This window comes from Streptomyces sp. NPDC050504 (genome assembly GCF_044458065.1).
Classification (GTDB): Bacteria; Actinomycetota; Actinomycetes; order Streptomycetales; family Streptomycetaceae; genus Streptomyces.
This window is the reverse complement of the sequence record NZ_JBITHO010000013.1, coordinates 1-56,813: the sequence shown is the minus strand read 5'-3', so window position 1 is coordinate 56,813 and position 56,813 is coordinate 1. Positions and strand designations below refer to the sequence as shown.

The following is a 56,813-nucleotide window of genomic DNA, read 5'->3' as shown; positions in this document are numbered from 1 at the left end:
TCCCGCGCCGGCGGGTCAGGTCAGCTCCAGGAGGCGACGAAGTACCCGACGCCGTACGGCGCGTCGTCGTGGAGCAGCCTGGCACCGAGTCCAGCGCCCTGTGCGGCCCCTGTGAGGGCCTGCCAGGGCGCGCGGCCCCGCACCATCAGCTCCTTGGCCGTCGCGGCCTCCAGGCCCGCCAGGAAGCCCTCGCTGTCGCCGTCCGCCAGGGCGGCCGCGATCCTGGCGTCGAGGCCCTCGGCCCGGTCGTCCAGGTAACCGGGCGCCTTGAGGGTGCGCCGCGCGCTGCCGTCGCCCATCACCAGCAGTCCCACCCGCTCCGCCAGGCCCGCCGCGCGGGCGCCCTGCGCGCGGTTGGCGTCCCCCTCGCCATCCTCGGGGACCTCCAGGCCGCGTACGGCGCCGGTCCAGCCGGCGCGCTCCAGCAGCCAGGCGCCGACGGCGAGCGACGGCGGCAGCTCGCCGCCCTGCCGGACTCCGCCGGTTCCCAGCCGTACGTCGAGGGCGACGCCGTACGGCCGGAAGGAGCCGGGCGTGCCCGCCTCGTGCTCGGCGGCCGCGGCTCCCGCGCCCACCACCACGATCAGTTCGGGCCGGGCCGCAAGTACGGCGTCCAGCGCCTCGTCGCACGCCGCGCGCAGCGCGTCGAGCTCGGGGGCGGCCCCGGCGGCGACCTCGGGGACGAGCAGGGGCGGACAGGGGCAGACTGCGGCGGCGACAAGCATGATCAGCACCCTAGCGCCGCCCGGCGGCGGGCGGCACGGCCGTCGCGCGATCGGGCCGCCCTGCCGCCGCCTCTTCCGTCCGCGCTACTCCTCGATCAGTACGTCCGTGAGGTCGATGACCGTGAGGACGAGCACCACGAGCTTGCCGTCGCTGATCACGTACTCGACGAAGAGGTTCCGCGAGAGGGCGATCTCGCGGGTCGCCTCGTCGCCGCCCACGGGCTGCGAGAGCTTGTGCCGCGGGTCCGTCAGCAGTATCGCCAGGCCCCGGTCCAGCAGGTCCCTGCGGTCGCTGGGCAGGCTGTCGCGCACCCGGGCGGCGCGCTCGGTGAACTCGACGGTGTACGGCAGCATCCGCTGCTCCTTCCCCTCCCGCGGTGTTGCAGTGTGTCAGGGGGCGTGGCTCAGTCGCAGCCGCATCCCGGTCCCGCGGCGGCCGGGAGGGGCGCGGGGACCCCGATCTTCGGCAGTCCGAGCAGCACGCCAGCGGGCTTGGCGGCCTCGGCCGCGTTCCGCTTCTCCCAGGCGTCCCCCGCGCGCGTGCGGCGCACGCCGAGCGGGGCGCCCTCGGCGAGGAGGTGGTGCGGGGCGGCGTAGGTGATCTCGACGGTCACCACGTCGCCGGGGCGCACGTCCTCGTCCGGCTTGGTGAAGTGGACGAGGCGGTTGTCGGGGGCGCGGCCCGACAGGCGCCGGGTCGCGCCGTCCTTGCGGCCCTCGCCCTCGGCGACCATGACGTCCAGGGTGCGGCCGACCTGCTTCTTGTTCTCGTCCCAGGAGATCTCCTCCTGGAGGGCGGCCAGGCGCATGTAGCGCTCCTGGACGACCTCCTTGGGGATCTGCCCGTCCATGGTGGCCGCGGGGGTGCCGGGGCGCTTGGAGTACTGGAAGGTGAAGGCGCTGGCGAAGCGGGCCTCGCGGACGGTGTGCATCGTCTGCTCGAAGTCCTCCTCCGTCTCGCCGGGGAAGCCCACGATGATGTCGGTCGAGATGGCGGCGTGCGGGATGGCCTCGCGCACCTTCTCGATGATCCCGAGGAAACGCTCCTGCCGGTACGAGCGGCGCATCGCCTTCAGGACGGTGTCCGAGCCCGACTGCAGCGGCATGTGGAGCTGCGGCATGACGTTGGGCGTCTCGGCCATGGCGGCGATGACGTCGTCGGTGAAGTCGCGCGGGTGCGGCGAGGTGAAGCGGACGCGCTCCAGGCCCTCGATCTTCCCGCAGGCGCGCAGCAGCTTGGAGAAGGCCTCGCGGTCGCCGATGTCGGAGCCGTACGCGTTGACGTTCTGGCCGAGCAGGGTGATCTCGGAGACGCCCTCGGAGACCAGTGCCTCGATCTCGGCGAGGATGTCGCCGGGGCGGCGGTCCTTCTCCTTGCCGCGCAGCGCGGGGACGATGCAGAAGGTGCAGGTGTTGTTGCAGCCGACGGAGATCGAGACCCAGGCCGCGTACGCGGACTCGCGGCGGGTCGGCAGCGTCGAGGGGAACGCCTCCAGCGACTCCGCGATCTCGACCTGCGCCTCCTCCTGGACGCGGGCGCGCTCCAGGAGGACGGGCAGCTTGCCGATGTTGTGCGTGCCGAAGACCACGTCGACCCAGGGGGCCCTGGTGACGATGGTGTCGCGGTCCTTCTGGGCGAGGCAGCCGCCGACGGCGATCTGCATGCCGGGCCGCTTGGTCTTCATCGGGGCGAGCCTGCCGAGATTCCCGTACAGCTTGTTGTCGGCGTTCTCCCGCACCGCGCAGGTGTTGAAGACGACGACGTCGGCGTCCCCGTCCGCACCCTCGCGGGCGCGCACGTAACCGGCGTCCTCCAGCAGGCCCGACAGGCGCTCGGAGTCATGGACGTTCATCTGGCACCCGTAGGTGCGCACCTCGTATGTTTTCGCACTCATCGCGCCATCCAGGGTACGGGGTCCGGCCGGGCGGCCGCCCCTGCCTTCCGACAGTCGGGGCCTGGCCATTACGGGGAGTGAGCTGGCAGGATCGCGCCATGCTCCAGGCCCTCTCGTCCATCGGTCGGCGCCGCGCCCTCCAGGGGGCCACCGCGGCGCTGGTGGTGTTCGGGCTGCTCATGTGGTGGCTGCTGCCCATCGGGGAGAGCTCTCCGCGCGGCTCCCTCACGTTCAGCACGGGCGTGCGGACAGGGGTGTACCAGCGTTACGGAGAGCTGTTGCAGGGCGCCCTGAAGAACGACCTGCCGAAGGTCTCGATAGAGCTCCAGACCAGTGAGGGCTCGCAGCAGAACCTCGACCGGGTGGCCAACGGCGAGGCGGACTTCACCGTCGCCACCGCCGACGCCGTCGCGAAGTACCTGCGCGACGGACGGCGGAACGCGGAGCGGCTGCGCGGCTGCGCACGGCTGTACGACGACTACGTGCAGCTGGTCGTCCCCAAGGAGTCGCTGTTCTCCAGGACCGCCGACCTGCGGGGCAGGAGGATCGGGGTCGGGCAGGACGGTTCGGGCGTGCGGCTGATAGCGGACCGGATCCTGACGGCCGCAGGGCTGGATCCGCAGAAGGACATCAGGCCCGTCCCCGCGGGCATCGACACGATGCCCGATCTGCTGCGGACCGGGAAGCTGGACGCGTTCTTCTGGTCCGGCGGGCTGCCCACCAACGCCGTGCAGCGGCTGTCCGAACGGTTCGCGATCCGGCTGGTGCCGCTCGACGACCTGATCGACAAGCTCCACGACATGGGCGACGAGGCCCGCTACTACCGCTCGGCCGTGATGCCCGCCGACGCGTACGAGCGGGCGCAGGACGGTACGGCGGTGGAGACGGTGGCGGTGGCGAACCTGTTGGTCACCACCGACCGTACGAATCCCGAACTGACCGAGGGTTTCACCCGGACCGTCATCAACAGCAGGGACCGCATCGGGCGCAAGGTGCACGCCGCCCAGCTGGTGGACCTGCGGACGGCGATCTACACGGATCCCTTGCCGCTGCACGAAGGGGCACGGCGTTACTACCGTTCGGTCAAACCGTAGGGACGGGCGCTTCGCAGGTGGCCGCGCCGAAGAGCCGGTCACTTCAGAGGTGGCCGTGCCGAAGAGCCGGTCACTTCGGCGGCGGGCCCGTGCTCTCCCTCGGCTCCAGGTGGGGCAGCTCCCCCTGGAGACTGCGGAAGGGGCCGCCGCCGAGCACGTCGAGCAGTTCCTGCGCGGCGAGGCGGCCGAAGGCCGTGGTGTCGCGGACCAGTGCGGTCAGCCGGGGGTGGGTGACGCGGCACAGCGGTGAGTCGTCCCACGCCACCACGGAGAGTTCGGCGGGGACGCGGACGCCACGCTCGGCGGCGACGGCGATCCCGGCGACGGCCATCACGTCGTTGTCGTAGACGATCGCGGTCGGCGGCTCGGGCTCGTCCAGGAGCCTGCGGGTCGCCTCGGCGCCCTCCGCGTCGGAGTAGTCGGTGGTGACCGAGCGGATCCCGGCCGCCTCCGCGTCCAGGCCCAGGCGCCGCGCCTCGGCGCGCAGCGAGCGGATGCGGCGCTCGGTGTGGGCGAGTCCTGGCAGGCCGGCGACGTGGACGATGCGGCGGTGGCCGAGGCCGTGCAGGTGGTCCAGTACGGAGGCCATCGCGCCGGAGTCGTCCGCCCACACGTTGGAGAGCGGCAGCGCGGGCGCCGGGTGGTGCTCGTCCGCCTCCATGCCGCCGATCACCACGGCGGGCAGGCCGAGCGAGGCCAGCAGTTCGGGGCGGGGGTCGTCGGTGCGCGGGTCGACGACCAGGACGCCGTCCACGCGGCGCTCGGCCCACCAGCGGCGGTACACGGCGCACTCGGCAGCCAGGTCCTCGACGACCTGGAAGAGCAGCGCGGTGCCCCGGACGGACAGCGCCTCCTGGATGCCGGAGACCAGTTGGAGGAAGAAGGACTCCACGCCCAGGGTGCGGGCGGGGCGCGCGAGGACCAGGCCCACGCAGCCCGAGCGCTCCCCCGAGAGGGCGCGCGCCGCGCTGTTCGCCTGCCAGCCGAGCTCTTCGGCGACGCGGCGGACGCGGGCGCGGGTGCCCTGGGAGACGCCGGGGCGGTCGTTGAGCGCGAACGACACTGCGCTCTCCGACACGCCCGCCCGGCGCGCGATGTCCTTGATGGTGGGGCGGCGCGCCGGCCTGGGCCTGGCGGCGTCACCGGTCGCTGTCATGGCGGGTCTCTCCCTGCGCTGGGGCGTGCTGCGGCGGGTGCGGGTGCCGGGGTGCGCGCGTGCCGGTGACCGGAGGGCGCCGCGCGCGTGCGGCGTTGGCGGGACCGTACGCGATCCGGCGCCGCGGCCCGGAATCCGGGGGCGTACGGCGTCGGCGTCCGGGAGCGGACGGCGTCGGTGTCCACGCGGGGCGACGCCATGACCTAAACCGCATTAGTTCACTCACCATACCCTGCCGTGACCAGCGGTCAATCCCTTCGTGGAGCGCCGGAGGATATCCATTCAGGTAAGAGGTCTTGACATTAACTAAAGCGCATTAGTAGAAACTCCCACGGCAAATGAGCCGGTCCGAGCGAAGGAGCCCGTCAGCCATGCGCATCTCCCGCAGATCCCATCCGGCGGCCGCCGCCGTCGCGGCCGCCGCTGCCGCCGCCCTCGTCCTGACAGCGTGCGGATCGTCCGGGGGTTCCGGCTCGGACGACGCGTCGGGCGAGGTCGGGGGGACCGTCAGCTTCCAGACCTGGAACCTCCGGGCGAAGTTCAAGGACTACTTCGAGGGCGTCATCGCGGACTTCGAGAAGGAGTACCCGGGCACCGAGGTCAAGTGGATCGACCAGCCCGCCGAGGGCTACCCGGACAAGCTCAGCGCCGACGCGGCCGCGGGCTCGCTCCCGGACGTCGTGAACGTCTCCCCCGACCTGGCGTACCCGCTGGCCAAGGCGGGCCTCGCGCTCGACCTGGAGAAGGCGGCGGGCACGTACGCGGGCGAATACCTCGACGGCGCCTGGAAGAGCCACCGGATGCCGGGCCTCCAGGGCGTGTACGCCTTCCCCTGGTACCTCAACACCGGCCCCATGTTCTACAACAAGGCGCTGTACCGGCAGGCGGGCCTGGACGCCGAGAAGCCGCCGAAGACGTACGACGAGCTGTTCGCCTCGTCCCTGACGATGGCGCGCAAGAGCGACCGGAAGATAGCGATGCTCGCCTCCACCCCGGCCATCGAGGACTTCGGCCGGTACGGCGTGCGGCTGATGAACGAGGAGGGCACGGAGTTCACCTTCGACGAGCCCAAGGGCGTCGAGCTCGTCCGGCACTACAAGGAGCTGTACGACGCGGGCGCGCTGGACTCGCAGGCGCTGACCGCCGTCGCCGAGTCCTCGGGACGCAAGTTCCAGCAGCAGTCCGTCGCCATGAACCCGGGCAGCGCGCACGACCTCGCGAACTTCAAGAAGGAGGCGCCCGGCCTCTACCGGAACATCGGCATCACGGACGCGGTGAACAACACCGGCAGGTCAAACATGTACGTGCAGGGCCTGATGGTGAACAGGAACAGCAAGGTCAAGCCCGCCGCGGTGGCCTTCGCGCACTTCGTGACCAACAAGAAGAACCAGATGGCCTTCGCCCGCGAGGTGACGGTCTTCCCGTCCACCAGGGGCGCGCTCGACGACCCGTTCTTCACCAAGGAGGACGGCACCGACGAGACCCGGGTGCGGGTGGCGTCCGCCAGGTCGCTGAAGACGGCGGTCAACTACACGCCCGTACTGCTCAGCGACCAGATGAAGACGGCCCTGCGCAACGCCGTCGCGAAGGCCGTCCAGGGCAAGGAGAGCCCCGAGGACGCGCTGAAGGGCGCCGCCGAGGAGTGCAACCGACTGCTCAAGACCGGCTGAGGAAACACCCCATGAGCACTTCCACCACCGTCGCGAAGGCGCCCGCTCCCCCGGCCGGGGCCGGGGGCGGGCGCGCGGCCCCGCGCAAGGCTTCCGTCCGCAGGCACCTGCCCACCAGCCCCTGGCTGTTCCTGGGCCCCGGCCTGCTGATCGTCGGCGGGTTCAGCCTCTACCCCTTCGTCTCCACCCTGCTGAACTCCTTCACCGACCGGCGCACCCTGGTCGAGGGCGAGTACGTGGGCGGCGCCAACTACCGGGAGCTGCTGCACGACGAGATGTTCTGGACGGCCCTGCGCAACAGCACCCTGTACGTACTGTGCGTCGTGCCGCTCCTGGTCGTCCTGCCGCTGCTGCTGGCGATGCTGGTGCAGGGCAGGCTCCCCGGCATCGCCTTCTTCAGGTCCGCCTTCTACACCCCGGTCGTGGCGTCCGTGGTCGTGGTCGGGCTCGTCTGGGTGTGGCTGCTGGACGACCGCGGGCTCGTCAACGCCGTGCTCGGCGCGGTCGGGGTCGGCCGGGTGCCGTTCCTCAGCGACGAGTGGCTGCTGCTGTTCAGCGCCATGGCGGTGACGGTCTGGAAGGGCCTCGGCTACTACATGATCATTTACCTCGCGGCGCTGGCCAACGTCCCGCGCGAGCTCCACGAGGCCGCGTCGGTCGACGGCGCGGGCGCGGTCCGCCGCTTCGTCTCCGTCACCGTCCCCGCGGTGCGGGGCACGATGGTGCTGGTGGGCGCGCTCTCCTCGGTCAACGCCTTCAAGGTCTTCTCCGAGGTGTACCTGATGGCCGGCCCGACCGGCGGGCCGGGAGGCGCCGACACCACGCTCGTGATGCTGGTGCGGCAGACCGGAACGGGACTCAGCGGCCGCGTCGGCTACGCGTCGGCCCTCTCCGTCGTCGTCTTCGTCATCACGCTCGTACTGATGCTGCTGGTGCTGCGCGCCGGGCGCAAGGAGGACGCATGACACCCCCGGCACACCGTCGGGCCGTGCTGCGCGTGGCCGTGCGGTACGCGTTGCGCTACGCGCTGCTGCTCGCCGTGCTCGCCCTGACTATCGGCCCGTTCCTCTGGCAGCTCTCGACCTCGCTCAAGGGTCCCGGCGAGGACATCTACAGCTATCCGCCGAAGCTGCTGCCGAGCGATCCGACGCTGCACAACTACGCCGAGGTCGCCGACACCATCCCCGTCTGGGACTTCGCGCTCAACTCGCTCAAGGTCGCCGCCGCCAACGTGCTGACCAACTGCGCGGGCGCCGCGCTCGCCGGCTACGCGCTGGCCCGGATGCGCTTCAGGGGCCGCAAGGTCGCGGTGGTCGCGTTCGTGATGGCGATGCTGGTGCCGCTGGAGTCGATCATGATCGCGCAGTTCCTGCTGATGCGGGACCTCCAGCTCAACAACACCCTGACCGGTGTCGTCCTGCCCGGCTGCATCGGCGCGATGAACGTGCTGCTGATGCGCAACGCCTTCGCCCACCTTCCGTACGAGGTCGAGGAGGCCGCGTTCGTCGACGGCGCGAACGCCTGGCAGCGGTTCCTGCGGATCGCGCTGCCCTCCGTGAAGGGCACCCTCGCGGTCGTCGCCGTCTTCGCCTTCATGGGCGCCTGGGACGACTTCCTCTGGCCGCTGATCGTCCTCTCCGACCAGTCGAACTTCACGCTCACCATCGGGCTGAACTTCCTGCACGGCACCTTCGCGGACAACCAGCGGCTGGTCGCCGCCGGTTCGGTGATCGCGGTACTGCCGCTGATCGTGATGTTCGCCTGCCTTCAGCGGTACTTCTTCCGCGGGGTCGGCGAAGGCGCCGTCAAGGGCTGACCCGCTCCCCCGCCCCGCTCCCCGTAAACATCCGCAAACCTCCGCACTGAACATCCGCACTGTCACGCGTACGCACTGGAGCACACCTTGCAGCAGCACGCGCCGCGCTTCGGCGTCAACTACACCCCGAGCGAGGGGTGGTTCCACCACTGGCTCGACTTCGACCTCGACTCCGTACGGGCCGACCTCGACTCCATCGCGGCGCTCGGCCTCGACCACGTGCGGGTCTTCCCGCTCTGGCCGCTCTTCCAGCCGAACCGCACCCTCATCAGGCCGCGCGCCGTCGAGCAGCTGGTGCGGCTCGTCGACGCGGCGGCCGAGCGCGGCCTCGACGTCAACGTGGACGGGCTCCAGGGGCACCTGTCCAGCTTCGACTTCCTGCCCGCCTGGACGCGGACCTGGCACCGCCGCAACATCTTCACCGACCCAGACGTGGTGTCCGGACAGGTCGAGTACCTGCGCACGCTCGCCGCCGCCCTCGCGGACCGGCCCAACTTCATCGGCATGACCATCGGCAACGAGATCAACCAGTTCTCCTCGTCGCCGCACCCCGACCCCGACCGGATCACCCCCGACCAGGCCGAGGAGTGGCTGCGGCGGGTGCTGGCCGCCTGCGAGGAGGGCGCACCCGGCCGGCTGCACCTGCACGCGGAGTACGACGCCGCCTGGTACCAGGACGGCCACCCCTTCACGCCCTGGCAGGCCGCCAGGCTGGGCGCCGTGACCGCCGTGCACTCCTGGGTGTTCAACGGCACCGCGCAGGCGCACGGACGGACCGGCACGGCGACCGAGCACCACGCCGCGTACATGATCGAGCTGTCCAAGGCGTGGGCGGACGACCCGCACCGGCCCGTCTGGCTCCAGGAGGTGGGCGCGCCCGCCCCGCTGATCCCGCCTGAGCACGCCGCCGAGTTCACCGCCCGTACCGTCGCCAACGCCCTGGACTGCACGGACGTGTGGGGCGTCACCTGGTGGTGCTCCCACGACGTGTCGCGCTCACTGGCCGACTTCCCCGAGCTGGAGTACGGCCTGGGGCTGCTCACCAACGACCGGAAGACGAAACCGGCGGGCGAGGCCATCGCCCGGACCGTCGCGGAGCAGCGCGAGCGGGCGCACCGGCCCGAGCGACGCACGACGGCGCTCGTCGTGGAGACCGGCGGTTTCAAGGACGCCCCGCGCCGCGCGGTGTGCGGGCCCGGAGAGTCGTTCTTCGAGGCGTGGGTATCGCTCACCGCACAGGGCGTGCGCCCGACCGCCGTACTGGCCGAGCGGGCCGCCGACCCGGAGCACCTGGCGGCCCGGGGCATCACCGAGGTCGTACGGCCCGAAGACGTGCGCTGAAACCCGCTGCCCCTCCCCGAAACCACCCTCACAGTTACGGAGCCCGTCCATGCATGACGACCGCGCACTCGTCGAGGCCCGCCTGCGGCGCGTACTCGACGAGCGGATCAGGCCCGCCGTCTACCCCCGTTCCGTGCCGCTGGAGATCGAGGCCTGGACCGCCCCGGGCGAGCCCGTGCCGATCGAGGAGGGCCTGTCCGCGGCCCACGCGCGCGTGGCGGTGGGCGACGCCTGGGGCGCGCCCTGGGCCACGACCTGGTTCAAGGTGCACGGCACGGTGCCCGCCGAGTGGGCGGGCCTGACCGTGGAGGCCGTGCTCGACCTGGGCTTCGACGAGCGGATGCCGGGCTTCCAGTGCGAGGCGCTGGTCTACACGCCGGACGGCAGCCCGGTGAAAGCGGTCAACCCGCGCAACCAGTGGGTGCGGGTCGGCGCCCCGGTCGAGGGCGGCGAGCGCGTCGAGTGGCACCTGGAGGCCGCGTCGAACCCGGTGATCCTCGACGTGCACCCGTTCCGTCCCACCGACCTCGGCGACCGCGAGACGGCCGGGACGGAGCCGCAGTACCGGCTGGAGCGGATCGACCTGTGCGTGCTCGACACCGAGGTGTGGGAGCTGGTCCAGGACCTGGAGGTGGTCGGCGAGCTGATGCACGAGCTGCCCCTGGAGGGCGGGCGCCGCTGGGAGCTGCTGCGCGCGGTCGGGCGCTGTCTGGACGCGGTCGACCTCCAGGACGTGAACGGCAGCGCGTCCCGGGCCCGTGCGGAGCTGGCGGACGTCCTGGCGACCCCGGCGGACGCGTCCGCGCACCGCATCAGCGCGGTGGGGCACGCGCACATCGACTCGGCGTGGCTGTGGCCGCTGCGCGAGACGGTCCGCAAGGTGGCGCGGACGACCTCGAACATGACGGCGCTCCTGGAGGACGAGCCGGAGTTCGTCTACGCGATGTCGTCGGCCCAGCAGTACGCCTGGATCAAGGAGCACCGGCCCGAGGTGTACGCGAAGGTGAAGAAGGCGGTCGCGGAGGGGCGGTTCGTGCCCGCGGGCGGGATGTGGGTGGAGTCGGACACCAACATGCCGGGCTCGGAGGCGATGGCGCGGCAGTTCGTGCACGGCAAGCGGTTCTTCGTCGAGGAGTTCGGAGTCGACAACGAGGAGGCGTGGCTGCCCGACACGTTCGGGTTCGCGGCCGGGCTGCCGCAGATCATCAAGGCGGCCGGGTCGAAGTGGCTGCTGACGCAGAAGATCTCCTGGTCGCAGATCAACAAGTTCCCGCACCACACCTTCCACTGGGAGGGCATCGACGGGACCCGGATCTTCACGCACTTCCCGCCGATCGACACGTACAACTGCTCGATGGCGGGCCGGGAGATCGCGCACGCCGAGCGGAACTTCCGGGACAAGGGCAGGGCGCGGCACTCGCTCGCGCCGACGGGCTGGGGCGACGGGGGCGGCGGTACGACGCGCGAGATGATCGCCAAGGCGCGGCGGCTGCGCTCGCTCGCGGGCGCGGCGACCGTCGAGTGGGAGGCGCCCGCCGCGTTCTTCGCCAAGGCGGAGGCGGAGTACCCGGACGCGCCCGTGTGGGTGGGCGAGCTGTACCTGGAGCTGCACCGGGCGACGCTGACCAGCCAGGCCAAGACCAAGCAGGGCAACCGGCGCAGCGAGCACCTGCTGCGGGAGGCCGAGCTGTGGGCGGCGACCGCCGCCGTACGGACCGGTTTCGCCTATCCGTACGAGCAGTTGGACCGGATCTGGAAAACGGTGCTGCTGCACCAGTTCCACGACATCCTGCCGGGCTCGTCGATCGCCTGGGTGCACCGCGAGGCGCGGGCGACGTACGCGGCGGTCGCCGAGGAGCTGGAGGGCGTCATCGGGGGCGCGCTGGCGGCGCTCGCGGGCCCCGGCGGTCAGGAGCTGACCGCGAACTCCGCGCCGCACGCCAGGCACGGGGTCACGGCGGGCGCGCTCGCCCCGGCGCAGGTGCCCGCCCCCGGCGCGGTCGCGGAGCGCGAGGGCGGCGGCTTCGTGCTGGACAACGGGCTGCTGCGGGTCGAGATCGACGGGCGCGGGCTCGTGGTGTCGGCGTACGACGTCGCCGCGGAGCGCGAGACGGTGCCCGAGGGGCTGGCCGCCAACCTCCTCCAGATCCACCCGGACTTCCCGAACATGTGGGACGCCTGGGACGTCGACGAGTTCTACCGCAACGTCGTCACCGACCTGACCGACGTCGACGAACTGCGCGCGGACGGCGGCGCGGTCGTCGTGAAGCGCTCCTTCGGCGCCAGCACGGTCACCCAGCGCCTGGCCCTGCCTCCGGGCGCCAAGCGCCTGGACATCGACACGGAGGTGGACTGGCACGAGACGGAGAAGTTCCTGAAGGCGGCGTTCCCGGTCGACATCCACGCCGAGCGGTACGCGTCGGAGACCCAGTTCGGCCACCTGCACCGGCCGACCCACACCAACACCTCGTGGGAGGCGGCCAAGTTCGAGGCGTGCAACCACCGCTTCGTACGGCTCGAAGAGCCCGGCTACGGCGTGGCGCTGGTCAACGACTCGACGTACGGCCACGACGTGACCCGTACCGGCTCCACGACCACCGTCCGCGTCTCCCTGCTGCGCGCCCCGCGCTTCCCCGACCCGGAGACCGACCAGGGCGTGCACCGCTTCCGCCACGCCCTGGTGCCCGGCGCTTCGGTGACGGACGCGGTCCGCGAGGGGTACCGGGTCAACCTCCCCGAGCGGCGCCTGACGGGCGGCACCGAAGGTGCGGCTCCCTTGGTGACGGTGGACGAGGACGCGGTGGTCGTCTCGGCGGTGAAGCTCGCCGACGACGGGTCGGGCGATGTGGTCGTACGGCTGTACGAGGCGGCGGGCGGCCGGGCGCGCGCCACCCTGCGCACCGGTTTCGACGCGATCGACGCGGTCGCGACGGACCTGTTGGAGCGGGTCCTGGCGGACGCGCCCGCGTACCGGGTCGAGGAGGGGAGCGTGGAGCTGGCGCTGCGCCCCTTCGAACTGCTGACGCTGCGGTTCACGCGCGCGTAGCGGGCCCCACCCGCACAGCGGGACTCACCTGTGGGGGGCGGTGCGCGGGAGCGTCACCGTCACCCGCAGGCCGTGCGGTTCGTTCCGCTCGTACGAGAGCGAGCCGCCGCCCGCGAGCAGCAGTGCCCGTGAGATGGACAGGCCGAGGCCCGAACCCTTGACGTTCTGGTGGCGGTTGCTGCGCCAGAAGCGGTCGCCGATCCGTTCCAGTTCGTCCTCGGTGAGGCCGGGCCCCAGGTCGGCGACCACGACGCTCGCCGCGGCGCCGTGCGAGGCGACGGTGACCTCCACGCTCTCCCCCGCCGGGGTGAACTTCAGGGCGTTGTCGATGACCGCGTCCAGGGCGCTGGAGAGCGCCACGGGGTCCGCCCACGCCGTGACCGCGCCCAGCCCTTCGGCCACGAGCCGCACGCCCTTCTCCTCGGCGAGCGGCCGCCAGGACGCCACCCTCTCGGCCGCCAGCTCCCCGATGTCGGAGACCTGGAGGTCGGCCGCCGCGTGCTCGGCGAGCGCCAGGCCGAGCAGGTCGTCCAGGACCTGGGCGAGGCGCTTGCCCTCGGTGCGGACGGAGGCGATCTCCTCGTTGCCCTCGGGGAGTTCGAGGGCGAGCAGTTCGATCCGCAGCAGCAGGGCGGCCAGTGGGTTGCGCAGTTGGTGGGACGCGTCGGCGACGAAGGCGCGCTGCTGTTCGAGCACGTCCTCGACGTTGTCGGCCATCTCGTTGAACGACCTGGCCAGGCGGCGCAGTTCCGGCGGGCCTCCGGACGCCGCGACCCGGGAGTTCATCCGGCCGGTCGCTATGCCGTGCGTCGCCGCGTCCAGGATCCGTACCGGCTTGAGCACCCAGCCGGTCAGCCGGAAGGCGGCGCCCACCGCGAGCAGCATCGCCGCCGCCTCGCCCGCCGCGATCAGCAGCCACCCCTGGACGACCCGGGAGCGCATCTCCCCGGTCGGCGAGTCGGTGACCACGACGGCGACCACGTCCCCGTCCCGTACGACGGGGGACGCCACGACGAGCCGGCCCCGCTGCCAGGGCCAGACCTGCCCCGGATCGTGGCTGCGGCGGCCCTGGAGCGCTTCCTGGAAGGCCCCCCTGCCCTCGCCGCCCGCGGGCAGCTCCCAGCCGATGGGCGCGCGGGCCATGGCGTCGCCGTCGCGGTAGAAGACCCCGGCCCTGATCCCGTACACCTCGTGGTAGCTGCGGAGCTCGCCCTCCAGTGTCTTCTGCCGCTCGTCGCCCGCGCCGACACGCTCGGTGACGAACTGGGCGAGCGCGGCGAACCGCGCCATGTCGTCGATGCGGTCGACGACCACCCGCTGCTGCTGGGCGGCGGCCACGCTCATGGCGAGCGGGAAGCCGAGCGCGAGCAGCACCCCGGCCATGAGGACGATGAGCAGCGGAAGGAGACGGGTGCGCACGGCGGGGCGACGGTCCTAGGCGGCGGGCGCCACGAGCCGGTAGCCGACCCCGCGCACGGTCTCGATGAGCGCGGGCATCCGCAGCTTGGAGCGGAGCGAGGCGACGTGCACCTCAAGGGTGCGGCCGGTCCCCTCCCAGCTGGTGCGCCAGACCTCGCTGATGATCTGCTCCCGCCTGAAGACCACGCCGGGCCGCTGGGCGAGCAGCGCGAGCAGGTCGAACTCCTTGCGGGTGAGCTGGACTTCCCGGCCCTCCACGCTGACCTTGCGGGTGGGCAGCACGATCTCCACGGGGCCGAGCCTCAGCCCGACGGCGGGGGTCGCCCCGGTGTCCTCTCCGGTCGAGGTACGCCTGCTGACGGCGTGGATGCGCGCGAGCAGCTCACCCGTGTCGTACGGCTTGACTACGTAGTCGTCCGCCCCGAGGTTGAGTCCGTGGATCCGGGACCGCACGTCGGCCCGCGCGGTCACCATGATCACGGGGATGCCGGTGCGCTTGCGGATCTTCCCGCAGACCTCGTACCCGTCCTGGTCGGGCAGCCCGAGGTCCAGCAGTACGACCCCGAAGGGCTCCACGGCCTCCTGGGACGCGGCGCCGACTGCGCCCGCGGGCAGCAGCGCCTGGAGCGCCTCCTCGCCGTTGCGGGCGTGCACGACCTGGAAGCCGTGGCGCGCGAGGATCGCGGACAGGGCCGCGGCGACGTGGTCGTCGTCCTCGACGAGCAGCAGTCTCATGGGCCCCCCTCCGGGCTGTGCGCGTCGCCGGCCGCACGTGCGCGCCGGGTCCCCGCGCGGTGTCCGTGCGTTGTGTACCAGGGCATCCACGCCGATGGCGGGCGTGTGAGTCAAGAGCGTTCCGGGTACGCCGGGGGTTCCGTTATGCAGCCGGTACTCCGGCGGTACACCTCTGCCGTCCTGTTCACGCGGAGTGTCCGGTTGCAGCCGGATCGTTATCCTCAATTTCCGCTCAGATGTAATGACGCTGGTCGCGCTGCGTGATTAATGTCCTTCCAACCGAGGAGGACGGAGCAATAAGCCGATGAGCGGAGTGTCAGTGACCAAGGCCGGCGGCGACCGAGTACCCGCGTCCGACGACCTGGTCGTACTGAGCAACGTCAACAAGCACTTCGGCGCGCTGCATGTGCTCCAGGACATCGATCTGACCATCGCCCGTGGCGAGGTCGTGGTCGTCATCGGGCCCTCCGGGTCCGGCAAGTCCACGCTGTGCCGCACGATCAACCGCTTGGAGACGATCGACTCGGGCGCGATCACCATCGACGGGAAGGCGCTGCCCCAGGAGGGCAGGGAGCTGGCCCGGCTGCGCGCCGACGTCGGGATGGTCTTCCAGTCGTTTAACCTCTTCGCGCACAAGACCGTGCTGGAGAACGTCGTGCTGGGCCAGGTCAAGGTCCGCAAGACGGACAAGAAGGCCGCGGAGGACAAGGCCCGCGCCCTGCTCGACCGGGTCGGCGTCGGCGCGCAGGCCGACAAGTACCCGGCACAGCTCTCCGGCGGCCAGCAGCAACGCGTGGCGATCGCACGGGCGTTGGCGATGGACCCGAAGGTCATGCTCTTCGACGAGCCGACCTCGGCCCTCGACCCCGAGATGATCAACGAAGTGCTGGAGGTCATGCAGCAGCTGGCGCGCGAGGGAATGACCATGGTCGTGGTCACCCACGAGATGGGCTTCGCCCGCTCCGCGGCCAACCGGGTCGTCTTCATGGCCGACGGCAAGATCGTCGAAGAGGCCGCGCCCGACCAGTTCTTCAGCAACCCGCGCAGCGACCGTGCCAAGGACTTCCTGTCGAAGATCCTGCACCACTGACGACCAACGAACCACGACACAAGGGATGTTCACCATGAAGCTCCGCAAGACCGCGGCCGTGGCCGTTGCCGTGCTCGCGCTGACCGCGACCGCCTGTGGTGGCAAGGAGGGCTCGGCCGGCGACAAGAAGGCCCAGAAGCCCGGGGAGTCCGGCGCGCCGCAGCTCCCGACGTACACGGTCGCCAAGGACGTGGCCCTCGACTCGCCGACCTTCAAGGAGGCGAAGAAGCGCGGCAAGCTGGTCATCGGCTCCAAGGCCGACCAGCCGTACCTCGGCTTCGAGGACCAGTCGACGAAGAAGCGCTCCGGCTTCGACGTCGAGATCGCCAAGATGATCGCCGCCGACCTGGGCTTCACCGCGGACCAGATCGAGTGGAAGACCGTGGACTCCGGCGTCCGCGAGACCGCGATCTCCAAGGGGCAGGTCGACTACTACGTCGGCACCTACACGATCAACGACAAGCGCAAGAAGCAGGTCGGCTTCGCGGGCCCGTACTACCTCGCGGGCGCGGACCTCCTGGTGCGCAAGGACGAGACGGCGATCACCGGCAAGGACGCCGTCAAGGGCAAGAAGGTCTGCTCCATCAAGGGCTCGACCCCGCTGGAGGAGATCAGCAAGCCGGAGTACGGCGCGAAGACCACCGAGCTCGCGAAGTACTCGGACTGCGTCCAGCAGCTGCTGACCAAGCAGGTCGACGCCGTCACCACCGACGACGCCATCCTCAAGGGCTACGCCGCCGACAACCCGACCAAGCTGAAGGTGATCGGCTCGCCGTTCACCAAGGAGCCGTACGGCATCGGCATGGACAAGGACGACAAGGCGCTGCGCGACGCGATCAACGACTCGCTGGACAAGCACATCAAGGACGGCACGTACAAGAAGATCTACGACGCCACCCTCGGTCTGTCCGCCTCGGAGTACAAGGCGCCCCCGGCCCTGGAGCGCTACTGACCGACCCGGTGCCCGGCCCGTCGGACCGACCGGCCGGGCACCGTTCCACCGCCCCGCCCCGACCTGACGCACGGGGCGCGGCGTCCCCTGCCCCCGTATGCGAACGCCAGCCGCAGCCCGCCGACGCGGAGACCTCATGAACGTACTGCTCGACAACTTCGCGGGATTCCGCGAAGGCTTCATAGGCACCCTGACGCTCACCGCCGTCAGCGCGCTCATCGCGCTCGTCCTCGGCCTCGTCATAGCCGGTTTCCGGGTCTCCCCCGTACCGCCTCTGCGGCTCTTCGGCACGGTCTGGGTCAACCTGCTCCGCAACACGCCGCTGACCCTGCTCTTCCTGGTCGCCGTGTTCGTCGTCCCGGAGATCCTCTTCCCGGGCATGAGCTTCTTCGTCCTCGCCGCGCTCGCGCTCGGCTTCTACACCTCGACGTTCGTCTGCGAGGCCATCAGGTCCGGCATCAACACGGTGCCGCTCGGCCAGGCCGAGGCCGCCCGCTCGCTGGGCATGACCTTCTCCCAGACGCTGCGGCTGATCGTCCTGCCGCAGGCCACGCGCACCGTCCTGCCCCCGCTGAGCAGCATCCTCATCGCGCTCACCAAGAACTCCGCCATCGCGGGCGCGTTCAGCGTCACCGAGCTGTTCGGCTGGCAGAAGCTGATGAGCGACCGGGGCGAGGACATCGTCCCGATCTTCATCTGGGTCGCGGCGGGCTACCTGGTCATCACCTTCACCATCAGCGGGATCTTCCGCGTCCTCGAGCGCCGCATGGAGGTCGCCCGATGAGTGCCAGCGTTCTCTACGACGCCCCGGGCCCCAAGGCCGTCGTACGCAACCGGATCTTCGCCGTCATCGGCAGCCTCGCGATCGCCGCGCTGCTCGTCGTCAGCGTGATGCGGCTGTCCGACAAGGGCCACCTCGCCGCCGGCATGTGGGACATCTTCAACTACGCGGGCATCCGGCAGAACATCCTCGACGGCGTCGTCGCGACGCTCAAGGCGTTCGGGCTCGCCGCGGTCGGCTCGCTGGTCCTCGGCGTGGTGCTGGCCGTCGGCCGCCTCTCCGACCACAAGCCGGTCCGCTGGCTGGCCACCGGCTTCATCGAGCTGTTCCGCTCGATCCCGCTGCTGATCACCATCTACGCGATCTGGGTCGGCTTCCTCACCGACTACTCGATGTGGGCCCTGGCGCTCGGCCTGTCCGTCTACAACGGCTGCGTCCAGGCGGAGGTGCTGCGCGCGGGCATCAACTCGGTGCCCAAGGGGCAGCGCGAGGCGGCCTACGCGCTCGGCATGAGCAAGACCCAGGTCATGGTCAGCGTGCTGATGCCGCAGGCGATCCGGGCGATGCTGCCGACGATCATCAGCCAGCTGGTGGTCACCCTCAAGGACACCTCGCTCGGCTACATCATCCTCTACCCCGAGCTGCTCAACTCGATCCGTCTGATCGCGAGCAACACCCAGGTCAACGGCCAGTACCCGTACGTGTCGACCATCATCGTCGGCGGCACGATCTACGTGGTCATGTGTCTGATGCTCTCCTCGCTCGCCACCTGGATCGAGAAGCGCGGGCGGCGCGCCAAGACCGGCATCGCGGTGCACGCGGCCGCCGAACCGGCCGAGGCACCCGAGGTCCTGGACGCCGCTCCGGCCGACCGCCCCACCGGCCCGAAGGACAAGACGAACTGACGGTGCGTGACGTGCGGGACTGACGGTGTGTGGCATACGAGGCAGCGACGTACGCGTCGCTGCCTCTGTCACTTGACGCACGCAGCGGCAGTGGGTTGCATACGTTCTGTGATCGCGCACCGGGCCCAGACCGACCCCTCCTTCCCATTCCGCCTGTCCGTACGGGACCGTGTGTCCGTGTCCCGCCCGTCCGTACGGAACCGAGGGGCCTCGTCATGGACCCGGTGATCGTCGTCGGCGGCGGTCCCGTCGGGCTCGTGCTCGCCCTCGCCCTCGCGGCCCAGGGCGTCCCCTCCGTCGTGCTCGACGAGGGCGAGGGGACCGACGAGGTCCGCCCGGCCCGCACCGTCGTCCTGCGCCCCGACACCGCCGCCCTGCTGCGCCGCGTCGGCTGCACCACCCTGCGCGACGAGGGCGCCCGCTGGTCCGGCTGGCGGACGCTGCGCCGCAAGCAGGAGGTGCGGGAACTCGCCTTCGACGACCCCGAGGACGCCCCGCTGCACCTGCCGCAGCACTCCCTGATGCGCGGACTGCGCGCCGCCGTCGCCGCGCCCGAGGCGCGCGAACTGGTGCGGTTCGTCCCCCGCAGCCGCATCGACACCCTGGAGCAGGACGCGAGCGGCGTCACCGTCCACACCCGCGAGCCAGGGTCGACGTGGTGGCGCGGAAGTTACGTGGTCGGCTGCGACGGCGCCAGGTCCACCGTCCGCAAACTCCTCGACCTGCGCTTCACCGGGCGCACCTCGGTCGAGCGGCACGCCGTCGCCGCGCTCCGCACCGAACTCCCCTGGCCGGACACCGCCGTGCTGCACCGCCAGCCGCCGTGGCGCGGCGCGGACGGCGAGGTGACGGCGCGTCCGCTGCCGGACGGCGCCTGGCGGCTCGACTGGCTGCTGCCGCCGCGCGGCGACCTGGTCACCCCCGACGCGCTGATCGCCAAGGTGCGCGACACCCTGGCCGGCTGGTGCGGCGACACGCCCCCGTACGAACTCCTGGACACCGGCGTCTACACGCTGCACCACCGCCTCGCCCGCCGCTGGCGCGTCAAGCGGGCCTTCCTCGCGGGGGACGCCGCCCACCTGCTGGGCGCGCTCGGCACCCAGGCGCTCGACGAGGGGCTGCGGGACGCCGACAACCTCGCCTGGAAGCTCGCGCTCGTCTGGCACCACGGCCCGTCCGACACGCTCCTGGACAGCTACCAGGCGGAGCGGCGCACCGCCGTCGCCGCGCGGCTGCGCGCCGCCGACCAGTCGCTGCCCGTGCTGCGCGGCGGCGGGGGCCTGCGGACGTACCTGCCCGGGGCGGTGCGCACGCACACCACGCTGCTGACCGACGGACACCTGGGGCAGGGCCCGCTCGGCGCGCCCCCCGTTCACACGCACTCCCCGCTCGCGCCTCCGCACGCCGACGGAGAGGTACCTGTCGGTACGGATCCGGGGGCGCCGGTCGCCGACGTACGGGTGACCGCGCCCGACGGCACGTCGGTGCCGCTGCGCGACCGGCTGGGCCAGGGCAGGTTCCTGGTGGTGCTGGTCGCTCCCGGCACGGGCGTCTGGGACCGGCGGCACTGGCTGACGGCCGGGGTGATGCCGCGCCTCGCGGCGGCCGTGACGGCGCTGCCGGTAAGGGGCGAGCTCCTGGTCGCCGAGTCTTACCCGGGTGCTCCTGCCCACGCCGTACTGCTGGTTCGTCCCGACGGGCACCTGGTCGCGGCGTTCGGCGGAGTGCGGCCCGCCGAGCTGTACGCGGCGGCGGACGCGGCGCGCGGAGGCACGCGGGTACCGGCGGGGCGGCGCGGAGAGCGGGGCGGAGAGCGGGGCGGTCCGGTCGGCGATCCTGGCGGGGAGCACGCGGCGGACCTCGTGGAGGAGGCCGCTTCCGAACAACCGGGCGGGGATCCGGGGGACCGGGTCGAGGGCCGTGCCGACGGCCGTCCCGGTGACCGCACCGCGGACATGCGCAATTGACCCCCACAGGCGCACATGGTGTACTCCCGAACATGACCGACACCCGTGTGCGCCTGTGGCGGAGGGTCCATATGGACCTCGTCCGCTACGCGGGCTGCGTGTGTCGTCCGTCCTGCTGATTCGCCCTTCTCCCGTGCGCCGCACGTGTCCGTGCCGTGCCCGCGCACCCCGCGAACACCACAGGACGGTTCTTCATGTCTGCTCCCGTGCGCTCGAACGCGCCCGCCGCCGTACCCGCCCATCCGGCTCCCCCGACTCTTCCGGCCGCCCCCGCGTCCGGGGCTCCCACCGCCGCTGAACTGCTCGAATTCGTCCGCCGCACAGCGGCCGACACCGCGCTCGTCGCCTCGCTCCCGCTCGACCCCGAGGGCCGCACCTGGATCCGGCTGGACGGACCGGGCGGCAGCGAGGCGTGGCTGATCGGCTGGCCGCCCGGCACCGGCACCGGCTGGCACGACCACGCCGACTCGGTCGGCGCCTTCACCACGGCGTCGGGCGAGCTCAAGGAGTACTCGCTGGCCGCCCGCATCCCGACGGACGGGTGGAAGACCCTGGAACTCACCGAAGGGGTGGACCGGACGCGGACGCTGCCCACGGGCAAGGGCCGGGCCTTCGGCCACCACCACGTGCACGAGGTCCTCAACGAGTCGACGACCGAACACGCCGTCTCGGTCCACGCGTACTATCCGCCGCTCCCCCGGATCCGGCGCTACAGCCGCTCCGGTCAGGTGCTGCGCCTTGAGCAGGTCGAGCGTCCGGAGGACTGGAATTGAGCACGGGACAGCCGGGATCCGGACAGATTGGCACCGGACAGATCGGCACCGAACAGGCTGGCGCCGGACAGGTCGGCACCGAACAGGCTGGCGCCGGACGGGCTGGTGCCGGACAGGTCGGCGCGGAACGGAAGGGCACTGTGCCTGAGCAGTCCGGGTCGGCACGGGCCCGTACCGAACGGGTGGGCATCGACGAGTTGCTGGAGCGCGTACGGGAAGGGCTGGACCGGATCGGTCCCGCGGAGGCGTTCGCCGCCGCTTCGGACGGCGCCCTGCTGGTCGACATCCGGTACGCGGCGCTGCGCGAACGCGACGGGCTGATCCCCGGCGCGCTGGTCGTCGAGCGCAACGAACTGGAGTGGCGGCTCGATCCGCAGGGCAGCCACCGAGCCCCCGAGGCGACCGGTCACGACCTGCGGGTCGTGGTGGTCTGCAACGAGGGCTACGCCTCGTCCCTCGCCGCCGCCTCCCTGCGGCAGTTGGGGCTGCACCGGGCGACGGACCTGATCGGCGGGTTCCAGGCCTGGCGCGCGGAAGGCCTCCCGGTCACGCGCTGACGGCGCGCCCGGGAGGCCTCGGCGTACGGCTGTTCGTCCGTGCGGGGGCGGCTACTGCTTCGCGGCCGCCGCCTCCACCGGCCGTACGCCGAGCGCCAGGCGCCCCGGCAGCGCCGTCGCCACCAGGGCGAGCAGGGCGGCGGTGCCCACCACCGTCGCGTACACCAGCGGCATCACCGCGGGGGCCGCGGCGCCCGTCATGCCGACGCTGAACGCGGTGAGGACGGCGAGGGAGATCCCGCTGCCGAGGACCGTGCCGATCAGCAGGACCAGCAGGGCCTCGATCCGCAGCATCCGCAGCACCTGGCGGCGGGTCGAGCCGACGAGGCGGAGCAGGGCGAACTCCCTGACGCGCTCGGAGACCGACATGGCGAGCGTGTTGACGACCGCGATGGCGGTGAAGGCCAGGACCAGGCCCATGGCCAGGAGGTTGACCTCGGCGTTGGCCTGCTGGCGGTCGGCCTGGACCCGGTCGGCGCCCGCCGGGTCGAGGACGGTGACGCCGGGGAACCCCTTGACCGCAGCGGCCAGTTCGGCCTTCGGGGCGTCACCCGCGACGAGGACGGCGGAGGCCAGCGGGTTGTCCATGTGACGGGCGAGCAGGTCGTGCGGGAGGGTCAGGTCGCCGAAGCCGAGGCCGCTCGCGTAGACGGCGCCGACCGTGAGGGTCGCGGGGGTGCCGTCGCCGAGGGTCAGCTTGAGTACGGAGCCGGGGGCGAGGTCCAGTTGGTCGGCGGCGAGTTCGCTGACGGCGGCGGAGCGTGCGCCGAAGCCGGCGAGGCTGCCGCTGGTGACGTCCGGGGCCCAGGTGCGGGTCAGCCCGGCCGGAGTGACGCCCTGCGCCGCGTACTTGGTGAGGCCGACCCGGACGTCGGTCCGCACGATCTCGGTCGCTGCCGTGACGCCCCGCACCGCGCGCACCCGCTCGGTCGCCGCGGCCGGGACCCCGGGGCCCCGGGCCGCCAGCACCCAGTCGGCGCGGTTGCCCTCGCGGGCCTGCTGGCGGGCGGCGTCGCCCAGGGTGGGCTGGACGAAGAGCACCGTGCACGCCATGCCGATCAGCAGCGCGAGCGGAGTGACGGCCGCGGCCATCCGGGCCGCGTTGCCCCGGACGTTGGCGGTGGCGAGACGGCCCTGGGAGCCCACCAGGCGCAGGGGCCCGGCGAGGACGGCGACCGCGCCCCGTACGACCAGCGGGCCGAGCAGCGAGACGGCGGCGGCGAGCACCACGACGGCCAGGAAGGTCACGGGGGTCGAGGCGGGCTCGGTGCGCAGCGTGGACAGCACGGCCACCAGCACGGCGCCGCCCGCGAGGAGCAGGACGCCTGCGACGACGCGGCCCCAGGCGGGGCGGGTGCGCCCGATGGCGGACTCCGCCATGGCCTCGGCGGGGCGGATGCGGGAGACGCGGCGGCCCGAGACGCGGGCGGCGGCCCAGGCGCCGAGCAGGGTGACGGCGACGGCGGTGAGCATCGGGAAGATCCCGGCGGTGCGCTCCAGGGTGTCGGGGATCGCGCCGGTCTCGACGAAGCGGCCGTGCAGCCAGGCGGCGAGCGGAAGGCCCGCCAGTGCGCCGGTGGCTCCCGCCGCGGCGCCGATGAGCAGGGCCTCCCGGCTGAGCAGGGCGCGGACCTGCCGGGGCGTCGCGGCGACGGCGCGCAGCAGGGCGAGTTCGCGGTGGCGCTGCTGGATGGAGAGGGCGAAGGTGCCGACGACGACCAGGATCGCCACCAGGAGCGAGGTGCCGCCCATGGCGCCGCCCATCGAGACGAGCTTGACTCGGGCGCCCGCGGCCTCCGGGAACTCCACGGGGCCCCGGCCGTCGCCGACGGCCACCTCGGCGTTGGTCCCGTCGAGCGCGGCGGCGATCCTTCGCTTCAACTCGCCCGCCTCGACGCCCTGTCGAGGGAGGACTCCGATGGCGGTGACCTGTCCGGGGCGGGCGGAGAGGCGGGCGGCCTCGGCCTGGCCGAAGAAGAGCGAGGTCTGCCGCGTGAGGCGGCCGTGCTCGGGGGCGGCGACGCCACTGACGCGGTACGCGGTGGGGGCGCCGGTCGACTGGATCGTGAGCCGGTCACCGGGCTTGAGGCCGGCGCGCTCGGCGAGACCCTGGTCGACCACGACGTCCCGGGCGGCGCGGGGCGCCCGGCCGGCGACGAGCGCGAAGGGCGTGAGCGGCGCGGAGTCCCAGGAGTGGCCGTAGGACGGGGCGCCGTCGCCGGGGACGCCCAGCGGTTGGGCCAGGAAGGTGAGTTCGGGGACGGCGGCGCGCACTCCTTCGACGGCGCGGACGCGGGCCACGGTGCTCGCGGGGAGCCAGGCCCGCTCGGCGACCGGCTTGGCCTTGTGCTTGACCTTGGTCTTGCCCTTCTTGTGCTTGACCGTGGTCCGGTGGACGTTCTGGTCGGCGGAGACGACGACCGGTGCGGCGGCGTAGCGCTCGGTGGCGATCTTGCCGCGCAGTCCGGTTTCGAGCAGGGTGCCGCAGGCGGTGATCAGTGCGGCGGCGCAGAGCAGGGCGGTGAAGGCGCCGAGGAAGCCGCCCTTCCGGTGCCGGATGGTCTGCAGGGCGTAGCGCATCAGCATGACGCGTCCTCGGAGGTGGTGGGGGCGGCGGGAGCGGCGGGAGCGGGGGAGGCGACGGCGTTCGCCGCGTCGGGGCGCTCGGCTGCGGGGAGGGCGAAGAACCGGGTGTGGACGGTGCGCGCGCCGGCCGGGGTCTGCTCGGCTGGGCGCTTGTAGCGGTTCATGAGGGCGATGTACTCCTCGAAGAACTCGCGGAGTTCGGGGAGGGTGAGCCGGATCTCGCCCCGGGAGTACGGGAAGGCGTCGGCCCATTCGTCCCCGGCGTCGGCCTCCCGCTGGAGCCGTTCGAAGAGGTCGAGGTCGGCTGCGTAGGCGTGGTGGTTCAGCTCGTCCATGACGAGGCGCATCTCGGGGGTCTGCCGGGAGCGCGGCGGGAAGCGGCGGTCGCCGGGGACGGCGCGCCACCAGCGCTCGCGGCGCGGGCTCGCCCCTTCGGCGCCTTCCACGAACCCGTACCTGGCGAGCTCGCGCAGGTGGTAGCTGGTCGCCCCGGTGTTCAGTCCGAGCTCTCGGGCGAGGATCGCGGAGGTGGCGGGGCCCTGGTGGCCGAGGTGCTGGAGGATCCGCTGACGACGGGGGTGCGCGAGGGCCTTGAGGGCGGCGAGTTCGGTGATCTCTGCGGGGCGGTCGGGTCGGGGTGCCATGCGGTACACACTGCTCTGTGCACAGGTTCCTGTGCACTGGAGCGCCCCGGCGTCCTGACAGGGGGGTTGTCCCCACCCCCGAGCGGGGCCACCACCCTGCCGGGACGGAATCGGAACCGGAAGGGAAACAGAACCGGATTCCGGAACCGGATTCCGAGGACCCCCGTCCCCCGGAATCCGAGCCCAGGTTCAGACACGGGCCCTCAAGGACCACGGGACCCGAGCACCCGGCTCGCCCCCTCCGGGCACCGACGCCCCGCCCCTAGAAGCCCTCCAGCTCGTCCACGTCTTCGCCCTCCGCCTCAAGCGCCTCCCGCACCACGCGCAGCGCCAGGCCCTCCCCGTATCCCTTGCGCGCCAGCATTCCGGCCAGGCGGCGCAGGCGCTTCTCCCGGTCCAGGCCCCTGGTGGCGCGCAGTTTCCGCTCGACCAGTTCGCGGGCCCGCTCCTCCTCCTGTTCGGAGTCGAGCTGTCCGACCGCCTCGTCGATGAGCTCGGGGCGCACCCCCTTGGTGCGCAGCTCCCGGGCGAGGGCGCGCCGGGCCAGGCCCCGGCCGTGGTGCCGGGACTCCACCCAGGCGTCCGCGAACGCCGCGTCGTCGATCAGTCCCACGTCCTCGAAGCGGGAGAGGACCTCCTCGGCCACGTCCTCCGGGATCTCCCGCTTCTTGAGCGCGTCCGCGAGCTGTTTGCGGGTGCGCGGGGTCCCGGTGAGCAGGCGCAGACAGATCGCCCGCGCCCGCTCCGCCGGATCCTGGGGTGACAGCGCCTTCTCGGCCCTCGACGAGTCGGGGCTGTCACCCGGCCATTCGGTTCGCCGGACCACCGGTCAGCTCTTGGCCGCCGTCGCCTTGGCCGCCTTGGCCTTGGTGGCGGGAGCGGGCACGGCCTTGGCGTCCTCGGCCGGACCCGCCGCGTCGGACGCGCCCTCGGCCTCCGGCTCGGCGGGCCTGACGCCGACGCCCAGCTTCTCCTTGATCTTCCTCTCGATCTCGTTGGCGAGATCGGGGTTGTCCTTCAGGAAGTTACGGGCGTTCTCCTTGCCCTGGCCGAGCTGGTCGCCCTCGTAGGTGTACCAAGCACCCGCCTTGCGGACGAAGCCGTGCTCCACGCCCATGTCGATCAGGCCGCCCTCGCGGCTGATGCCCTGGCCGTAGAGGATGTCGAACTCGGCCTGCTTGAAGGGCGGCGCGACCTTGTTCTTGACGACCTTGACGCGGGTGCGGTTGCCCACCGCGTCCGTGCCGTCCTTCAGGGTCTCGATGCGGCGGATGTCGAGGCGCACCGACGCGTAGAACTTCAGCGCCCGGCCACCGGTCGTCGTCTCCGGGGAGCCGAACATCACGCCGATCTTCTCGCGGAGCTGGTTGATGAAGATCGCGGTGGTCTTGGACTGGTTCAGCGCGCTGGTGATCTTCCGCAGCGCCTGGCTCATCAGCCGGGCCTGGAGACCCACGTGCGAGTCGCCCATCTCGCCCTCGATCTCCGCGCGCGGCACGAGCGCCGCGACGGAGTCGATGACGATCAGGTCGAGCGCGCCGGAGCGGACCAGCATGTCCACGATCTCCAGCGCCTGCTCGCCGTTGTCCGGCTGGGACAGGATGAGGTTGTCGATGTCGACGCCGAGCTTCTGGGCGTACTCGGGGTCGAGGGCGTGCTCGGCGTCCACGAAGGCCACCTGGCCGCCCGCCTTCTGGGCGTTGGCCACGGCGTGCAGGGTCAGGGTGGTCTTGCCGGAGGACTCCGGTCCGTAGATCTCCACCACGCGGCCGCGCGGCAGGCCGCCGACGCCGAGCGCGACGTCGAGCGCGGTCGAGCCGGTCGAGATGACCTCGATGGGCTCCTTGGACCGCTCGCCCATGCGCATGACCGCGCCCTTGCCGAATTGCCGTTCAATCTGTGCGAGCGCGGCGTCGAGCGCCTTCTCGCGGTCGGTACCTGCCATGGGCTCCACCCGGTTTGCTTGTGTCGATCGCTTCACGTCAAAGACGCTAACCCCTGCCACTGACAATGGGCCCCGACGTCCCGCTGACCTGTGGATAACCCTGCGGAATCCCCGCTGGGCGCGCTGCGGAATCCGCGCCGCCACCGGGCCAGAACTCCATGAGAATGGATGTTCGATTTTGGTGTCAAGCGCACCACGCGGGGCCGCGCCGACTGTCTTTCCGGCCCCCGCCCCGCCCCTTCCGGTCCCCTCCGCTAGTCCCCTCCGCGCCCCGCGCGCAGCGTCCCGCGCAGCCGGGCCAGGACCGAGGGCGAGTCGGTCCTGCGCCGGTGGCCGCCGTACACCCGGGGGTCGTCCGTCACCTCGTAGCGCTTCACGTAGGCGCCCAGGAACGCCTGGAGCGTGGCGACCGCGGGGATGGCGATCAGCGCGCCGATCGCGCCCATCAGCGCGGTGCCGGCGATGACCGAGCCGAAGGCCACGGCCGGGTGGATGTCGACCGTCTTGGAGGTCAGCTTCGGCTGGAGCACGTAGTTCTCGAACTGCTGGTAGACCACGACGAAGCCGAGCACCCACACCGCGTACCAGGGGTCGACGGTGAACGCGATCAGCATCGGCAGCGCGCCCGCCAGGTACGTGCCGATGGTGGGGATGAACTGCGAGACCAGGCCGACCCAGACCGCGAGGGCGGGGGCGTAGGGCACGCCCAGGATCTCCAGCAGGATGTAGTGCGCGATGCCGGAGATCAGCGCCATCAGGCCGCGCGAGTAGAGGTAGCCGCCGGTCTTGGCGACCGCGATCTCCCAGGCGCGCAGCACCTCGGCCTGCTTCGCGGGCGGCAGTACGGAGCACAGGGCGCGGCGCAGCCTGGGGCCGTCCGCGGCGAAGTAGAACGAGAACAGGGAGATCGTCAGCAGCTTGAAGAGGCCGCCCAGCACCTGTGCCGAGACGTCGAGCACCCCGCTGGCACTGTTCTGCACGTACCTCTTCAGCCAGTCGGAGCGCAGCAGGCTGTCCTGGACCTCGACGCGCGACAGGTCGGACTTGAACGTGGTGTTGATCCAGTTGATCACCGAGTCGAGGTACTTCGGGAAGTCGTCGACCATCTGCACGATCTGCCCGGCCAGCATCGAGCCGAGCAGTGTGAAGAACCCGGCGGTCGCGACCAGCACCCCGAGGAAGACGAGGAAGGTCGCGAGCCCCCTGCGCATCCCGCGCGCCGCCATCCGGCTCACGGCCGGCTCGATGGCCAGCGCCAGGAAGAACGCGATCAGGATGTTCAGCAGCAGCCCGATGAGCTGGTGGAAGGCCCAGCTGCCGAGCTGGAAGCAGGCGACGAGCGCGAGCGCGAGCACCATGGCGCGCGGCAGCCAGCGGGGCATGCGGTCGGACGCGCCGGAAGGGGCCGTCCGCGCGGGTGGCGGCGGGGATCCGGCCGCGCCCCCTTCCGGCCCTCCGTCGGCGCTGCTCGGGTCGCCGCCGCGGTCGGGATCGGTGCTGTTGTTCGTCTCGGTCTCGTCTGTCGGTGCCACGCGCACAGTCTCGCGCATCAGTCCGAGATTCCCGCCGCGGCGGGGTCCGACGGGGCCGGGGGCGCGGAAGGGCTCAGCGCCGCTCGGGCGGCACGTCCATCGCCGCGCACACCCCGCGCCAGACGTCCTTGGCCTCCCAGCCCGCCGCGAGCGCTTCCCTGACCGTACGGCCGCCGAGCTCGGACATCACGTGGTCGTTCGCGAACGACTCGGCGTACCCCTCGCCGAAGTGGTCCGCCATCCGTTCCCAGAAAATCGTCAACCGCATGAGCCCAGTATCCAGCCCCTGGGAGTGCAGCCCGGCCCCGAAGCCTTGCCGAGAGCGCTTTCCGCCCTACGGTCGGAGCATGGCTGGAACTGCAGCAACCCCACTGTCCCGCGCCGAGCAGTTCGTCTGGCTGACGGCCCGTGTGCTCGAACAGCGTCGGTTCGCGTACCACTTCCTCGACGGCGACGCAGAAACGGTCGACACCGCGCTCTGCGCGTACCTCAATGCGGACGGCGGCTACGGCCACGCCCTGGAGCCCGATCTGCGCGGCCCGGTCAGCCAGCCGCTGCACACCGCCCACGCCCTGCGCGTCCTGGACTCGATCGGGAAGGCGGGCGGCCTGCGGACGGAACGCATGTGCCGGTACTTCACGGACGTGTCCACCAAGGAGGGCGCCCTGCCCGCGCTCCACCCCTCGCAGCGCGGCTATCCCACCGCCCCGTTCATGCCGGTCCTCGACGACCCGCCGCCGGAACTGCTCGCCACGGGGCCGGTCGTCGGACTGCTCCACCGCAATCAGGTGTGGCACGCCTGGCTGTTCCGCGCGACCGACTTCTGCTGGGCGGCCGTGGAGAACCTTGAACGGTCCCATCCGTACGAGGTCGAGGCGGCGGTCGCCTTCCTGGACGGCGTTCCCGACCGGGCGCGGGCCGAGGCCACGGCCGACCGGCTCGGCCGCCTCGTGCGCGAACAGCGGCTCGTCGTGCTGGATCCCGCGCGGCGGGCGGAGCAGCCCGTGGCGCCCGGCTACGCGCCGGGAGAGCACCATTTCCCGCACGACTTCGCGCGCGCCCCGGGCTCGCTGGCCCGGCACTGGTTCACCGACGAGGAGATGGACCGTTCGCTGGACTTCCTGGCGGGCGAGCAGCGCGAGGACGGCGGCTGGAGCGTCAACTGGCGCCAATGGGCCCCCGGCACCGAGCTGGAGTCCCGTCCCCTCGTCACCATCCAGGCGCTGCTGACACTGGAGGCGTACGGCCGTCCCATCGCCTGACGCCCGTACGGACCTTCCCTTCGGCCGCTCTGCCGCCCGTCCCTCCGGTCAGCCGCCCAGTGCCCGCACTCCCGCCGTGACCAGTACGGCGGCGCCCACGATCACCAGGAAGGGCGCGCGCAGCACCAGGGCGGCCCCGGCGGCCAGCACCCCCGCGGCCCTCGCGTCGAGCACGAGCTGCTGTCCCGACGCGAAGGTCTGCTGGGCAGTGAGGGCGGCGAGCAGCGCCACGGGCAGCAGGGCGGCGAGCCGCCGCACCAGGGGCCGCTCCAGGGCTCCCGCGGGCACGAGCAGCCCCAGGAGCTTCACGAGGTAGCAGCCCGCAGCCGTGACCCCGATCGCGATCCAGACGCTCATCGCCCGGCCTCCTTCTTCCTGTCCTTGCCGACGGCCTCGCCCCGGCTCCCCGCACGACCCTCGGCGCGGTCCTCGGCGCGGTCCTCCGCACCGCCCTCCGCACCGCCCTCCGCCCGGCCTTCCGTCCGGCCCTCCACACGGCGCCCTTCGAACCACAGCACCGCGGGCGCGGCGAGCGCCGCGACCAGTACCGGCACGCCCGCGGGCAGCACCGGCAGCAGCCCAAGCCCGAGCACCACCGCGATGCCCGCGACGACCCGCTCCGTGACCGTCCGCAGCATGGGCGCGAGCAGCGCGAGGAAGACGGCGGGCCCCGCGGCGTCCAGGCCCCACGCGTCGGTGTCGCCCAGTGCTTCGGCGCCGAGGGCACCGAAGAGGGTGGTGAGGTTCCACAGCACGTAGAGGGTGAGCCCGGTCACGGTGAACCCGATGCGCACGCCGCGCCGCGTGGGCTGGGCGAGCGCGACGGCGGTGCTCTCGTCGATGACCCAGTGCGCGGCGAGGGGCCGCAGCCAGCGCGGCAGGGCGAGCAGCTGGGAGAGCCGCAGTCCGTAGAAGGCGTTGCGCACGCCCAGGAAGAAGGCCCCGGCCGCCGCGGTGAGCGGATTGCCGCCGGCCGCTACCGCCCCGACCAGGGCGAACTGCGAGGCGCCCGTGAAGACGAACAAACTGAGTACGCAGGTCTGGAGGAGCGAGAGCCCCGAGCCCGCCGAGGTCACTCCGAAGGCGAAGCCGGACAGCCCGACGGCGATGCCGACGCCGAGGGCGTCCCGGACGACGGCGGCGTCCGGCTTGTGCTCCGGATCCGCCCGACCCTCCGAACGCTCCGAGCCCTCCGAACGCGTCGGATCCTCCGGGCCGGACACGAGTACGGGCGCGGGCGCGGGTACGGGTACGGGTATTCGAAGTTCTGTCTGTGCGGTCCGATCCGCCTGTTCTGCCACGCCCCGGACGCTACGGCGCCCCTCTCTCCCCGGTCTTGTACGTTCTTGCGCGCTCCCGCCGGTACGCCCCCGGCGGAACCCCGACGATGCGGGTGAAGTGCCGGTTCAGGTGCGGCTGGTCGGTGAAGCCGACGGCCACCGCCGCGTCCGCGGGCGCCGTCCCCGATTCGAGGAGCACCCTCGCCCTGCGGACGCGCGCGTCGGTGAGCCAGGTGTGCGGCGGCAGCCCGTACGCCGCCTTGAAGGCCCGCAGCAGCGCGAAGGGGCTGCTGCCCAGTTCCCGTGCCAGCTCGTCGAGGGACGGCGGGTCCGCCATCCGCGCCTCCAGGACGTCCCGGGCGAGCTGCGCCGTCCGCGCCCCGCCCGTGGCCGGGTTCCTGGCGGGCAGGGACTGGCCGTAGCGCCGCAGCATGCGGGCGACGGCGATGCGCAGCAGGCTGTCGGCGGCGAGCGCGTTCCCCTCGTCGGTCGCCCGGTGCACCTCGCAGATGAGCTGTGAGGCGTACGCGTCCTCGACGATGGTCTCGGCGAACCCCGCGGTCCCGCGCAGCGTCGTCATGTCATCGGCGATCCCGGCGATCAGTCCGGCGGACGGGTAGAGCGTGGCGTACGACCAGCCCTCGGGCACCCCCGCGTGGGCGGAGTGCGGCACCTCGGGGTTGATCATGACGACGCTGCCGGGCACGGCCCTGATCAGGCCGCCCGGCATGCGCACGTCCTCGATGCCGAGCCGGACCGCGCCGAAGACGAAGCCCTCGTGGGTGTGGCGCGTGAAGGAGTGGCGGACGTAGCGGGCGCGCAGCAGGTCGAGGCCCGGCACCCCCGGATGCTGCCAGTGCCGCGCCCACTCGCCCTTGCGGCTCGTGGCCGTCGCGCGCTTCTCCATGTGACCATTCTGCGCCCGCCGCAGCACCGCTGACCTGCGCGTCCGGGTCCTGGAACGCTCGTTGTCAGTGGCGGGGTGCACGATGGAGGACATGGTCGCCCGTGCGCTCGACGCCTTCTCGCCCGCGACCCGCGGCTGGTTCGCGGGCGCCTTCCACGCGCCCACCACCGCCCAGGAGGGCGCCTGGCGGGCGATCGGCGAGGGCTCGGACGTGCTGGTCGTGGCGCCGACGGGGTCGGGCAAGACCCTCGCCGCGTTCCTGGCCTCGCTCGACCGCCTCGCCTCGACCCCGCCGCCCGCGGACGCGAAGAAGCGCTGCCGGGTGCTGTACGTGTCGCCGCTGAAGGCCCTCGCGGTCGACGTCGAGCGCAACCTCCGCTCCCCGCTCACGGGCATCCGTCAGGAGTCGGTGCGCCTCGGGCTGCCCGAGCCCGACGTACGGGTGGGGATCCGCTCGGGCGACACCCCGGCGACCGAGCGCAGGGCCCTGGCGACGAAGCCGCCGGACATCCTGATCACGACCCCCGAGTCGCTGTTCCTGATGCTCACCTCGTCCGCGCGGGACGCCCTGGCCGGGATCGAGACGGTGATCCTGGACGAGGTGCACGCCGTGGCGGGCACCAAGCGCGGCGCCCACCTCGCCGTGTCGCTCGAACGGCTGGACGAGCTGCTGCCCCGCCCGGCCCGCAGGATCGGCCTGTCCGCGACCGTCCGTCCGGTCGACGAGGTGGCCCGCTTCCTCTCGCCGCGACGGAAGGTGGAGATCGTCCAGCCGCCCTCCACCAAGGAGTTCGACCTGTCGGTGGTCGTCCCGGTCGAGGACCTGGGCGAGCTGGGCGGCTCGCCCGCGTCCGACGCGGGCGCCGATGAGCACGCGGACAAGCCGTCGATCTGGCCCCACGTCGAGGAGCGGATCGCCGATCTGGTCCAGGCGCACCGCTCGACCATCGTCTTCGCCAACTCCCGCCGCCTGGCGGAGCGGCTGTGCAACCGGCTCAACGAGATCGCCCACGAGCGGGCGACCGGCGGGCCGCTGCCCGAAGCCCCGTCCCCCGCCGAGGTCATGGCCCAGTCGGGCGCGGCCCTCGGCGCGCCCCCGCTGCTGGCCCGCGCGCACCACGGCTCGGTCTCCAAGGAGCAGCGGGCCCAGGTCGAGGAGGACCTGAAGGCGGGCCGGCTGCCCGCCGTCGTCGCCACCTCCAGTCTGGAGCTCGGCATCGACATGGGCGCCGTCGACCTGGTGGTCCAGGTGGAGTCGCCGCCCTCGGTGGCCTCCGGGCTCCAGCGGGTGGGCCGGGCGGGGCACCAGGTGGGCGCGGTGTCGCGGGGCGTCGTCTTCCCCAAGTACCGCGGCGACCTGGTGCAGGCGGCCGTGGTGACCGAGCGGATGCGCGCGGGTTCCATCGAGGCGCTGCGGGTGCCGGCGAACCCGCTGGACGTGCTGGCGCAGCAGCTGGTCGCCATGGTGGCGCTGGACGTGTGGCAGGCGGACGACCTGCTGGCGGTGGTGCGCAGGGCGGCGCCGTTCGCCTCGCTGCCGGACTCGGCGTTCACGGCGGTGCTCGACATGCTGGCGGGCCGCTATCCGTCGGACGCCTTCGCGGAGCTGCGGCCCCGCGTGGTGTGGGACCGGGTGGCCGGGACGGTGACGGGGCGGCCGGGGGCGCAGCGCCTCGCGGTCACCTCGGGCGGCACGATCCCGGACCGGGGACTGTTCGGCGTCTTCCTCGCCGGGGCCGACCCGAAGAAGGGCGGCGGGCGGGTCGGCGAGCTGGACGAGGAGATGGTGTACGAGTCGCGGATCGGCGACGTCTTCACGCTCGGTACGACCTCCTGGCGCATCCAGGACATCACCCGCGACCGCGTCCTGGTCTCCCCCGCCCCCGGAGTGCCCGGACGGCTGCCGTTCTGGAAGGGCGACCAGTTGGGCCGCCCGCTGGAGCTGGGCCGGGCGCTGGGCGCGTTCCTCCGCGAGATCGGCGCCCTGTCGCCGGACGACGCGCGCGTGCGGCTGAGCGCGGCGGGGCTCGACGAGTGGGCCGCCGACAACCTCGTCGGGTACCTGGACGAGCAGCGCCGCGCCTGTGGGCACGTACCGGACGACCGGACGATCCTGGTCGAGCGGTTCCGCGACGAGCTGGGCGACTGGCGCGTCGTGATCCACTCCCCGTTCGGCGCCCAGGTGCACGCCCCGTGGGCGCTCGCGCTCGGCGCCAGGCTCACCGAGCGGTTCGGCATGGACGCCCAGGTGATGCACGCCGACGACGGCATCGTGCTGCGGCTCCCCGACGCGGACCTGATGGGCCTCGACCTGCTCGACCAGGACCCGGCCGACGCCTGTGCCGCGTACGACTCCGAGCAGGCCCCGGTCTCCGCCGCCGACACCCTGTTCGACAAGGGCGAGATCGGTCAGATCGTCACGGACCAGGTGGGCGCCTCCGCGCTCTTCGCCGCCCGCTTCCGCGAGTGCGCCGCCCGCGCCCTGCTGCTCCCGAGGCGCAGCCCCGGCAAGCGCACCCCGCTGTGGCAGCAGCGCCAGCGCGCCGCGCAGCTCCTCCAGGTGGCGTCCGAGTTCGGCTCGTTCCCGATCGTCCTTGAGGCGGTCCGCGAATGCCTCCAGGACGTCTTCGACGTGCCGGGGCTCACCGAACTGATGGGCGACATCGAGGCGCGCCGGGTGCGGCTCGTCGAGGTGACCACCCCCGAGCCGTCCCCCTTCGCCCGCTCGCTCCTGTTCGGGTACGTCGCGCAGTTCCTGTACGAGGGGGACTCGCCGCTCGCGGAGCGCCGCGCGGCGGCCCTCTCCCTGGACTCCCGGCTGCTGGCCGAGCTGCTCGGCCAGGCGGAGCTGCGCGAGCTGCTGGACGCCGACGTCCTGACCGAGCTGGAGCAGGAGCTCCAGTGGCTCACCGAGGACCGCCGGGTCAAGGACGCCGAGGGCGTCGCGGACCTGCTGCGCGTCCTCGGCCCGCTGACCGGTGCCGAGCTGTCCGCGCGCGGTGCGGACCCGGCCTGGGCGCGGGAGCTGGCGGCGGCGCGGCGCGCCGTCCCGGTCCGCATCGCGGGCCGGGACCACTGGGCGGCGATCGAGGACGCGGGGCGGCTGCGCGACGCGCTGGGCACGGCCCTGCCGGTGGGCGTGCCCGAGGCGTTCACCGAGCCGGTCAAGGACCCCATCGGCGACCTCCTCGCGCGGTACGCCCGTACCCACGGCCCGTTCACCTCGGCCGGAGCGGCGGCCCGCTTCGGTCTCGGCACCGCGGTCGTGGACGGCGCCCTGCACCGCCTGGCGGCCGCCGGCCGCGTCGTGCAGGGCGAGTTCCATCCCTCCGGCATCGGCCAGGAGTGGTGCGACGCGGCGGTCCTGCGGCGGCTGCGGCGCCGCTCCCTGGCGGCGCTCAGGCAGGAGCTGGAGCCCGTCCCGCCGGCCGCGCTCGCCTCGTTCCTCCCGCAGTGGCAGCACGTGGGCGGCGGGGGCCTGCGCGGCGTCGACGGCCTGGCCCGCGCCGTGGAGCAGCTCCAGGGCGCCCCGGTCCCCGCCTCGGCCCTGGAGAAGCTGATCCTGCCGTCCCGCGTGCGCGACTACGGCCCCGCGCTCCTGGACGAGCTGACCACCACGGGCGAGATCGTCTGGGCCGGGGCCGGCGCGCTCCCCGGCAAGGACGGCTGGCTGGCGCTCTACCCGGCGGACACGGCGCCGCTGCTCCTGCCGCCCCCGCACCCCCTGGAGACGACCGCGCTGCACAACTCCGTGCTCACCGCGCTGGCGCCCGGGTACGGCCTGTTCTTCCGGCAGATCGCCGACCAGGTCAGAGCCACCACCCACCCCGAAGCGACCGACCCGCAGCTCGCGGACGCCATCTGGGACCTGGCCTGGTCCGGCCGCCTGACCAACGACACCCTGGCGCCCCTGCGCGCCCTCCTCGGCTCGGGGCGCACCGCGGGCTCCACGGCGCACCGCGCCAAGCGCGCCACGCCCCGCGGCAGGTACGGCTCCCTCACCCCGATGTCCCGCCCCGCCTCCCGCGGCGGACCGCCCACTGCCTCGGGCCGCTGGTCCCTGCTGCCCGCCCCGGAGCCGGACCCCACGCACCGCGCGCACGCCCGCGCCCGCACGCTGCTCGACCGGCACGGCGTGGTCACCCGGGGCGCGGTCCAGGCCGAGGGCGTCGAGGGCGGCTTCTCCGCCGTCTACCGCGTCCTGTCCGCCTTCGAGGACAGCGGACAGGCGCGCCGCGGCTACGTGGTCGAAGGGCTGGGCGCCGCGCAGTTCGCCATGGACGGCGCGGTGGACCGGCTCAGGGCCACGTCCACGGCCCGCGACCGCGCGGACGGGGAGCAGCCGGGACGGGCGGTGGTACTGGCCGCCGCCGACCCCGCCAACGCCTACGGCGCGGCGCTCCCCTGGCCCGAGCCGCCCAACGGAGCGGGCCACAAACCGGGCCGCAAGGCGGGCTCCCTCGTGGTGCTGGTCGAGGGCGAGCTGACGCTCTACCTGGAGCGCGGCGGCAAGACCCTCATCTCCTGGCCAGCCGACCCGGACTCCCCCGCCCTCTCGGCGGCGGCGACGGCCCTCGCGGAGGCCACGCGCGCGGGGTCGCTCGGCACGATCACGGTCGAGCGGATCAACGGCGCGGCGGCCCTGACCTCACCCCTCGGCCCCGCCCTGGAAAAGGCGGGCTTCCTCGCCACGCCCAGGGGCCTGCGGCTCCGCCCCTAGGACGGCGGCCCCGGATTCCGTACGCGCGCACCCCCGTACGCGCCGTACCCCCGTACCCCCGTACCCCCGTACCCCCATGATGGAGACATGCCCGAAGGAGACACCGTCTGGCAGACCGCCCACCGCCTGCACGCCGCCCTCGCCGGCCACCCCCTCACGCGCTCCGACCTGCGCGTCCCCCGGTTCGCCACCGTCGACCTCACCGGCCGTACGGTCCTGGACGTCACCCCGCGCGGAAAACACCTGCTGACCCGGTTCGAAGGCGGCCTCACGCTCCACTCGCACCTGCGCATGGAAGGCGCCTGGCGGATCTTCGCCCCCGGTGAGCGCTGGCGCGGCGGCCCCGCCCACCAGATCCGCGCGGTCCTCTCCACCGCCGGGCACACCGCGGTCGGCTTCCGCCTGCCTGTACTGGAAGTGATCCGCACCCAGGACGAACCGCGTGCCGTCGGCCACCTGGGCCCCGACCTGCTCGGCCCCGACTGGGATCCCGACGAGGCCCTGCGCAGGCTCTGCGCGGACCCCGCCCGGCCCCTCGGGGACGCCCTGCTCGACCAGCGGAACCTCGCGGGCATCGGCAACGTCTACAAGTCCGAGCTGGCGTTCCTCGCCGCCGTCACCCCCTGGCTCCCGGTCGGCGAGCTCGCGCCCGGCGTACCGCCCCGCCTCGTCGCCACCGCCCGCCGCCTCCTCGAAGCCAACAAGGACCGCCCGGACCGCCGCACGACGACCACGGCCCGCAGCAGCGAGCGCCTGTACGTCTACGGCCGCGCGTCCCGCCCCTGCCTCCGCTGCGGAACGCCCGTCCGCAGGGCGGAGCCGTCGGGGGACCGCGACCGCGTCTCGTACTGGTGCCCCGGCTGCCAGACGGGCCCGACCCCGTGACCGACACCCGCGACGACCGCCCACGACCGCCGCCCGCGACGACCCGCCCGCGTCCAGCGCCCGGAACCGGCCCGTGGCCGCCGCCGAACCAGGCCGCACCCCATAGTTGACGCACCGTCAGATCCGGTCGTACCGTCCCCGCATGCCCCTGAAGGCGTACGACCTCACCGGCCGCACCGCGTTCGTCACCGGCGCGGCGAGCGGCATAGGGCGCGCCACGGCACGGCTGCTCGCCGAGGCGGGCGCCACCGTCCACTGCGCCGACCGCGACGAAAAGGGCCTCCGGGAGACCCGCGCCCTGATCACCGAGGCGGGCGGCAGCGCCCGTACGCACACACTCGACGTCACCGACCGCGCCCGTCTGAGGGCCGCCGTCGCCTCGGCCGACCGCCTGGACGTGCTGGCCGCGATCGCGGGCGTGATGCACACCAGCACCGTCCTGGAGACCAGGGACGAGGACCTGGACCGGGTCTTCGCGGTCAACTTCAAGGGCGTCCTCCACGCCTGCCAGGAGGCCGCCCGCGCGATGATCGCCGCGAAGACCCCGGGCTCGCTGATCACCATGGCCTCGGGCGCGGTGGACGCCGCGCATCCCGGGCTCCTCTGCTACAGCGCGGCGAAAGCGGCCGTCGTCCAGCTCACCAGGACCCTCGCCGCCGAACTGGGCCCGTACGCGATCCGGGTCAACGCGGTCGCGCCCGGCTGGGTCCGCACGCCCATGACCGACCGCCACGACGCGGCGCTCCAGCACCAGGCTGAGCAGGCCATGATCCGCAGGGCGCCGCTCGGCCGAGTGGGGGAACCGGAGGACATCGCCCACGCCGTGCTCCACCTGGCCTGCGACGCGTCGGCGTTCACGACGGGCCAGATCCTCCGTCCGAACGGCGGGACCGCCATGCCCTGGTGACCCCCCGCCGAACTCCCCGCCGAACCCCGCACCACCGCGCGCCCGGCCCCGTGCCGCCCCGCCCGCTCCCGGCCCGCCGCACCCCGCTCTCCGCGAACGACACCACGTGCACGGGCAGCAGGCTCAGCCCCCAGCCACCGACCGCCACCGCGCCCTCCACGAGCCCGGCCCGCTCCGGCACCAGGGCCAGCCGCAGCACGGCCCACCACCACAGCGCGCCCAGCACGAGCGCCGGTATCCAGCGAGCCACCATGGCGCCCTCCTCCGAGCCCGAGCCCGAGCCCGAGCCCGAGCCGACGCTAGACCGCCCCGTTCACCCGGCGGGAGGGCGTACAGGATGCAGACCGGGCGCACAGCGACCGCGCGCCCCGGCCGATGCGCGCCCCGCCCGCACCCGCATCCGCACCGGCACCGGCACCGGCTACGCGCTCTCCGCCTGGAACATCCACGCGTGCTTCTCCAGATCCGCGGTCAGCGCGATCAGTACGTCCTGAGTGACCGGATCCGGGTCACCGGTGGCGTCAATTCGCTCCCGCATCCGCGAGACCACCGCACCCAGCGCGTCCACCAGGACCCGTACGGCATCAATGTCCTTCACCCAGCCGTCGGGCACCGTCCCGATGGCGCTGGACGCCGCCACCGTCGCGGCGCGGCCGTCGGGCGTGACGCCTATCGCCGAGGCCCGCTCGGCCACGGTGTCGGAGTGCAGCCGCGCCGTGTCGACGACCTCGTCCAGCTGGAGGTGCACGGACCGGAAGCGCGGCCCCACGACGTTCCAGTGCACCTGCTTGGCCACGAGGGACAGGTCGACCAGGTCCACCAGCGCACCCTGCAGGGCCTCGCCGACGGTCTTCCGGTCCGCGTCGGACAACGGGCTCTTCACGACAGACATGCAGAATCCTCCATTCCGGAACTTCGGAGCCGCACTCCCCCGTCCACGTTCGCGACTCCCCACCACCCTTACACAGTGCCCCGAAGAGGGCACATGAGACATAAAAGAGATGATCACCACAGAAGCGCGTAAAGGCCCCGCCCCCTGGACACGAGAAAGCCCCGGCCCGCCTCAAGGGCGGAGCCGGGGCTCCCACAACGTCACACCTCCGCCGGGCCCTCAGGCCGCGACGACGTCCACCACCTCGGCGGGCGGCTTGATCGTCACCCGGCCCGTCGGCACACCTGCCACCGACGACACGGAGACGGAGTTGAACTTCGGGCGTACTGGCGCAGGCACCGGCTCGCTCGCCGCCGCCGAAGCGGCGAGCTCCGCCAGCGACAGCTCGTCGCTCACTTCCCGCATGAGCTCGGACATCCGTACGTCAAGCGCGTCGCAGATCGCGGAGAGCAGCTCGGAGGAAGCCTCCTTCTGCCCCCGTTCCACCTCGGAGAGATAGCCGAGCGAGACTCGGGCGGACGAGGAGACTTCGCGCAGAGTACGGCCTTGGCGCTGGCGCTGCCGACGCAGCACGTCACCCAGCAGGCGACGGAGCAGAATCATCGGTGGCTCCCTCCTCGGACCGCGTAGCCGCATCCTTCACGCCCCACCGTACCGCCTCGCGCTGCGGCCGTGCGGGGAGCGATGTCGTGTTCACTCAGGGCTGCAAACATCAATTCCCCCCGTTCCGTTCCGTATCCTGTGCGCGCCCATTCTCCGGGAGTTCGCCGGAGAGCAGCTCGAGCACGCTCCGTACACTCTCTCTACGGATTTCCGTACGATCGCCGTTCAACCGCAACGCGGCGACTTTCTCCACGCCGCCCGGTCCGGCGACGGCCACGTAGACCGTTCCCACCGGTTGTCCGTCCTGTGGATCGGGCCCCGCGACCCCCGTCGTCGCGAGCCCCCAGTCGGCCGCCAGGACCCGCCGCACACCCGCCGCCATCTGCGCCGCGACGTCCGCGTCCACCGCGCCGCGCGCCTCCAGGAGCGCCCCGTCGACGCCCAGCACGTCCCGCTTCAGGGGCGTCGCGTAGGCCGTCACGGAGCCGCGGAAGGAACGCGAGGCTCCCGGTACGGAGGTGAGCTCGGCGGCCACCAGACCGCCGGTGAGGGACTCCGCGACGGCGAGCGACTGGCCACGCTCCGCAAGCACCCGCAGCACCCGGGCGGCGACGCCGGCCCCCTCGGCGGCCGTGGTCACCGCGACGTACGGGCCGCCGCCCGCTCCGCGGCGAGTCCCGCGCGCCGCAGGACCACCGCCTGTCGCACGTAGTCCAGACCGGTGACGACCGTCAGCACGACGGCCACGGCCATCACCCACCAGCGCGCGGTCGCCAGCGGACCGGTCAGCGCCAGCACGTACATGCCGACCGCGGTGCCCTGCGCGAGGGTCTTCATCTTGCCGCCGCGACTGGCGGGAATCACCCCGTGCCTGATCACCCAGAAGCGCATCAGCGTGATGCCCAGCTCACGGAAGAGGATCACCCCGGTCACCCACCACGGCAGGTCGCCGAGCGCGGACAGGCAGATCAGCCCGGCCGCCATGATCGCCTTGTCGGCGATGGGGTCGGCGATCTTCCCGAAGTCCGTGACCAGGTTGTACGTACGGGCCAGGTGCCCGTCGAAGACGTCGGTGATCATCGCCACCGCGAACGCGGCCCAGGCCCACGCCCGCCACACCGGGTCGTAGCCGCCGTCGGTCAGCAGCAGGAAGACGAAGCCCGGCACGAGCACCAGCCGCACCATGGTCAGGATGTTGGCGATGTTCCACAGACTGGCCTGATTGACGGCCGCAGCCCCCAGCTTGCCGCCGCGCGCCGGCTTGGCGCCGGAACCGCCGGCCGCTGATGCCGGGACTCCGGTCATCTGCCCGCCTCCTCGTGTTCCAGACATTCGGCCACCAGGTCGACGCCCTCGGTGCCGACCACCTTCGCCACGACCATACGGCCGGGCGCAAGCCCCTCGCTCGACACGAACAGCACCTGGCCGTCCGTCTCGGGCGCCTGGTGCGCCGCGCGCCCCACCGCGCCCTCCTCGCCGTCGGCGTCCACCGACTCGACGAGGACCTCGACGGTCTCCCCGACGCGCTCCTCCGCGCGCTGCGAGGTGAGCTCGTCGGCGAGGCGCGAGATGTGCGCCAGGCGCTCGGCGACGACGTCCGGGTCCAGCTTGTTCTCGTACGAGGCGGCCTCGGTGCCCTCCTCGTCGGAGTAGCCGAAGACGCCGATCGCGTCGAGCCGCGCGCCGGTGAGGAAGCGTTCCAGCTCGGCCAGGTCCGCCTCGGTCTCGCCGGGGAAGCCCACGATGAAGTTGGAGCGGGCGCCCGCCTGCGGGGCCTTGCTCCGGATGGTGTCCAGCAGCTCCAGGAAACGGTCCGTGTCGCCGAAGCGGCGCATCGCGCGCAGCACGCCGGGCGCGGAGTGCTGGAAGGACAGGTCGAAGTAGGGCGCGATCTTCGGCGTGGAGGTCAGCACGTCGATCAGGCCGGGGCGCATCTCGGCGGGCTGGAGGTAGCTGACGCGGATCCGCTCGATGCCGTCGACGTCCGCCAGCTCGGGCAGCAGCGTCTCCAGGAGCCGGATGTCGCCGAGGTCCTTGCCGTAGGAGGTGTTGTTCTCGGAGACCAGCATGACCTCCTTGACGCCCTGCTCGGCCAGCCAGCGGGTCTCCTGGAGCACGTCGCTGGGGCGGCGCGAGATGAAGGAGCCGCGGAAGGAGGGGATGGCGCAGAAGGTGCAGCGGCGGTCGCAGCCGGAGGCCAGCTTCACGGAGGCGACCGGGCTGGAGTCGAGCCTGCGCCGCAGCGGGGCGCGCGGCCCCGAGGCGGGCGCGAGCCCGTCGGGCAGGTCGGCCGGGGCCGGGGCGGGCTCCTGCGCGTGGCCGGGCAGCGCCACGTCGGCGGACTGGCGCTCGGCGGGGCTGACGGGCAGCAGCTTGCGGCGGTCGCGCGGGGTGTGGGCCTCCACGCTGCCGCCGCTCAGGATCACCTGGAGGCGGTTGGAGATGTCGGCGTAGTCGTCGAAGCCGAGCACGCCGTCGGCCTCGGGCAGGGCCTCGGCGAGGTCCTTGCCGTACCGCTCGGCCATGCAGCCGACGGCGACCACGGCCTGGGTGCGGCCGTGGTCCTTGAGGTCATTGGCTTCGAGGAGGGCGTCGACGGAGTCCTTCTTGGCGGCTTCGACGAACCCACAGGTGTTGACGACGGCGACGTCCGCGTCCGCGGCGTCCTCGACGAGGTCCCAGCCGTCCGCTGCCAAGCGGCCTGCCAGCTCCTCCGAGTCCACCTCGTTACGGGCGCAGCCAAGAGTGACAAGGGCGACGGTACGGCGTTCGGGCATGGTCTCAAGACTACTTCGTCCCGGCCCCTGCCCCCGCCCCGAGGTGGTCCGCGCCACATTCCGCACCACGTGCGGGGGCCGGGACGGGGTGCTCACGCCCCCGTCCCGGCCCCGTACGCCCGCTTCCGGCCCTTCGGCCGACGGCTCAGCCGACCTCGGGATCGCCCTTCGTGTAGCTCAGCCGTTCGACCTGGCCCGGTTCGAATTCGTCCTGGACCTTCTTGCCGTTGACGTACAGCTCCATCGCCCCGGCGTTGCCCAGCACCAGGTCGATCCGTTCCTTGTCCTGGAAGGTCTTGGACTCGCCCTCCAGGAGGAGCCCGTCGAAGAGCAGCCTGCCGTTGTGGTCCTTCGCCGAGATCCAGCTCTTGTCGTCGACGGCGGTGAGCTTGACGGTGACCTTGTCCTTGGGCACCGCCGCGATGGCGCTGTCGGACGGGTCGGGCTTGGGGTCGGCGGGCTTCTTGGCGGTCGCCTTGGGGCTGGGCTTCTTGTCGGGCGCGGGTCCCTCGGCGAGCTGGGTGGGGCCGTTGCCCTGGTCCTCGCCCTTGAACAGGGTGAAGCCGACGAAGCCGATCACGGCGACGATCGCGGCGACCATGGCCGCCGTCCAGTTGGGGCGGCGCGGCTCGGAGCGGATGCGTTCCGCCTCGAACAGGGGCGCCGCCGGGGTGGGCGAGGGGCGGCCGCCGTGCTCGTCGTCGTACTGCGCGACGAGCGGGGCGGGGTCGATGCCGACGGCGCGCGCCAGCGTACGGATGTGGCCGCGGGCGTAGACGTCGCCGCCGCAGCGCGAGAAGTCGTCCTGCTCGATCGCCTGCACGATGGGGATGCGCACGCGGGTGGAGGTGCTGACCTCGTCGACCGTCAGGCCCGCCGCGATCCGGGCCTGCTGGAGCGTGCGTCCGACGGGGGGCCGCTCGTAGCCTGCCGAGGGCTGGGCGTCTTCGACCGAAGGGCGGTCGTCTTCGGGGGAGTTGCCGATGGACACGGGGGCGCCTTTCGAGCGTGAGCCACCTGCTGGGTGTTCAGTCTAGGGGGGGTACGAAAGGGTGGGGCAACCGGGAGGGCGACCTCTTTACGCCATCAGGTCACCCCTCCTTCCAACTTGACGTACGGCCAGGAGAAACGGTTGCCTCGCTGCCCCGTACGAGTGAGCTTCACCGTTACGGGTGAGACTCCCCGAGCCCTGTGGAGGGAAGGCCCGGCGGCAGCCTACGGCTGGGACTCCCCCCGGATCACCGCCAGCACTCCGTCCAGTTCGTCCGGCTTCACCAGCACGTCGCGGGCCTTGGAGCCCTCGCTCGGCCCGACGATGCTCCGCGACTCCATCAGGTCCATCAGCCGCCCGGCCTTCGCGAAGCCCACGCGCAGCTTGCGCTGGAGCATCGACGTCGAGCCGAACTGGGTGGAGACGACCAGCTCGGTGGCCTGGCACAGCAGGTCGAGGTCGTCGCCGATGTCCTCGTCGACCTCCTTCTTCTGCTTGGTCCCGACGACCACGTCCTCGCGGAAGACGGGGGCCATCTGGTCCTTGCAGTGCTGCACGATCGCGGCGACCTCGTCCTCCTTGACGAAGGCGCCCTGCATGCGGGTCGGCTTGTTGGCCCCCATCGGGAGGAAGAGGCCGTCGCCCTTGCCGATCAGCTTCTCCGCGCCCGGCTGGTCGAGGATGACCCGGCTGTCGGCGAGCGAGGAAGTGGCGAAGGCGAGCCGAGAGGGCACGTTGGCCTTGATGAGGCCGGTGACGACGTCGACGGAGGGGCGCTGGGTGGCCAGCACCAGGTGGATGCCGGCGGCTCGGGCCAGCTGGGTGATGCGGACGATCGCGTCCTCGACGTCCCTGGGCGCGACCATCATCAGGTCGGCGAGCTCGTCGACGATCACCAGGAGGTACGGGTAGGGCTGGAGCTCGCGCTCGCTGCCCTCGGGCAGCTTGACCTTGCCGGCCTTGATCGCCTCGTTGAAGTCGTCGATGTGCCGGAAGCCGAAGGCCGCGAGGTCGTCGTAGCGCAGGTCCATCTCGCGCACGACCCACTGGAGCGCCTCGGCGGCGCGCTTGGGGTTGGTGATGATCGGCGTGATGAGGTGCGGGATGCCCTCGTACGCGGTGAGCTCGACCCGCTTGGGGTCGACCAGCACCATCCGGACGTCCTCGGGGGTCGCCCTTATCATCACCGAGGTGATCAGGCAGTTGATGCACGAGGACTTGCCGGAGCCGGTCGCGCCCGCGACGAGCACGTGCGGCATCTTCGCCAGGTTGGCCATCACGTAGCCGCCCTCGACGTCCTTGCCGAGCGCCACCAGCATCGGGTGGTCGTCGCCCGCCGCGTCCGCGAGGCGCAGCACGTCGCCGAGGTTGACCATCTCGCGGTCGGAGTTCGGGATCTCGATGCCGACCGCGGACTTCCCCGGGATCGGCGAGATGATCCGCACGTCGGGCGAGGCGACGGCGTACGCGATGTTCTTGGTCAGCGCCGTGATCTTCTCGACCTTCACGGCGGGGCCGAGCTCGACCTCGTAGCGCGTGACCGTCGGGCCGCGCGTGAAGCCGGTGACGGCCGCGTCGACCTTGAACTCGGTGAAGACGTTGGACAGCGACTCGACGACCGCGTCGTTGGCGGCGCTGCGCGTCTTGCCCGGACCGCCGCGCTCCAGCAGGTCGAGCGAGGGCAGCGAGTACGTGATGTCCCCGCGGAGCTGGAGCTGCTCGGCGCGCGGCGGCAGCCCCTCGGGCACCTCGGGAGCGGGCTTGGTCAGGTCCTGCACGGCCTTGGCGCCCGCCGGGGTCCTGCGCACCCCGGGCTTCGGGGCGTCGGCCTCGCGCGCGCCCGGCACGGGAGGGGCGGCGCGCTCCATGTCGGCCGTGACGTCGCGCGTCAGGTCGGCCACCACGGGCGAGGGCGGCATCCCGTTCAGCACGGCCCCGTCGAGCGCGGCGGCAGCGGCGGCCGCCACGTCCACCGGGTCAAGGCCCGTGAGGGTCTCGGGCGCCACGGCGTTGCCGCGGGGCTTGCGGCGCTTGACGAGCGCCTGCTCCTCGGCCCTGTCGTGGTCGTACGGCTCGTCACCGCCGCGCGCGGGGCCGCGCCGCCGGGACGTGCGGGCCGGGACGGACTCGCGCCACTGGTCCTCGTAGCGCTCGTCGTCGTCGCTCCACTCGGCGCCCTCGGCCCCGTACTCGTAGTCGGATTCGTCGTACGCGGGTTCGACGATGCCCAGGCGCGCGCCGAGCGCCCGCAGCCGCTGCGGGATGGCGTTCACCGGCGTCGCGGTCACGACGAGCAGGCCGAACACGGTGAGCAGCACCAGCAGGGGCACCGCCAGCACCTCGCCCATCATGAAGACGAGCGGTTTGGACGCGGCCCACCCGATGAGCCCGCCCGCGTCCTGCATCGCGTCGTCGCCGTCCTCGCGCCCCGGCGAGCCGCACGCGATGTGCACCTGTCCGAGGACGCCGATGACGAGCGCCGAGAGGCCGATCACGACACGGCCGTTGGCGTCGGGCTTCTGCGGATAGAGGATCAGCCGGACGGCGATGACGCCCAGCAGTATCGGTACGAGCAGGTCCAGCCGGCCGAAGGCGCCGGTGACCAGCATCTCCACCAGGTCCCCGACGGGGCCGCGCAGGTTCGACCAGGTGCCCGCCGCGACGATCAGCGCGAGGCCGAGCAGCAGCAGCGCGAGACCGTCCTTGCGGTGTGCCGGATCGAGGCCCTTGGCGCCGCGCCCTATCCCCCGGAACATCGCGCCCACGCCGTGCGCGAGCCCGAGCCAGACGGCGCGCACGAGCCGGTACACGCCCCCCGTGGGGGAAGGCGCCGGTTTGGCGGCCGCCTTCTTGGCGGGCGCGCGCTTGGCCGGTGCCTTCTTCGCCGGTGCCTTCTTGGCGGGCGCCGCCTTCTTCGCGGGCGCGGACTTCTTGGCTGCGGGCTTGGCGGGCGCGGCTTTCTGCGCGGCGCCCGGCGACGTACGGCCGGTGCGCTTCGCGGTGCCCGCCGTGCCCTGGGAACCCTTGCCGGACGTACGTGAGGCCATGGGGCCGAGGTTACCCGCGTCGGCTGCGGTGGACACGTGTGCCCACCGCTTCACCCGACCGTGTCGGCCCTGCGGCGGACCGGAACTGACATGGACTCAACCATCGAGCCCGCGCCCGGCGTCCCCCGCTCAGCCCTGCGGCGGCAGCACGGCCCCGCCGCCGCTGCCCGGCTCCAGCGCGTCGAGCGCCCGGCGCAGCCCGGTGAGCTTGCGCTCCAGGTGCGCCGCGGTCGCCACGGCCGCGGCGTCCGCCGACTCGTCGTCGAGCTGCTTGGACAGCGCCTCCGCCTGCTCCTCAACTGCCGCGAGGCGCGCGGAGAGTTCGGCCAGCAGCCCGGCGGACTCCTTCGACGGGCCGCTCTGGCTGCCGCCCTCCAGCTGGAGCCTGAGCAGCGCGGCCTGCTCGCGGAGCTGACAGTTCTTCATGTACAGCTCGACGAAGACCGAGACCTTGGCCCGCAGCACCCAGGGGTCGAAGGGCTTCGAGATGTAGTCCACCGCCCCCGCCGCGTACCCGCGGAAGGTGTGGTGCGGGCCGTGGTTGATGGCGGTGAGGAAGATGATCGGGATGTCCCGCGTCCGCTCCCGCCGCTTGATGTGCGCGGCGGTTTCGAATCCGTCCATTCCCGGCATCTGAACGTCCAGCAGAATGACCGCGAAATCATCGGTCAGCAGCGCTTTGAGCGCTTCCTCCCCTGACGATGCCCTGACCAGGGTCTGATCGAGCGCGGAGAGAATGGCCTCCAGCGCCAGCAGATTCTCCGGCCGGTCATCGACCAGGAGGATCTTGGCCTTCTGCACCATGCCCCGTCCTCCTCGCCCCGGCATGGGGTTCCTCCGGGTCCGAGAGACCGGAGAAGTGCCGGGTGCCGCCCCAGGGGACGACTCCCTAACGCCGCCCGTCCTTGTGCCGGTCATGGTAGCCGCACCCCGCCCGTCGCCACACCCTGTCACCGCGATGTCACTGTGCACGTAGCAGAAACGCGGTGGGAGACCAGAAGGTTCCCCGAATACCGCCCTCTCACACGCCGTCGGGCACACTCAGTCAGCAACTCACGGTGATTCGTACAGCGATCGATCACTCCCCTCGCATCCAGTTCTCCATCACCGAGAGCAGATGATCGGGATCGACCGGCTTCGTCACGTAGTCGGACGCTCCGGAGTCGATCGCCTTCTCCCGGTCGCCCTTCATCGCCTTGGCGGTCAGCGCGATGATCGGCAGCCCGGCGAACTGCGGCATGCGCCGGATCGCGGTCGTCGTGGCGTAGCCGTCCATCTCCGGCATCATGATGTCCATCAGCACGACCGCGACGTTGTCGTGCTGTTCCAGCACCTCGATGCCCTCCCGGCCGTTCTCCGCGTACAGCACCGACAGGCCGTGCTGCTCCAGGACCGAGGTCAGCGCGAAGACGTTGCGGATGTCGTCGTCGACGATCAGCACCTTCTCGTTCTCGAACTGGAACGCGCGGCGCTGCTGCGGCTCCTCGACCTCGGCCCACGGCTCGCCCGCCCCGGCGCCCGCCGACGCGGCGGCGCCGTGCCCCGCGCCCGGCGCGGGCGCCGTCGAGGACCGCGCGGGCAGCGCCGCCCTCGGCTCGCCGCCCGCCACCGCCTGGCGGCGCCGCCGGAACAGCCCGGCCGTGCCGTTCTGCGCGGCGGTCCGCGCGACGCCCTCGGTGCCCGGGGCCACCAGCTCGGGCGGCAGCCCGTCGTCCGCCGTTCCGCCGCCGGCCAGCTCCACGCCGCCCGGACCCAGCTGCGGATAGCCCTGCGGCGGCAGCTCGCTGGGGTGCAGCGGGAGGTAGAGCGTGAACGTCGAACCGCGGCCCGGCTCGCTCGCCGCGTGGATCTCGCCGCCCAGCAGCCGGGCGATCTCCCGGCTGATCGACAGGCCCAGACCCGTACCGCCGTACTTGCGGCTGGTCGTGCCGTCCGCCTGCTTGAACGCCTCGAAGATCACCCGCATCTTGCTGGCCGCGATCCCGATGCCGGTGTCGGTCACCGAGAAGGCGATCAGATCGGCGTCGGCGTCCCGCAGCGAACCGGCCTCCAGCAGCTGCTCGCGGATCTCGTGCGGCACGTCGGCCGCGGCGGGCCTGATCACCAGCTCGACCGCACCGCTGTCGGTGAACTTCACCGCGTTCGACAGGAGGTTGCGCAGCACCTGGAGGAGGCGCTGCTCGTCGGTGTGGAGCGTCGCGGGCAGCTCGGGCGAGACCCGCACCGAGAAGTCGAGCCCCTTCTCCGCCGTGAGCGGCCTGAACGTCGCCTCGACGTAGTCGACCAGCTGCACCAGCGCGATGCGGGTCGGCGAGACGTCCATCTTGCCCGCCTCGACCTTCGACAGGTCGAGGATGTCGTTGATCAGCTGGAGCAGGTCGGAACCCGCACCGTGGATCGTTTCGGCGAACTCCACCTGCTTCGGCGAGAGGTTGCCCTCGGCGTTGTCGGCGAGCAGCTTGGCCAGGATCAGCAGCGAGTTGAGCGGCGTGCGCAGCTCGTGCGACATGTTCGCCAGGAACTCCGACTTGTAGCGCATGGAGACGGCGAGCTGTTCGGCGCGCTCCTCCAGGACCTGCCTGGCCTCCTCGATCTCGGTGTTCTTCACCTCGATGTCGCGGTTCTGCCTGGCCAGCAGCTCGGCCTTCTCCTCCAGTTCCGCGTTGGACTCCTGGAGCGCCTTCTGCCGGTTCTCCAACTCAGCCGAGCGCTCGCGCAGTTGCTCGGTCAGCTCCTGCGACTGCTTGAGCAGCACCTCGGTCTTGGTGTTGACGCTGATGGTGTTGACGCTCGTCGCGATCATCTCGGCGATCTGGTTCAGGAAGTCCCGCTGGATGTGCGTGAACGGCTGGAACGACGCCAGCTCGATCACGCCCAGCACCTTGCCCTCGAAGAGCACCGGCAGCACGATCACGTGCGCGGGCGGCGCCTCGCCAAGACCCGAGGAGATCTTCAGGTAGCCGGGCGGCACGTTGTCCACCTGGATCGTCCGCTTCTCCTCGGCCGCCGTGCCGATCAGCGTCTCGCCGGGCCTGAAGGTCGTCGGCATCGACCCCGCCGAGTAGCCGTAGCTCCCGCGCATCTGGAGCTCGTACGACTCCTTCGGCTCGGACCCGACCTCGGTGCCGCCCGTCGACATCGCCAGGAAGAACGCGCCGTGCTGCGCCGACACGACCGGCGTCAGCTCGCTCATGATCAGCGAGGCGACGTCGTCGAGGTCGCGGCGGCCCTGCATGAGGCCCGAGATGCGGGCGAGGTTGCCCTTCAGCCAGTCCTGCTCCTTGTTCGCGACGGTGGTGTCGCGGAGGTTGGCGATCATCGTGTTGATGTTGTCCTGGAGGGCCTCGATCTCGCCCGCCGCGTCCACGTCGATCTTGAGGTTGAGATCGCCCCTGGTCACCGCCGTGGCGACCGCCGCGATCGCGCGCACCTGACGGGTCAGGTTCCCGGCCATCTCGTTCACGGACTCGGTGAGGTCGCGCCAGGTGCCGTCGACGGCCCGCACCCGCGCCTGACCGCCCAGGATGCCCTCGGTGCCCACCTCGCGCGAGACGCGCGTCACCTCGTCGGCGAACGAACCGAGCTGGTCGACCATCGTGTTGATGGTGGTCTTGAGCTCCAGGATCTCGCCGCGCGCATCGATGTCGATCTTCTTGGTGAGGTCGCCCTTGGCGATGGCGGTGGTGACCGTCGCGATCTGCCGAACCTGACCGGTCAGGTTCGACGCCATCGAGTTCACCGACTCGGTGAGGTCCTTCCAGGTGCCCGCGACGCCCGGCACGGCCGCTTGGCCGCCCAGCTCGCCCTCGGTGCCCACCTCACGGGCCACGCGCGTCACCTCGTCCGCGAACGAGGACAGCGTCGTCACCATCGTGTTGACGGTCTCGGCCAGCTCCGCGACCTCGCCGCGCGCCTCCACCGTGACCTTCTTCGTCAGGTCGCCGTTGGCCACCGCCGTCGAGACCCGCGCGATGTTGCGCACCTGGCTCGTCAGGTTGGCGGCCATCAGGTTGACGTTGTCGCTCAGGTCCTTCCAGATGCCGGTCACGCCCCGCACCCGCGCCTGACCGCCCAGAATGCCCTCGGTGCCCACCTCGCGCGAGACGCGCGTCACCTCGTCGGCGAAGTTCGACAGCTGGTCGACCATCGTGTTGACGGTCGTCACCAGCTCCAGGATCTCGCCCTTGGCGTCGACCGTGATCTTCTTCGACAGGTCGCCCTTGGCGACGCCCGTCGTGACCTCGGCGATGTTCCGCACCTGGATGGTGAGGTTGTTCGCCATGAAGTTCACGGACTGGGTGAGGTCCTTCCAGGTGCCGGAGACCCCCTGCACCTCGGCCTGACCGCCCAGGATGCCCTCCGTGCCCACCTCGCGGGCCACCCGCGTGACCTGCTCCGCGAAGTTCGACAGCTGGTCGACCATCGTGTTGAGGGTGTTCTTCAGCTCCAGGATCTCGCCCCGGGCGTCCACGTCGATCTTCTGCGACAGGTCACCGCGCGCCACCGCCGTGGCGACCTGCGCGATGTTGCGGACCTGGGCGGTCAGGTTCCCCGCCATGCCGTTCACCGAGTCCGTCAGGTCGCGCCACACCCCGGCCACGCCGGGCACCTGCGCCTGACCGCCGAGCCGCCCGTCCGTGCCCACCTCGCGGGCCACCCGGGTCACCTGCTCGGCGAAGGCGCTCAGCTGGTCCACCATCGTGTTGATGGTGTTCTTCAGCTCCAGGATCTCGCCGCGCGCGTCCACGTCGATCTTCTGCGACAGGTCGCCCCGCGCCACCGCCGTCGTGACCTGCGCGATCTGCCGCACCTGCGACGTCAGGTTGCCGGCCATGAAGTTGACGGAGTCCGTCAACTCCTTCCACGTACCGGAAACGCCGTCGACCCGCGCCTGACCGCCGAGGCGGCCCTCCGTGCCCACGTCCCGCGCCATGCGCGTCACCTGGTCGGCGAAGTTGGACAGCTGCGCCACCATCGTGTTGACGGTGTTCTTCAGCTCCAGCATCTCGCCCGCGACGTCCACCGTCACCTGCTGAGAGAGGTCGCCGTTGGCCACCGCGGTCGTCACCTGCGCGATGTCCCGCACCTGACCCGTCAGGTTGCGGAAGGCCGTGTTGACCGAGTCCGTCAGGTCCTTCCAGGTCCCCGCCGCACCCGGCACCTCGGCCTGACCGCCGAGCGCGCCCTCGACACCGACCTCCCGCGCCACGCGCGTCACTTCGGAACCGAACGACTGGAGCTGGTCCACCATCGTGTTGACGGTGTTCTTCAGCTCCAGCATCTCGCCCGCGACGTCGACCGTGACCTTCCGCGACAGGTCGCCGCCCGCCACCGCCGCCGTCACCTGCGCGATGTCCCGCACCTGCGTCGTCAGGTTGCGGAACACCGTGTTCACGGAGTCCGTGAGGTCCTTCCAGGTCCCCGCCGCACCCGGCACCTGCGCCTGGCCGCCGAGCAGCCCCTCCGCGCCGACCTCGCTCGCCACGCGCGTGACCTCGTCCGCGAACGTCCGCAGCGTCTCGGTCATCTGGTTGATGGTCTCCGCGAGCTGCGCCACCTCGCCGCGCGCGCTCACCGTCACCTTCTGCGACAGGTCGCCGTTGGCGACCGCCGTCGTCACCTCGGCGATGCCCCGCACCTGCGAAGTGAGGTTCCCGGCCATCGTGTTGACCGAATCCGTGAGGTCCTTCCACACGCCGGCGACGCCCGGCACGGTCGCCTGACCGCCCAGCTCGCCCTCGGTGCCCACCTCGCGCGCCACCCTCGTCACCTCGGACGAGAACGACGACAGCTGGTCCACCATCGTGTTCACGGTGTTCTTCAACTGGAGCATCTCGCCGGCCACGTGCACCGTGACCTTGCGCGACAGATCGCCCTTGGCCACCGCCGTCGTCACCAGCGCGATGTCCCGCACCTGCGCCGTCAGCCGGTACGCCATGGTGTTGACCGAGTCCGTCAGGTCCTTCCACGACCCGGACATCCCGCGCACCTGCGCCTGACCGCCCAGCTTGCCCTCGGTACCGACCTCAAGGGCGACCCTGGTCACCTCGTCGGTGAACGCCGACAGCTGGTCCACCAGGTTGTTGACCGTACGGGCCACCTTCAGGAACTCGCCGCGCAGCGGCCGCTCCGACCCCTCCGACCGGTCCGACCCCTCCGAGCGCAGCTCCATCCGCTGCTCCAGGTCGCCCTCGGCGACCGCCGACAGCACCCGGCTCACCTCGGACACCGGCCGCACCAGATCGTCCACCAGCGCGTTCGCCGCCTCGATCGCGGCCGCCCAGGCACCCTCGCTGGGCCCCGGCTCCAGCCGCTCGGCGAGCTTGCCCTCGCGCCCCACCGTGCGCCTGACCCTGGCCAGCTCGCCCGTGAGGTGCAGCTTGCGGTCCGCGACCTCGTTGAAGACGGCGGCGATCTCCGCCATCACCCCGTCGCCCGAGACCGTCAGACGCCTGCGGAAGTTCCCGTCGCGCATCGCGACGAGCCCCGTCAGCAGCCTGTTCAGGGCAGCCGTGTCCACCTCGGTTGTCCCGTTGCGCTGTTTCCTCAGGGACTGTCCGCCTTGTGCGCGCGTGCTCGTGCCCCGCGCCGCTGCGCCAGACTCCACCGTGTCCCTCCCGCAGGGGTCGACCTTCTCGCCCGGGTATTTCTCTGGAAGCTTTCCCAGTGTTTCACCATGGCTGAACCCGGCCATAACAGTTCGGCAGCTTCGCACACCCGGCTCCGCACGCTGAGGACGGAATCAGGGGTGACCGGCACCCGCATGGACAGCGAAGGTAAGTAACCTGGCATCCGGCTGTCCAACCGCCCCGGTCCGCCCGGCGGGGGCGGGGCGCGAAAAGTGCCACCGGGCAGCGGAGCCGGAGGGGGCGGGCCGACATGGCAGAGCCGGGCGTCGAGACGCGTACGAGGAGTGCTGTGATCACCGCGCGGGCGGCTGCCAGCTTCGAACCGGTCGGGAGGTCCGTAGCGACCGCCCGTGCCTTCGTCAGAGACACCCTCCAGGGCTGGGGGTACAGCGACGTCGTCGACGACGCGACCGTCCTGACCAGCGAGCTCGTCACCAACGCGGTGGTCCACGCGGGCACCACGGCCGACGTGCTCTGCCTGCGCCTGGACGACGCGGTCCGCGTCGAGGTCGCCGACCACTACCCCGAGCGCGAGATCCCGCTCCAGAGCAGCGCGCACTCCGTCGGCAGCCCCGACAGCGAGAACGGCCGGGGCCTGTTGCTCTGCGCCGCCCTCGCCAGCCGCTGGGGCGTCGAGTACACCCCGACCCAGAAGCAGGTCTGGTTCCAGCTCGACCTCCCCGACCGCCCCGTCGGCACGCGCTCCGCGGGCCCCGTCGTCCCCGCCGACCTCCTCCCGGTCGCCGACGAACGCGTCCGCGTCGCCGTCGTCCAGATCGACCGCTCCGGCGCGATCGCCGCCTGGAACGAGGACGCCGAGTTCGTCTTCGGCTACCCGGCCGAGCAGGTCACGGGCAAGCCCCTCACCGACTTCGCCGCCTGGCCGCACACCCCCGGCACCTCCACCGGCATCGCCGACGCCCTCCAGCTCTCCCGCTGGGAGGGCAGCTACGGCATCCGCTGCGCCGACGGCCGGGTGATCCCCGTCTACGCCTCCCACCTCAGGGTCCGCGACACCCAGGGCGAGCCCTCCACGGTCTGTCTCCTCGTCCGCGACCACGAGAGAGCCGTCCTCCAGACCCCGCTGCGCTCCCCGGCGGGCGACTCCGTCGGCGACAGCCGGGCCGTCGACCCCTTCGAGACGTTCATCGGCTCCCCCGCCCCCGACGACCTCGACGGCCTGCTCCAGCGGACCGTCGAGCGCTCCCGGGACATGCTCGACGCCGACGCGGCCTTCCTCCTCCTGGCCACCGACGACGAGACGGAGCTTGAGGTGCGCGCCACGACCGGCCTGCCCTCGGCCCGCCAGCGCTTCGCCCGCGTCCCCGTGGAGGCGGGCACGGGCCGCTACGGCTCCGCCCGCATGCCGGCCGTCCACGAGGACCTCACTGCCGTCCCCGGCGCCGTACCGCTCCTCGACGACACGGGCATGCGCTCGGTCGTCACCGTCCCGCTCAAGGTCGAGGGCCGCCTCACGGGTTCGCTCGGCGTCGCGGCCGAGGCCCCGGGCCGGTACTCCAACGAGGAGGCCCTGCGCCTCCAGTTCGCCGCCGACCGCATCGCGCTCGCCGTCGAGTCGGCCCGCCTGGGCGAGCTGGAGCGCCTGCGCCGCGGCTCCCTCAGCTTCCTCGTCGAGGCCTCCGACCTGCTGGCCGGGACGCTGGACCGCGACCAGACCCTGGCGCTGATGGCCCAGATGACGGTCCCGACGCTCGCGACCTGGTGCGCGGTCTACACGATCGCCGACCAGTCGTCCGACCCGTACCTCTCCTACGTGCTCCACGAGGACGAGGAGCGCATCGACGGCCTCAAGGCCCTCCTGTCCAAGATCGCCCCGCCCGACCCGGTCCCGACCCCGGGCGCCCGCCTCTGGACCGCCCCGGGCGACGCGGCCCACCAGGCGGCCCTGCGCACGTCGATGCGCGAGCTGGGCCTGGCGACCACCTCCCAGCTCGGCTCCGGCATCGGCACGACGCTGGCGACGGCGGCCGCGGTGGGCGGCGAGACGGTCGTGCTCCCATTGGTCGCCCGCAACCGCGTGATCGGCATGCTGACCCTCGGCAAGCCGTCCGACGACCACTTCCGCCAGGAGATCCTGGAACTGGCCGAGGACCTCTCGCGCCGAGCGGCCCTCGCCCTGGACAACGCCCGCCTCTACTCCGAGCGCATGGCGATCAGCCAGTCCCTCCAGCGCAGCCTGCTGCCGCCGGGCCTGCCGCAGATCCCCGGCGTCGAGGTCGAGGTCATCTACCGCGCGGCCGGCGAGGGCAACGAGGTCGGTGGCGACTTCTACGACCTGTTCCCGATCCGCGACGGCGCCTACGGCTTCGCGATCGGAGACGTCTGCGGTACGGGCCCGGAGGCGGCGGCCGTCACCGGCCTCGCCCGCCACGCGCTGCGGCTCCTGGCCCGCGAGGGCTTCGGCGGCCCCGCCGTCCTGGAGCGCCTGAACGCCGCGATCCTCGACGAAGGCGCCCGCAGCCGCTTCCTCACCCTCCTCTACGGCGAGCTGTGGCCCCAGGAGGACGGCAGCGCCATCCTGAAGATCGTCTGCGCGGGCCATCCGCTTCCCCTGCGCCTGCGCCAGGACGGCACGGTGGAGCCCTCGGCCGAGCCGCAGCCGCTGCTGGGCGTCATGGACGACCTGGAGCTCTACGAGCAGACGATCACCCTCGACCCGGGCGACGTCCTCCTGTGCGTCACGGACGGCGTCACGGAGCGCCGCGAGGGCACCCGCATGCTGGGCGACGACGGCCTCGCAGACGTCCTCACCACGTGTACGGGCCTGACGGCCGGCGCGGTCGCGGCCCGTGTCCTGCGCGCGGTGGAGCGCTTCGCCGCCGAGCCCGCGTCCGACGACATGGCGATCCTCGCGATGCGCGTCCACGAGCCGCACAAGGACTGACCGGACCGGTACGAACGAAGAAGGCCCCCGCCGTGAGGCGGGGGCCTTCTTTCTTGAGCCCCAATACGGAATCGAACCGTAGACCTTCTCCTTACCATGGAGACGCTCTACCGACTGAGCTATTGGGGCCTTGCTGCGCTGCGGCAACGAGATAGATCATAGCCCAAATCCGGGGATGTTCATAACCACCTCTCGACGCCGTCTCACAGCCGCCTCCGCCTCCCACGGCGGACGTGACGGGCACGACCGGCACGACGGACCACCGTCCGGCAGCTCCGGCCCAGAACGCAGAAAAGCCCCGCACCATAAGGTGCGGGGCTCTCCCACAATGATTGTTCGGCGGCGTCCTACTCTCCCACAGGGTCCCCCCTGCAGTACC

The 56,813-nt window shown here is 72.2% G+C and carries 45 protein-coding genes and 1 tRNA gene; 19 read left to right on the top strand and 27 right to left on the bottom strand.

The window, feature by feature from the left end:
• Positions 1–20: 20 nt before the first annotated feature.
• The 3 genes from ACIBNE_RS36430 to miaB all read right to left on the bottom strand — a co-directional run bounded on the left by ACIBNE_RS36430 (position 21) and on the right by miaB (position 2,620).
• Positions 21–725, bottom strand: coding sequence for a hypothetical protein (locus ACIBNE_RS36430; protein WP_399279484.1), 705 nt, complete (start codon positions 723–725; stop codon positions 21–23).
• Between the two features lie 84 nt (positions 726–809).
• On the bottom strand, positions 810–1,079 hold the full coding sequence (locus tag ACIBNE_RS36425; RefSeq protein WP_399279482.1) for a type II toxin-antitoxin system RelE/ParE family toxin: 270 nt from the start codon (positions 1,077–1,079) through the stop codon (positions 810–812).
• Between the two features lie 50 nt (positions 1,080–1,129).
• On the bottom strand, positions 1,130–2,620 hold the full coding sequence (gene miaB / locus ACIBNE_RS36420; RefSeq protein WP_399279479.1) for a tRNA (N6-isopentenyl adenosine(37)-C2)-methylthiotransferase MiaB: 1,491 nt from the start codon (positions 2,618–2,620) through the stop codon (positions 1,130–1,132).
• A gap of 98 nt (positions 2,621–2,718) precedes the next feature.
• On the opposite strand from miaB, the gene ACIBNE_RS36415 reads away from it, so the two are divergent.
• Complete coding sequence (locus tag ACIBNE_RS36415) at positions 2,719–3,714, top strand: TAXI family TRAP transporter solute-binding subunit (RefSeq protein ID WP_399279477.1); 996 nt, start codon at positions 2,719–2,721, stop codon at positions 3,712–3,714.
• 70 nt (positions 3,715–3,784) lie between these two features.
• Here ACIBNE_RS36415 and ACIBNE_RS36410 read toward each other — a convergent pair whose 3' ends face one another.
• Positions 3,785–4,870, bottom strand: coding sequence for a LacI family DNA-binding transcriptional regulator (locus ACIBNE_RS36410; protein ID WP_399279475.1), 1,086 nt, complete (start codon positions 4,868–4,870; stop codon positions 3,785–3,787).
• 371 nt (positions 4,871–5,241) lie between these two features.
• On the opposite strand from ACIBNE_RS36410, the gene ACIBNE_RS36405 reads away from it, so the two are divergent.
• From ACIBNE_RS36405 to ACIBNE_RS36385, 5 genes are all read left to right on the top strand, one after another.
• The gene (locus tag ACIBNE_RS36405) at positions 5,242–6,540 is read left to right on the top strand and encodes an ABC transporter substrate-binding protein (protein ID WP_399279473.1); all 1,299 of its coding nucleotides are present in this window, start codon (positions 5,242–5,244) and stop codon (positions 6,538–6,540) included.
• Between the two features lie 11 nt (positions 6,541–6,551).
• A complete protein-coding gene (locus ACIBNE_RS36400; protein WP_399279471.1) occupies positions 6,552–7,505 on the top strand; it encodes a carbohydrate ABC transporter permease in 954 nt (317 codons plus the stop codon).
• Positions 7,502–8,356, top strand: coding sequence for a carbohydrate ABC transporter permease (locus ACIBNE_RS36395; RefSeq protein ID WP_399279469.1), 855 nt, complete (start codon positions 7,502–7,504; stop codon positions 8,354–8,356). The genes ACIBNE_RS36400 and ACIBNE_RS36395 overlap by 4 nt, the downstream gene beginning before the upstream one ends.
• Positions 8,357–8,443: 87 nt before the next feature.
• Complete coding sequence (locus tag ACIBNE_RS36390) at positions 8,444–9,697, top strand: glycosyl hydrolase (RefSeq protein WP_399279467.1); 1,254 nt, start codon at positions 8,444–8,446, stop codon at positions 9,695–9,697.
• Between the two features lie 49 nt (positions 9,698–9,746).
• Positions 9,747–12,743, top strand: coding sequence for an alpha-mannosidase (locus ACIBNE_RS36385; RefSeq protein ID WP_399279465.1), 2,997 nt, complete (start codon positions 9,747–9,749; stop codon positions 12,741–12,743).
• Positions 12,744–12,767: 24 nt separating this feature from the next.
• Here the strand turns inward: ACIBNE_RS36385 and ACIBNE_RS36380 are convergent, their stop codons facing one another.
• On the bottom strand, positions 12,768–14,162 hold the full coding sequence (locus ACIBNE_RS36380) for an ATP-binding protein (protein WP_399279463.1): 1,395 nt from the start codon (positions 14,160–14,162) through the stop codon (positions 12,768–12,770).
• A 15-nt stretch (positions 14,163–14,177) separates the two neighbouring features.
• The gene (locus ACIBNE_RS36375) at positions 14,178–14,897 is read right to left on the bottom strand and encodes a response regulator transcription factor (RefSeq protein ID WP_399279462.1); all 720 of its coding nucleotides are present in this window, start codon (positions 14,895–14,897) and stop codon (positions 14,178–14,180) included.
• A gap of 304 nt (positions 14,898–15,201) precedes the next feature.
• Here ACIBNE_RS36375 and ACIBNE_RS36370 point away from each other — a divergent pair, with 304 nt between their 5' ends.
• The 7 genes from ACIBNE_RS36370 (at position 15,202) to ACIBNE_RS36340 (ending at position 21,365) form a co-directional block, all read left to right on the top strand.
• Positions 15,202–15,987, top strand: a complete 786-nt coding sequence (locus tag ACIBNE_RS36370; protein WP_399279460.1) for an amino acid ABC transporter ATP-binding protein — start codon at positions 15,202–15,204, stop codon at positions 15,985–15,987.
• Positions 15,988–16,021: 34 nt separating this feature from the next.
• Positions 16,022–16,939 (top strand): glutamate ABC transporter substrate-binding protein, encoded by a 918-nt coding sequence (locus ACIBNE_RS36365; protein ID WP_399279458.1) that lies wholly within the window; start codon positions 16,022–16,024, stop codon positions 16,937–16,939.
• Between the two features lie 136 nt (positions 16,940–17,075).
• Positions 17,076–17,723, top strand: a complete 648-nt coding sequence (locus tag ACIBNE_RS36360; protein ID WP_399279456.1) for an amino acid ABC transporter permease — start codon at positions 17,076–17,078, stop codon at positions 17,721–17,723.
• Positions 17,720–18,625: an amino acid ABC transporter permease gene (locus ACIBNE_RS36355; protein ID WP_399279455.1), complete on the top strand. Its 906-nt coding sequence runs from the start codon at positions 17,720–17,722 to the stop codon at positions 18,623–18,625. Before ACIBNE_RS36360 ends, ACIBNE_RS36355 begins: the two co-directional genes overlap by 4 nt.
• 215 nt (positions 18,626–18,840) lie before the next feature.
• Complete coding sequence (locus ACIBNE_RS36350; RefSeq protein ID WP_399279453.1) at positions 18,841–20,592, top strand: FAD-dependent monooxygenase; 1,752 nt, start codon at positions 18,841–18,843, stop codon at positions 20,590–20,592.
• 32 nt (positions 20,593–20,624) lie between these two features.
• Entirely contained in the window at positions 20,625–20,711 is an 87-nt protein-coding gene (locus ACIBNE_RS36345; RefSeq protein ID WP_324608114.1) for a putative leader peptide, read from the top strand.
• Between the two features lie 75 nt (positions 20,712–20,786).
• Positions 20,787–21,365: a cysteine dioxygenase gene (locus ACIBNE_RS36340; RefSeq protein ID WP_399279451.1), complete on the top strand. Its 579-nt coding sequence runs from the start codon at positions 20,787–20,789 to the stop codon at positions 21,363–21,365.
• Here the strand turns inward: ACIBNE_RS36340 and ACIBNE_RS36335 are convergent.
• Positions 21,317–21,451 (bottom strand): pentapeptide repeat-containing protein, encoded by a 135-nt coding sequence (locus tag ACIBNE_RS36335; RefSeq protein WP_399279821.1) that lies wholly within the window; start codon positions 21,449–21,451, stop codon positions 21,317–21,319. The two genes, ACIBNE_RS36340 and ACIBNE_RS36335, sit on opposite strands and share 49 nt — an antisense overlap.
• 54 nt (positions 21,452–21,505) lie before the next feature.
• Here ACIBNE_RS36335 and ACIBNE_RS36330 point away from each other — a divergent pair, with 54 nt between their 5' ends.
• Positions 21,506–21,922 (top strand): rhodanese-like domain-containing protein, encoded by a 417-nt coding sequence (locus ACIBNE_RS36330; RefSeq protein WP_399279449.1) that lies wholly within the window; start codon positions 21,506–21,508, stop codon positions 21,920–21,922.
• Between the two features lie 51 nt (positions 21,923–21,973).
• Here ACIBNE_RS36330 and ACIBNE_RS36325 read toward each other — a convergent pair whose 3' ends face one another.
• From ACIBNE_RS36325 to ACIBNE_RS36300, 6 genes are all read right to left on the bottom strand, one after another.
• Entirely contained in the window at positions 21,974–24,508 is a 2,535-nt protein-coding gene (locus ACIBNE_RS36325) for an FtsX-like permease family protein (protein ID WP_399279447.1), read from the bottom strand.
• Positions 24,502–25,152 carry an ArsR/SmtB family transcription factor gene (locus ACIBNE_RS36320; RefSeq protein ID WP_399279445.1) on the bottom strand — a complete coding sequence of 217 codons (651 nt, stop codon included), beginning with the start codon at positions 25,150–25,152 and terminating at the stop codon, positions 24,502–24,504. The genes ACIBNE_RS36325 and ACIBNE_RS36320 overlap by 7 nt, the downstream gene beginning before the upstream one ends.
• 262 nt (positions 25,153–25,414) lie before the next feature.
• The gene (gene recX / locus ACIBNE_RS36315) at positions 25,415–25,978 is read right to left on the bottom strand and encodes a recombination regulator RecX (protein ID WP_399279443.1); all 564 of its coding nucleotides are present in this window, start codon (positions 25,976–25,978) and stop codon (positions 25,415–25,417) included.
• A gap of 3 nt (positions 25,979–25,981) precedes the next feature.
• Positions 25,982–27,097: a recombinase RecA gene (gene recA, locus ACIBNE_RS36310; protein ID WP_399279441.1), complete on the bottom strand. Its 1,116-nt coding sequence runs from the start codon at positions 27,095–27,097 to the stop codon at positions 25,982–25,984.
• Positions 27,098–27,351: 254 nt separating this feature from the next.
• Entirely contained in the window at positions 27,352–28,629 is a 1,278-nt protein-coding gene (locus ACIBNE_RS36305) for an AI-2E family transporter (RefSeq protein WP_399279439.1), read from the bottom strand.
• A gap of 73 nt (positions 28,630–28,702) precedes the next feature.
• Positions 28,703–28,897 (bottom strand): DUF3046 domain-containing protein, encoded by a 195-nt coding sequence (locus ACIBNE_RS36300; RefSeq protein ID WP_399279437.1) that lies wholly within the window; start codon positions 28,895–28,897, stop codon positions 28,703–28,705.
• 79 nt (positions 28,898–28,976) lie between these two features.
• Here ACIBNE_RS36300 and ACIBNE_RS36295 point away from each other — a divergent pair, with 79 nt between their 5' ends.
• Entirely contained in the window at positions 28,977–29,891 is a 915-nt protein-coding gene (locus ACIBNE_RS36295) for a hypothetical protein (RefSeq protein WP_399279435.1), read from the top strand.
• Between the two features lie 48 nt (positions 29,892–29,939).
• Here ACIBNE_RS36295 and ACIBNE_RS36290 read toward each other — a convergent pair whose 3' ends face one another.
• From ACIBNE_RS36290 to ACIBNE_RS36280, 3 genes are all read right to left on the bottom strand, one after another.
• Complete coding sequence (locus tag ACIBNE_RS36290) at positions 29,940–30,248, bottom strand: AzlD domain-containing protein (protein WP_399279433.1); 309 nt, start codon at positions 30,246–30,248, stop codon at positions 29,940–29,942.
• Entirely contained in the window at positions 30,245–31,114 is an 870-nt protein-coding gene (locus ACIBNE_RS36285) for an AzlC family ABC transporter permease (protein ID WP_399279819.1), read from the bottom strand. Before ACIBNE_RS36285 ends, ACIBNE_RS36290 begins: the two co-directional genes overlap by 4 nt.
• An 88-nt stretch (positions 31,115–31,202) precedes the next feature.
• On the bottom strand, positions 31,203–32,078 hold the full coding sequence (locus ACIBNE_RS36280; RefSeq protein ID WP_399279431.1) for a helix-turn-helix domain-containing protein: 876 nt from the start codon (positions 32,076–32,078) through the stop codon (positions 31,203–31,205).
• Positions 32,079–32,169: 91 nt separating this feature from the next.
• Here ACIBNE_RS36280 and ACIBNE_RS36275 point away from each other — a divergent pair, with 91 nt between their 5' ends.
• The 3 genes from ACIBNE_RS36275 to ACIBNE_RS36265 all read left to right on the top strand — a co-directional run bounded on the left by ACIBNE_RS36275 (position 32,170) and on the right by ACIBNE_RS36265 (position 38,590).
• Complete coding sequence (locus ACIBNE_RS36275) at positions 32,170–36,798, top strand: ATP-dependent helicase (RefSeq protein ID WP_399279429.1); 4,629 nt, start codon at positions 32,170–32,172, stop codon at positions 36,796–36,798.
• Positions 36,799–36,885: 87 nt separating this feature from the next.
• Complete coding sequence (locus ACIBNE_RS36270) at positions 36,886–37,683, top strand: Fpg/Nei family DNA glycosylase (RefSeq protein WP_399279427.1); 798 nt, start codon at positions 36,886–36,888, stop codon at positions 37,681–37,683.
• A 142-nt stretch (positions 37,684–37,825) separates the two neighbouring features.
• Positions 37,826–38,590, top strand: coding sequence for an SDR family NAD(P)-dependent oxidoreductase (locus tag ACIBNE_RS36265; RefSeq protein ID WP_399279425.1), 765 nt, complete (start codon positions 37,826–37,828; stop codon positions 38,588–38,590).
• On the opposite strand, the gene ACIBNE_RS36260 is transcribed toward ACIBNE_RS36265, so the two are convergent.
• The 10 genes from ACIBNE_RS36260 to ACIBNE_RS36215 form a co-directional block, all read right to left on the bottom strand.
• Entirely contained in the window at positions 38,538–38,843 is a 306-nt protein-coding gene (locus ACIBNE_RS36260; protein WP_399279423.1) for a hypothetical protein, read from the bottom strand. The two genes, ACIBNE_RS36265 and ACIBNE_RS36260, sit on opposite strands and share 53 nt — an antisense overlap.
• Before the next feature lie 168 nt (positions 38,844–39,011).
• Positions 39,012–39,482 (bottom strand): Dps family protein, encoded by a 471-nt coding sequence (locus ACIBNE_RS36255; RefSeq protein WP_399279422.1) that lies wholly within the window; start codon positions 39,480–39,482, stop codon positions 39,012–39,014.
• A gap of 219 nt (positions 39,483–39,701) precedes the next feature.
• Entirely contained in the window at positions 39,702–40,085 is a 384-nt protein-coding gene (locus ACIBNE_RS36250; RefSeq protein ID WP_399279420.1) for a helix-turn-helix domain-containing protein, read from the bottom strand.
• Positions 40,086–40,194: 109 nt separating this feature from the next.
• Positions 40,195–40,725, bottom strand: coding sequence for a CinA family protein (locus tag ACIBNE_RS36245; RefSeq protein ID WP_399279419.1), 531 nt, complete (start codon positions 40,723–40,725; stop codon positions 40,195–40,197).
• Positions 40,722–41,390: a CDP-diacylglycerol--glycerol-3-phosphate 3-phosphatidyltransferase gene (pgsA, locus tag ACIBNE_RS36240; RefSeq protein WP_399279417.1), complete on the bottom strand. Its 669-nt coding sequence runs from the start codon at positions 41,388–41,390 to the stop codon at positions 40,722–40,724. The genes ACIBNE_RS36245 and pgsA overlap by 4 nt, the downstream gene beginning before the upstream one ends.
• Positions 41,387–42,862 (bottom strand): 30S ribosomal protein S12 methylthiotransferase RimO, encoded by a 1,476-nt coding sequence (gene rimO / locus ACIBNE_RS36235; protein ID WP_399279415.1) that lies wholly within the window; start codon positions 42,860–42,862, stop codon positions 41,387–41,389. The genes pgsA and rimO overlap by 4 nt, the downstream gene beginning before the upstream one ends.
• Positions 42,863–43,007: 145 nt before the next feature.
• Complete coding sequence (locus ACIBNE_RS36230) at positions 43,008–43,853, bottom strand: helix-turn-helix domain-containing protein (RefSeq protein WP_399279413.1); 846 nt, start codon at positions 43,851–43,853, stop codon at positions 43,008–43,010.
• A gap of 224 nt (positions 43,854–44,077) precedes the next feature.
• Entirely contained in the window at positions 44,078–46,900 is a 2,823-nt protein-coding gene (locus tag ACIBNE_RS36225; protein WP_399279411.1) for a DNA translocase FtsK, read from the bottom strand.
• Between the two features lie 129 nt (positions 46,901–47,029).
• Entirely contained in the window at positions 47,030–47,704 is a 675-nt protein-coding gene (locus tag ACIBNE_RS36220; protein ID WP_399279409.1) for a two-component system response regulator, read from the bottom strand.
• 274 nt (positions 47,705–47,978) lie between these two features.
• Complete coding sequence (locus ACIBNE_RS36215; protein WP_399279817.1) at positions 47,979–53,450, bottom strand: HAMP domain-containing protein; 5,472 nt, start codon at positions 53,448–53,450, stop codon at positions 47,979–47,981.
• 329 nt (positions 53,451–53,779) lie between these two features.
• Here ACIBNE_RS36215 and ACIBNE_RS36210 point away from each other — a divergent pair, with 329 nt between their 5' ends.
• The gene (locus tag ACIBNE_RS36210; protein WP_399279407.1) at positions 53,780–56,434 is read left to right on the top strand and encodes a SpoIIE family protein phosphatase; all 2,655 of its coding nucleotides are present in this window, start codon (positions 53,780–53,782) and stop codon (positions 56,432–56,434) included.
• A gap of 56 nt (positions 56,435–56,490) precedes the next feature.
• Here ACIBNE_RS36210 and ACIBNE_RS36205 read toward each other — a convergent pair.
• Positions 56,491–56,563, bottom strand: a tRNA-Thr gene (locus ACIBNE_RS36205).
• Positions 56,564–56,813: the final 250 nt, after the last annotated feature.

What these genes read in the sequence shown, in the direction of transcription:
- ACIBNE_RS36430 (WP_399279484.1), bottom strand. Translation starts at nt 725, where the DNA reads ATGCTTGTCGCCGCCGCAGTCTGCCCCTGTCCGCCCCTGCTCGTCCCC.
- ACIBNE_RS36425 (WP_399279482.1), bottom strand. Translation starts at nt 1,079, where the DNA reads ATGCTGCCGTACACCGTCGAGTTCACCGAGCGCGCCGCCCGGGTGCGC.
- miaB (WP_399279479.1), bottom strand. Translation starts at nt 2,620, where the DNA reads ATGAGTGCGAAAACATACGAGGTGCGCACCTACGGGTGCCAGATGAAC.
- ACIBNE_RS36415 (WP_399279477.1), top strand. Translation starts at nt 2,719, where the DNA reads ATGCTCCAGGCCCTCTCGTCCATCGGTCGGCGCCGCGCCCTCCAGGGG.
- ACIBNE_RS36410 (WP_399279475.1), bottom strand. Translation starts at nt 4,870, where the DNA reads ATGACAGCGACCGGTGACGCCGCCAGGCCCAGGCCGGCGCGCCGCCCC.
- ACIBNE_RS36405 (WP_399279473.1), top strand. Translation starts at nt 5,242, where the DNA reads ATGCGCATCTCCCGCAGATCCCATCCGGCGGCCGCCGCCGTCGCGGCC.
- ACIBNE_RS36400 (WP_399279471.1), top strand. Translation starts at nt 6,552, where the DNA reads ATGAGCACTTCCACCACCGTCGCGAAGGCGCCCGCTCCCCCGGCCGGG.
- ACIBNE_RS36395 (WP_399279469.1), top strand. Translation starts at nt 7,502, where the DNA reads ATGACACCCCCGGCACACCGTCGGGCCGTGCTGCGCGTGGCCGTGCGG.
- ACIBNE_RS36385 (WP_399279465.1), top strand. Translation starts at nt 9,747, where the DNA reads ATGCATGACGACCGCGCACTCGTCGAGGCCCGCCTGCGGCGCGTACTC.
- ACIBNE_RS36375 (WP_399279462.1), bottom strand. Translation starts at nt 14,897, where the DNA reads ATGAGACTGCTGCTCGTCGAGGACGACGACCACGTCGCCGCGGCCCTG.
- ACIBNE_RS36370 (WP_399279460.1), top strand. Translation starts at nt 15,202, where the DNA reads ATGAGCGGAGTGTCAGTGACCAAGGCCGGCGGCGACCGAGTACCCGCG.
- ACIBNE_RS36365 (WP_399279458.1), top strand. Translation starts at nt 16,022, where the DNA reads ATGAAGCTCCGCAAGACCGCGGCCGTGGCCGTTGCCGTGCTCGCGCTG.
- ACIBNE_RS36360 (WP_399279456.1), top strand. Translation starts at nt 17,076, where the DNA reads ATGAACGTACTGCTCGACAACTTCGCGGGATTCCGCGAAGGCTTCATA.
- ACIBNE_RS36355 (WP_399279455.1), top strand. Translation starts at nt 17,720, where the DNA reads ATGAGTGCCAGCGTTCTCTACGACGCCCCGGGCCCCAAGGCCGTCGTA.
- ACIBNE_RS36350 (WP_399279453.1), top strand. Translation starts at nt 18,841, where the DNA reads ATGGACCCGGTGATCGTCGTCGGCGGCGGTCCCGTCGGGCTCGTGCTC.
- ACIBNE_RS36345 (WP_324608114.1), top strand. Translation starts at nt 20,625, where the DNA reads ATGACCGACACCCGTGTGCGCCTGTGGCGGAGGGTCCATATGGACCTC.
- ACIBNE_RS36340 (WP_399279451.1), top strand. Translation starts at nt 20,787, where the DNA reads ATGTCTGCTCCCGTGCGCTCGAACGCGCCCGCCGCCGTACCCGCCCAT.
- ACIBNE_RS36325 (WP_399279447.1), bottom strand. Translation starts at nt 24,508, where the DNA reads ATGCTGATGCGCTACGCCCTGCAGACCATCCGGCACCGGAAGGGCGGC.
- ACIBNE_RS36320 (WP_399279445.1), bottom strand. Translation starts at nt 25,152, where the DNA reads ATGGCACCCCGACCCGACCGCCCCGCAGAGATCACCGAACTCGCCGCC.
- recA (WP_399279441.1), bottom strand. Translation starts at nt 27,097, where the DNA reads ATGGCAGGTACCGACCGCGAGAAGGCGCTCGACGCCGCGCTCGCACAG.
- ACIBNE_RS36300 (WP_399279437.1), bottom strand. Translation starts at nt 28,897, where the DNA reads ATGCGGTTGACGATTTTCTGGGAACGGATGGCGGACCACTTCGGCGAG.
- ACIBNE_RS36295 (WP_399279435.1), top strand. Translation starts at nt 28,977, where the DNA reads ATGGCTGGAACTGCAGCAACCCCACTGTCCCGCGCCGAGCAGTTCGTC.
- ACIBNE_RS36290 (WP_399279433.1), bottom strand. Translation starts at nt 30,248, where the DNA reads ATGAGCGTCTGGATCGCGATCGGGGTCACGGCTGCGGGCTGCTACCTC.
- ACIBNE_RS36280 (WP_399279431.1), bottom strand. Translation starts at nt 32,078, where the DNA reads ATGGAGAAGCGCGCGACGGCCACGAGCCGCAAGGGCGAGTGGGCGCGG.
- ACIBNE_RS36275 (WP_399279429.1), top strand. Translation starts at nt 32,170, where the DNA reads ATGGTCGCCCGTGCGCTCGACGCCTTCTCGCCCGCGACCCGCGGCTGG.
- ACIBNE_RS36270 (WP_399279427.1), top strand. Translation starts at nt 36,886, where the DNA reads ATGCCCGAAGGAGACACCGTCTGGCAGACCGCCCACCGCCTGCACGCC.
- ACIBNE_RS36265 (WP_399279425.1), top strand. Translation starts at nt 37,826, where the DNA reads ATGCCCCTGAAGGCGTACGACCTCACCGGCCGCACCGCGTTCGTCACC.
- ACIBNE_RS36260 (WP_399279423.1), bottom strand. Translation starts at nt 38,843, where the DNA reads ATGGTGGCTCGCTGGATACCGGCGCTCGTGCTGGGCGCGCTGTGGTGG.
- ACIBNE_RS36255 (WP_399279422.1), bottom strand. Translation starts at nt 39,482, where the DNA reads ATGTCTGTCGTGAAGAGCCCGTTGTCCGACGCGGACCGGAAGACCGTC.
- ACIBNE_RS36250 (WP_399279420.1), bottom strand. Translation starts at nt 40,085, where the DNA reads ATGATTCTGCTCCGTCGCCTGCTGGGTGACGTGCTGCGTCGGCAGCGC.
- pgsA (WP_399279417.1), bottom strand. Translation starts at nt 41,390, where the DNA reads ATGACCGGAGTCCCGGCATCAGCGGCCGGCGGTTCCGGCGCCAAGCCG.
- rimO (WP_399279415.1), bottom strand. Translation starts at nt 42,862, where the DNA reads ATGCCCGAACGCCGTACCGTCGCCCTTGTCACTCTTGGCTGCGCCCGT.
- ACIBNE_RS36225 (WP_399279411.1), bottom strand. Translation starts at nt 46,900, where the DNA reads ATGGCCTCACGTACGTCCGGCAAGGGTTCCCAGGGCACGGCGGGCACC.
- ACIBNE_RS36220 (WP_399279409.1), bottom strand. Translation starts at nt 47,704, where the DNA reads ATGGTGCAGAAGGCCAAGATCCTCCTGGTCGATGACCGGCCGGAGAAT.
- ACIBNE_RS36210 (WP_399279407.1), top strand. Translation starts at nt 53,780, where the DNA reads ATGGCAGAGCCGGGCGTCGAGACGCGTACGAGGAGTGCTGTGATCACC.